The 55,962-nt window shown below is 60.7% G+C and carries 54 protein-coding genes and 1 pseudogene; 27 read left to right on the forward strand and 28 right to left on the reverse strand.

Annotated features, from left to right (window positions below; translation table 11 throughout):
• The 10 genes and pseudogenes from ACIQ39_RS00005 to ACIQ39_RS00050 form a co-directional block, all read left to right on the forward strand.
• Nucleotides 1-252: pseudogene (locus tag ACIQ39_RS00005) on the forward strand (hypothetical protein); the annotation flags it as partial.
• A gap of 893 nt (nucleotides 253-1,145) precedes the next feature.
• On the forward strand, nucleotides 1,146-1,325 hold the full coding sequence (locus tag ACIQ39_RS00010; RefSeq protein WP_396432618.1) for a type II toxin-antitoxin system HicA family toxin: 180 nt from the start codon (nucleotides 1,146-1,148) through the stop codon (nucleotides 1,323-1,325).
• The gene (locus ACIQ39_RS00015; RefSeq protein WP_396432549.1) at nucleotides 1,322-1,654 is read left to right on the forward strand and encodes a type II toxin-antitoxin system HicB family antitoxin; all 333 of its coding nucleotides are present in this window, start codon (nucleotides 1,322-1,324) and stop codon (nucleotides 1,652-1,654) included. The genes ACIQ39_RS00010 and ACIQ39_RS00015 overlap by 4 nt, the downstream gene beginning before the upstream one ends.
• Before the next feature lie 88 nt (nucleotides 1,655-1,742).
• Nucleotides 1,743-1,943 carry a hypothetical protein gene (locus ACIQ39_RS00020; RefSeq protein ID WP_396432550.1) on the forward strand — a complete coding sequence of 67 codons (201 nt, stop codon included), beginning with the start codon at nucleotides 1,743-1,745 and terminating at the stop codon, nucleotides 1,941-1,943.
• Between the two features lie 351 nt (nucleotides 1,944-2,294).
• Nucleotides 2,295-2,513 (forward strand): GNAT family N-acetyltransferase, encoded by a 219-nt coding sequence (locus ACIQ39_RS00025; RefSeq protein WP_396432619.1) that lies wholly within the window; start codon nucleotides 2,295-2,297, stop codon nucleotides 2,511-2,513.
• A 45-nt stretch (nucleotides 2,514-2,558) separates the two neighbouring features.
• Complete coding sequence (locus tag ACIQ39_RS00030) at nucleotides 2,559-2,840, forward strand: DUF1778 domain-containing protein (RefSeq protein WP_396432551.1); 282 nt, start codon at nucleotides 2,559-2,561, stop codon at nucleotides 2,838-2,840.
• Nucleotides 2,837-3,334, forward strand: a complete 498-nt coding sequence (locus tag ACIQ39_RS00035; protein ID WP_396432552.1) for a GNAT family N-acetyltransferase — start codon at nucleotides 2,837-2,839, stop codon at nucleotides 3,332-3,334. The genes ACIQ39_RS00030 and ACIQ39_RS00035 overlap by 4 nt, the downstream gene beginning before the upstream one ends.
• A gap of 50 nt (nucleotides 3,335-3,384) precedes the next feature.
• Nucleotides 3,385-4,338 (forward strand): rhodanese-related sulfurtransferase, encoded by a 954-nt coding sequence (locus ACIQ39_RS00040; protein ID WP_396432553.1) that lies wholly within the window; start codon nucleotides 3,385-3,387, stop codon nucleotides 4,336-4,338.
• Nucleotides 4,339-4,352: 14 nt separating this feature from the next.
• Complete coding sequence (locus ACIQ39_RS00045) at nucleotides 4,353-4,751, forward strand: TfoX/Sxy family protein (RefSeq protein ID WP_396432554.1); 399 nt, start codon at nucleotides 4,353-4,355, stop codon at nucleotides 4,749-4,751.
• 167 nt (nucleotides 4,752-4,918) lie between these two features.
• Entirely contained in the window at nucleotides 4,919-5,362 is a 444-nt protein-coding gene (locus tag ACIQ39_RS00050; protein WP_396432555.1) for an REP-associated tyrosine transposase, read from the forward strand.
• Between the two features lie 154 nt (nucleotides 5,363-5,516).
• Here ACIQ39_RS00050 and ACIQ39_RS00055 read toward each other — a convergent pair whose 3' ends face one another.
• Nucleotides 5,517-6,653 (reverse strand): iron-containing alcohol dehydrogenase, encoded by a 1,137-nt coding sequence (locus ACIQ39_RS00055; RefSeq protein ID WP_396432557.1) that lies wholly within the window; start codon nucleotides 6,651-6,653, stop codon nucleotides 5,517-5,519.
• 256 nt (nucleotides 6,654-6,909) lie between these two features.
• On the opposite strand from ACIQ39_RS00055, the gene ACIQ39_RS00060 reads away from it, so the two are divergent.
• The gene (locus ACIQ39_RS00060; protein WP_396432558.1) at nucleotides 6,910-7,893 is read left to right on the forward strand and encodes an alpha/beta hydrolase; all 984 of its coding nucleotides are present in this window, start codon (nucleotides 6,910-6,912) and stop codon (nucleotides 7,891-7,893) included.
• A gap of 281 nt (nucleotides 7,894-8,174) precedes the next feature.
• Nucleotides 8,175-9,032, forward strand: coding sequence for a YbgC/FadM family acyl-CoA thioesterase (locus ACIQ39_RS00065; protein ID WP_396432559.1), 858 nt, complete (start codon nucleotides 8,175-8,177; stop codon nucleotides 9,030-9,032).
• 200 nt (nucleotides 9,033-9,232) lie between these two features.
• Here ACIQ39_RS00065 and ACIQ39_RS00070 read toward each other — a convergent pair whose 3' ends face one another.
• The gene (locus ACIQ39_RS00070; protein WP_396432560.1) at nucleotides 9,233-10,189 is read right to left on the reverse strand and encodes a YgfZ/GcvT domain-containing protein; all 957 of its coding nucleotides are present in this window, start codon (nucleotides 10,187-10,189) and stop codon (nucleotides 9,233-9,235) included.
• Nucleotides 10,190-10,281: 92 nt separating this feature from the next.
• On the opposite strand from ACIQ39_RS00070, the gene mltG reads away from it, so the two are divergent.
• From mltG to ACIQ39_RS00095, 5 genes are all read left to right on the forward strand, one after another.
• Nucleotides 10,282-11,277 (forward strand): endolytic transglycosylase MltG, encoded by a 996-nt coding sequence (mltG, locus tag ACIQ39_RS00075; RefSeq protein WP_396432620.1) that lies wholly within the window; start codon nucleotides 10,282-10,284, stop codon nucleotides 11,275-11,277.
• Nucleotides 11,278-11,555: 278 nt separating this feature from the next.
• Nucleotides 11,556-12,197 (forward strand): dTMP kinase, encoded by a 642-nt coding sequence (gene tmk / locus ACIQ39_RS00080; RefSeq protein ID WP_396432561.1) that lies wholly within the window; start codon nucleotides 11,556-11,558, stop codon nucleotides 12,195-12,197.
• Nucleotides 12,194-13,198: a DNA polymerase III subunit delta' gene (locus tag ACIQ39_RS00085; RefSeq protein ID WP_396432562.1), complete on the forward strand. Its 1,005-nt coding sequence runs from the start codon at nucleotides 12,194-12,196 to the stop codon at nucleotides 13,196-13,198. Before tmk ends, ACIQ39_RS00085 begins: the two co-directional genes overlap by 4 nt.
• A 3-nt stretch (nucleotides 13,199-13,201) precedes the next feature.
• Nucleotides 13,202-14,008, forward strand: a complete 807-nt coding sequence (locus ACIQ39_RS00090) for a TatD family hydrolase (protein ID WP_396432563.1) — start codon at nucleotides 13,202-13,204, stop codon at nucleotides 14,006-14,008.
• 126 nt (nucleotides 14,009-14,134) lie between these two features.
• Entirely contained in the window at nucleotides 14,135-14,785 is a 651-nt protein-coding gene (locus ACIQ39_RS00095; RefSeq protein ID WP_396432564.1) for an ankyrin repeat domain-containing protein, read from the forward strand.
• Between the two features lie 208 nt (nucleotides 14,786-14,993).
• On the opposite strand, the gene ACIQ39_RS00100 is transcribed toward ACIQ39_RS00095, so the two are convergent.
• The 12 genes from ACIQ39_RS00100 to ACIQ39_RS00155 form a co-directional block, all read right to left on the reverse strand.
• Nucleotides 14,994-17,480 carry a penicillin acylase family protein gene (locus ACIQ39_RS00100; RefSeq protein ID WP_396432565.1) on the reverse strand — a complete coding sequence of 829 codons (2,487 nt, stop codon included), beginning with the start codon at nucleotides 17,478-17,480 and terminating at the stop codon, nucleotides 14,994-14,996.
• A 34-nt stretch (nucleotides 17,481-17,514) separates the two neighbouring features.
• Entirely contained in the window at nucleotides 17,515-18,426 is a 912-nt protein-coding gene (locus ACIQ39_RS00105) for an LD-carboxypeptidase (RefSeq protein ID WP_396432566.1), read from the reverse strand.
• Nucleotides 18,427-18,442: 16 nt separating this feature from the next.
• Complete coding sequence (gene tadA, locus ACIQ39_RS00110; protein ID WP_396432567.1) at nucleotides 18,443-19,828, reverse strand: tRNA adenosine(34) deaminase TadA; 1,386 nt, start codon at nucleotides 19,826-19,828, stop codon at nucleotides 18,443-18,445.
• A complete protein-coding gene (locus ACIQ39_RS00115; protein WP_396432568.1) occupies nucleotides 19,825-20,466 on the reverse strand; it encodes an FMN-binding negative transcriptional regulator in 642 nt (213 codons plus the stop codon). The genes tadA and ACIQ39_RS00115 overlap by 4 nt, the downstream gene beginning before the upstream one ends.
• Before the next feature lie 43 nt (nucleotides 20,467-20,509).
• Entirely contained in the window at nucleotides 20,510-21,667 is a 1,158-nt protein-coding gene (locus ACIQ39_RS00120; protein ID WP_396432569.1) for a PQQ-dependent sugar dehydrogenase, read from the reverse strand.
• Nucleotides 21,668-21,696: 29 nt separating this feature from the next.
• Entirely contained in the window at nucleotides 21,697-23,394 is a 1,698-nt protein-coding gene (guaA, locus tag ACIQ39_RS00125) for a glutamine-hydrolyzing GMP synthase (protein WP_396432570.1), read from the reverse strand.
• 13 nt (nucleotides 23,395-23,407) lie between these two features.
• A complete protein-coding gene (locus tag ACIQ39_RS00130) occupies nucleotides 23,408-23,755 on the reverse strand; it encodes a DUF86 domain-containing protein (RefSeq protein ID WP_396432571.1) in 348 nt (115 codons plus the stop codon).
• A complete protein-coding gene (locus ACIQ39_RS00135; protein ID WP_396432572.1) occupies nucleotides 23,752-24,042 on the reverse strand; it encodes a nucleotidyltransferase family protein in 291 nt (96 codons plus the stop codon). Before ACIQ39_RS00135 ends, ACIQ39_RS00130 begins: the two co-directional genes overlap by 4 nt.
• Before the next feature lie 57 nt (nucleotides 24,043-24,099).
• Entirely contained in the window at nucleotides 24,100-25,569 is a 1,470-nt protein-coding gene (guaB, locus tag ACIQ39_RS00140; RefSeq protein ID WP_396432573.1) for an IMP dehydrogenase, read from the reverse strand.
• Between the two features lie 94 nt (nucleotides 25,570-25,663).
• A complete protein-coding gene (locus ACIQ39_RS00145; protein ID WP_396432574.1) occupies nucleotides 25,664-26,572 on the reverse strand; it encodes a class I SAM-dependent methyltransferase in 909 nt (302 codons plus the stop codon).
• 8 nt (nucleotides 26,573-26,580) lie between these two features.
• Nucleotides 26,581-26,997, reverse strand: a complete 417-nt coding sequence (locus ACIQ39_RS00150) for an RnfH family protein (protein ID WP_396432575.1) — start codon at nucleotides 26,995-26,997, stop codon at nucleotides 26,581-26,583.
• Complete coding sequence (locus ACIQ39_RS00155) at nucleotides 26,990-27,430, reverse strand: type II toxin-antitoxin system RatA family toxin (protein WP_396432576.1); 441 nt, start codon at nucleotides 27,428-27,430, stop codon at nucleotides 26,990-26,992. Before ACIQ39_RS00155 ends, ACIQ39_RS00150 begins: the two co-directional genes overlap by 8 nt.
• A gap of 92 nt (nucleotides 27,431-27,522) precedes the next feature.
• On the opposite strand from ACIQ39_RS00155, the gene smpB reads away from it, so the two are divergent.
• Entirely contained in the window at nucleotides 27,523-28,017 is a 495-nt protein-coding gene (gene smpB, locus ACIQ39_RS00160; protein ID WP_396432577.1) for an SsrA-binding protein SmpB, read from the forward strand.
• A gap of 32 nt (nucleotides 28,018-28,049) precedes the next feature.
• Here the strand turns inward: smpB and ACIQ39_RS00165 are convergent, their stop codons facing one another.
• The 12 genes from ACIQ39_RS00165 to ACIQ39_RS00220 all read right to left on the reverse strand — a co-directional run bounded on the left by ACIQ39_RS00165 (nucleotide 28,050) and on the right by ACIQ39_RS00220 (nucleotide 44,164).
• Nucleotides 28,050-29,132 carry an enoyl-CoA hydratase/isomerase family protein gene (locus tag ACIQ39_RS00165; protein ID WP_396432578.1) on the reverse strand — a complete coding sequence of 361 codons (1,083 nt, stop codon included), beginning with the start codon at nucleotides 29,130-29,132 and terminating at the stop codon, nucleotides 28,050-28,052.
• Complete coding sequence (locus ACIQ39_RS00170) at nucleotides 29,125-30,000, reverse strand: DMT family transporter (protein WP_396432579.1); 876 nt, start codon at nucleotides 29,998-30,000, stop codon at nucleotides 29,125-29,127. The genes ACIQ39_RS00165 and ACIQ39_RS00170 overlap by 8 nt, the downstream gene beginning before the upstream one ends.
• 20 nt (nucleotides 30,001-30,020) lie before the next feature.
• Nucleotides 30,021-31,838, reverse strand: coding sequence for a translational GTPase TypA (gene typA, locus ACIQ39_RS00175; protein WP_396432580.1), 1,818 nt, complete (start codon nucleotides 31,836-31,838; stop codon nucleotides 30,021-30,023).
• A 13-nt stretch (nucleotides 31,839-31,851) separates the two neighbouring features.
• Nucleotides 31,852-32,832, reverse strand: coding sequence for a tRNA pseudouridine(55) synthase TruB (truB, locus tag ACIQ39_RS00180; protein ID WP_396432581.1), 981 nt, complete (start codon nucleotides 32,830-32,832; stop codon nucleotides 31,852-31,854).
• 2 nt (nucleotides 32,833-32,834) lie between these two features.
• Entirely contained in the window at nucleotides 32,835-33,209 is a 375-nt protein-coding gene (rbfA, locus tag ACIQ39_RS00185) for a 30S ribosome-binding factor RbfA (RefSeq protein ID WP_396432582.1), read from the reverse strand.
• Nucleotides 33,210-36,206: a translation initiation factor IF-2 gene (infB, locus tag ACIQ39_RS00190; protein ID WP_396432583.1), complete on the reverse strand. Its 2,997-nt coding sequence runs from the start codon at nucleotides 36,204-36,206 to the stop codon at nucleotides 33,210-33,212. It abuts the gene before it with no gap.
• A 25-nt stretch (nucleotides 36,207-36,231) separates the two neighbouring features.
• Nucleotides 36,232-37,716: a transcription termination factor NusA gene (gene nusA / locus ACIQ39_RS00195; RefSeq protein WP_396432584.1), complete on the reverse strand. Its 1,485-nt coding sequence runs from the start codon at nucleotides 37,714-37,716 to the stop codon at nucleotides 36,232-36,234.
• 70 nt (nucleotides 37,717-37,786) lie between these two features.
• Nucleotides 37,787-38,350 (reverse strand): ribosome maturation factor RimP, encoded by a 564-nt coding sequence (rimP, locus tag ACIQ39_RS00200; protein ID WP_396432585.1) that lies wholly within the window; start codon nucleotides 38,348-38,350, stop codon nucleotides 37,787-37,789.
• A 233-nt stretch (nucleotides 38,351-38,583) separates the two neighbouring features.
• Nucleotides 38,584-40,182 (reverse strand): ABC transporter ATP-binding protein, encoded by a 1,599-nt coding sequence (locus ACIQ39_RS00205; protein WP_396432586.1) that lies wholly within the window; start codon nucleotides 40,180-40,182, stop codon nucleotides 38,584-38,586.
• Entirely contained in the window at nucleotides 40,179-41,246 is a 1,068-nt protein-coding gene (locus ACIQ39_RS00210) for an ABC transporter permease (RefSeq protein WP_396432587.1), read from the reverse strand. The genes ACIQ39_RS00205 and ACIQ39_RS00210 overlap by 4 nt, the downstream gene beginning before the upstream one ends.
• Nucleotides 41,243-42,280 (reverse strand): microcin C ABC transporter permease YejB, encoded by a 1,038-nt coding sequence (locus ACIQ39_RS00215; RefSeq protein WP_396432588.1) that lies wholly within the window; start codon nucleotides 42,278-42,280, stop codon nucleotides 41,243-41,245. The genes ACIQ39_RS00210 and ACIQ39_RS00215 overlap by 4 nt, the downstream gene beginning before the upstream one ends.
• 3 nt (nucleotides 42,281-42,283) lie before the next feature.
• Nucleotides 42,284-44,164 carry an extracellular solute-binding protein gene (locus ACIQ39_RS00220; protein ID WP_396432589.1) on the reverse strand — a complete coding sequence of 627 codons (1,881 nt, stop codon included), beginning with the start codon at nucleotides 44,162-44,164 and terminating at the stop codon, nucleotides 42,284-42,286.
• A gap of 37 nt (nucleotides 44,165-44,201) precedes the next feature.
• Between ACIQ39_RS00220 and fabI the strand changes: the two genes are divergently transcribed.
• From fabI to ACIQ39_RS00260, 8 genes are all read left to right on the forward strand, one after another.
• Nucleotides 44,202-45,017: an enoyl-ACP reductase FabI gene (gene fabI, locus ACIQ39_RS00225; RefSeq protein WP_396432590.1), complete on the forward strand. Its 816-nt coding sequence runs from the start codon at nucleotides 44,202-44,204 to the stop codon at nucleotides 45,015-45,017.
• A gap of 214 nt (nucleotides 45,018-45,231) precedes the next feature.
• Entirely contained in the window at nucleotides 45,232-46,203 is a 972-nt protein-coding gene (locus tag ACIQ39_RS00230) for a LysR family transcriptional regulator (protein WP_396432591.1), read from the forward strand.
• A 46-nt stretch (nucleotides 46,204-46,249) separates the two neighbouring features.
• Nucleotides 46,250-47,296 (forward strand): NAD(P)/FAD-dependent oxidoreductase, encoded by a 1,047-nt coding sequence (locus ACIQ39_RS00235; protein WP_396432592.1) that lies wholly within the window; start codon nucleotides 46,250-46,252, stop codon nucleotides 47,294-47,296.
• A gap of 22 nt (nucleotides 47,297-47,318) precedes the next feature.
• On the forward strand, nucleotides 47,319-48,227 hold the full coding sequence (gene gluQRS, locus ACIQ39_RS00240) for a tRNA glutamyl-Q(34) synthetase GluQRS (RefSeq protein ID WP_396432593.1): 909 nt from the start codon (nucleotides 47,319-47,321) through the stop codon (nucleotides 48,225-48,227).
• Nucleotides 48,228-48,275: 48 nt separating this feature from the next.
• Nucleotides 48,276-48,503, forward strand: coding sequence for a DUF6364 family protein (locus ACIQ39_RS00245; protein ID WP_396432594.1), 228 nt, complete (start codon nucleotides 48,276-48,278; stop codon nucleotides 48,501-48,503).
• On the forward strand, nucleotides 48,490-48,957 hold the full coding sequence (locus ACIQ39_RS00250) for a PIN domain-containing protein (RefSeq protein ID WP_396432595.1): 468 nt from the start codon (nucleotides 48,490-48,492) through the stop codon (nucleotides 48,955-48,957). Before ACIQ39_RS00245 ends, ACIQ39_RS00250 begins: the two co-directional genes overlap by 14 nt.
• Before the next feature lie 95 nt (nucleotides 48,958-49,052).
• A complete protein-coding gene (gene trmB / locus ACIQ39_RS00255; protein ID WP_396432596.1) occupies nucleotides 49,053-49,802 on the forward strand; it encodes a tRNA (guanosine(46)-N7)-methyltransferase TrmB in 750 nt (249 codons plus the stop codon).
• A 1-nt stretch (nucleotide 49,803) separates the two neighbouring features.
• Nucleotides 49,804-50,721, forward strand: coding sequence for a pseudouridine synthase (locus ACIQ39_RS00260; protein WP_396432597.1), 918 nt, complete (start codon nucleotides 49,804-49,806; stop codon nucleotides 50,719-50,721).
• 19 nt (nucleotides 50,722-50,740) lie between these two features.
• Here the strand turns inward: ACIQ39_RS00260 and ACIQ39_RS00265 are convergent, their stop codons facing one another.
• Entirely contained in the window at nucleotides 50,741-53,854 is a 3,114-nt protein-coding gene (locus ACIQ39_RS00265; RefSeq protein WP_396432598.1) for an FAD-binding and (Fe-S)-binding domain-containing protein, read from the reverse strand.
• Nucleotides 53,851-54,573: a GntR family transcriptional regulator gene (locus tag ACIQ39_RS00270; RefSeq protein WP_396432621.1), complete on the reverse strand. Its 723-nt coding sequence runs from the start codon at nucleotides 54,571-54,573 to the stop codon at nucleotides 53,851-53,853. The genes ACIQ39_RS00265 and ACIQ39_RS00270 overlap by 4 nt, the downstream gene beginning before the upstream one ends.
• Before the next feature lie 166 nt (nucleotides 54,574-54,739).
• On the opposite strand from ACIQ39_RS00270, the gene ACIQ39_RS00275 reads away from it, so the two are divergent.
• Nucleotides 54,740-55,951, forward strand: a complete 1,212-nt coding sequence (locus ACIQ39_RS00275; RefSeq protein WP_396432599.1) for a pyridoxal-phosphate-dependent aminotransferase family protein — start codon at nucleotides 54,740-54,742, stop codon at nucleotides 55,949-55,951.
• The last annotated feature ends 11 nt before the right edge of the window (nucleotides 55,952-55,962 follow it).

The raw sequence follows: 55,962 nt of genomic DNA on the forward strand, positions 1-55,962 counted from the left end.
TACTTTGCTTTCTACAACACCGAGCGTCCGCACCAGTCACTGGACAACCAGACACCGCAAGAGGTTCACCAGACGTCAAGCGGTGGTGGTGCGATGATCGTGGACAAATACCGGAGCCAAGAAAGACGCCCAGTTGCGCTTTGCTCCAGCGGGACTGCGAACGAGGAAGTCAGAATAGAGATTGAGCCTGCAATACAAAAGGCAAAAACCGGGGCAGCGCCGTCCAGCTGCGAGAAGTTGAGTGCAACTTAAACTGCCATCAAGTCTGTCCTGACTTTGGGGTCCACTTCAAAGCGCCAATTTGCAAAGCTCTTGTGACCAAGGCGAAGTGGCGTAGATGCGGCGATTGTGCGGTGAAGGTGTGCGTTCTTACCCGGGGAGATCTCGCCTTGTGGCTGAAAGGCCGACGTTGCAAATCGGAGCGAGAAGTCAGCAGAGGCCGTAGTAGTGGGAGTATCGGGCCGAGGAGGCACAAGGAAACCACGAAGGGCCAAACGTGAGAGAGTGACTGAAGACATGGAAAGCTGCAAAGTCATGCGTCAGATGCTGGGGCAACCCGGGCTGGCAGGGAGGAAGCCCGGTGAAGCTGGGTGTGAGCCTGCCAGTGACGAAACTGGAGGTACGTTGCATGAGCACCCAGGCACAGGGTCAGCAAGGTCGATAGCAAGCACTGGTGGCCTGCTGGAGGCGGCGCTGACGCGACAGAACCTGCAAGCCGCTTGGCAGCGAGTCAAAGCCAACAAAGGCGCGGCAGGAGCGGACGGCCTCGATATTGAGGCCACTGCTGCAAGTGCTGCAACCGCTGATCGACCCCAGCTTCAGCGAACACAGGCACGTGTTTCGGCCAGCCAGACGAGCGCAGGATGCGGTCAAGGCAGCGCGGCGCTTTGTTCATAAACCTACAGCTTACAAATGCACCAACAGCCGTTGCTGCTTAACCGCTCCGCATAGCGGCTTTGTCCAACCCGTCGGCCTAGTCGCGACAGCCTGCGGCTGACGCTGGCCTTCAACGTTAGCCGCCTAGACGCGGGCTCATCCAGTTCGGTACCTGATCGTGGTACTATCGCCGCACGAAGCGCAAGCACCAGCGAACTCTTGAACTGATCTTCGCCCGCCCTGTAAGCGGAAACGTCCAGTGGCGCGATATTCAAGCGCTGTTTGTAGAACTGGGCGCCGAAGTCAGCGAGCGCGAGGGCAGTCGTGTAGCCGTGGTTTTGTTCGAAGAAGTGCGAGTGTTCCACCGACCTCACCCTTCGCCGAATACGGACAAGGGCGCTGTGGCGAGCGTGCGCAAGTGGTTGGAACAACACGGAGTGGAACCATGAATGTCATGACGGTAGATGGGTATCACGCGAAGATCGAATACGACGAAGAGCTCGATCTCTTTCGAGGTGAAATTCTGGGTCTGAATGGCGGTGCTGATTTTTACGGCAAGAGCCCGAAGGAACTTCGGACCGAGTTTAAGAAGTCGCTCCAAGTCTTCCTCGACGTGTGTCAAGAAAAGGGCCTTGCACCACGGCGCAACTTCTCCGGCAAGTTCAACTTGCGTATCTCGCCCGAGTTGCACGAACGGCTGGCCATCGAAGCACAGGCTCAAGGCAAGAGCATCAACACGCTTGCTCAAGAAGCCTTGCAAGAACGCGTGGCCTCTTGAGACAGACGTCCAACCCTTCCTCCAAGCGGCGAGTAGGCGTTGACTTGCTGCATACTTCAGCAATTGCAGCACAAAAAGGAGCGGAAACATGGCAAACGTGAAGGCAATTGAAAGCGCTGTGGAATCTCTACCCCCTGTGGAGTTGGCAGAATTTCGGCGGTGGTTCGCTGAATTCGATGGCAACGCGTGGGATAAACAAATTGAGCAAGATGCAGCTTCTGGCAAGCTCGACCTATTGGCTGCCGAGGCGATTGCCGACTATCTCGCAGGGTCGGCGAGGCAACTTTGAGTTTGGCGCACACGGCGTCAAAGCGGTTTTGGCAATGCCTCGATGCATTGCCCGCCGAAATTCAAACCGTAGCGCACCGAAATTTCGCGCAGCTAAAGGCAGATCCAAGTCATCCATCGTTGCATTTCAAGACTGTCGCAAATGGTCGATTTCACAGCGTTCGAGTCGGTCTCTATTACCGCGCACTTGGCCTCCCCGTGACAAGCGGCGTACATTGGTTTTGGGTCGGGACGCATGGCGAATATGACAAGCTCATCGGCTAACAAGTTGCTCGTCACCGACACGCAGCAGCAGGATTCGTGACCACACTCACGACCAGACCCGTAAGTATGAACCGCTCACGAGATTGGCATCTTTGACGCTGAAGGTCAGTTCGTCGGAGCTTGCGCACTCAAACAGTTCTCTGCCTTCAAAAATATGTGCGATCTTGGCTACTGGGTTCAGCAATCACGGCAACGCGTTGGCGCGGTGACCGCTGCGGTTTTGGCACTCTGTGAGCGCGGCTTCGGTTGCTTGGATCTGACCAGGATCAAGATTGTTGTAGCCGATACAACGCTGCCTTCACCTTGATCCATACGGCAAATTGCCGTATCCTCGCATCAGGAGGTCACCTTTATGCCCGCAGCCATTTCTACCGCCCGCCTCGAAGCCCGAATCAGTACCGATCTGCATGCCATGCTCAAGCGTGCCGCCGAGCTGCAGGGCCGCACCATGACCGATTTTGTGGTGTCTGCCGTGCAAGCCGCCGCACATCAGGCCATCGAACAAGCGGATGTCATCCGTCTGTCGCAGGCCGATCAAGCCTGTTTTGCGCAGGCGCTGCTGTCCCCACCCAAACCGGCTCCGGCATTGGCGCGTGCCTTCAGTCGCCGCAGCAAGCTCTTGCGTTCTGAATGAGCCGCGCCCCGTTCCTGCTGGCCCCGCTGGATGGGGCGCATGACCGCGCCAAGTTCCATGGCGATTCGGAGCCGCTCAATCGCTACCTGCGCGAGCAAGCCAGCCAGGACATTCGACGTCGCGTCGCCGCCTGCTTTGTGGCCCTGGCTGACGGGCAGCGCATTGCGGGGTACTACACCTTGGCGTCTGCCAGCCTGTATCTGGCCGATCTGCCGGCCAGTACCCGCAAGAAGCTGCCGCGCTACCCGACTGTGCCTGCCGTGCGCATGGGCCGCTTGGCTGTTGACCGTGACTTCAAAGGGCAAGGTCTTGGCGGTGCGCTGCTGGCCGATGCGCTGCTCCGTGCCGCTCGCTCTGAGATAGCCGCCTTCGCCCTGGTCGTTGACGCCAAGGACGAGGCGGCAGCCGCTTTTTACAGCCATCATGGTTTCATCGCCTTGCCCGACTCGCCGCTGACCCTGTTCTTGCCACTGGCCACGGCTCAGCTCTCCTGAAGCCCTTGGTTGCCGAAAAACCTGCATGGTTTGAGAGGGATAATCTCACCATGTCTTTCAACGCTCTTTACCTCACAGCCGCCCTGTACAAATTTGTCGACCTGCCCGATTTCGCTGACTTGCAAGCGCCCTTGCAAGCCTGTTGCGAGGCCCATGATGTGAAAGGCACCTTGCTCTTGGCGCACGAGGGCATCAACGGCACGATTGCCGGGCCAGAGGCAGGCATTCACGCTGTGCTGGCGTTTTTGCGCGCCGATCCGCGTCTGGCCAACTTGCCGCACAAAGCGTCTTGGAGCCCCAAGCCGCCGTTCACCCGCATGAAGGTCAAGCTCAAAAAAGAGATCGTCACCTTGCGCGTGCCCGAGTTGGACCCGAACAAGACCGTGGGCCAGTACGTCAAGCCGGCCGACTGGAACGCTTTGCTGGCCGACCCGGACGTGGTGGTCATCGACACGCGCAACGACTATGAAGTGGCCATTGGCAGCTTCAAGGGCGCGGTCAACCCGAACATCAAAAACTTTGTGCAGCTGCCCGCTTGGCTGGACGCCCAAGAAAACCTGAAAACCGATGCGGCCAAAAAACCCAAGGTGGCCATGTTTTGCACCGGCGGCATCCGCTGCGAAAAATCCACCGCGCTCATGAAAATGCGGGGCTTTGACGATGTCTACCACCTCGAAGGTGGCATCCTCAAATACCTGGAAGAAATCCCGCCCGAGCAAAGCCTGTGGCAAGGCGAGTGCTTTGTGTTTGACGAGCGCGTCAGCGTGGGCCACGGCTTGGGGGTGGGCGGCCACGATCTGTGCCGCTCTTGCCGCTGGCCGCTGAGCGCCGAGGACAAAAAATCGCCGCATTACGTTTTGGGTGTGAGCTGCGCGCATTGCCACGACCAGCGCACGCCCGAGCAAAAAGAAAAACTGGCCGAGCGCCAGCGCCAAGTGGAGCTGGCCGAGGCACGTGGCGAGCTGCATGTGGGCGCGAAGATGCCCAGCCATAACGCGCCCTGACAAGCGCCACCGATATGAGCGACTTCATCCCCTTTGTGCAGGAATTGCTCGAAGGCTGGGCACCCGTGTCGACCCGCCGCATGTTTGGCGGACACGGTCTGTACCACGAGGGATTGATGTTCGCCATCGTGATGGACCAGCGGCTGTACCTCAAAGCCGATGAAGTCAACCGCTCAGAGTTTGAAGCATTGGGCCTTGCGCCTTTCACCTACGCCATGAAAGGCAAGGACGTGGCGCTGTCGTATTGGGCTGCGCCCGATGCGATTTTTGACGCCTCAGAAGAAGCCGTTCAATGGGCCCAGTCAGCCTGGGATGCCGCTTTGCGTGTGCATTTGGCCAAGGCCCAAGCCATTGAAAAAGCAAAGGCGCGAAGGCAACGCAAAGGGCTTGCTCACCCCTTGAAACCCGCTTGACCGTTCGGCTACCTCTGTAGGAGCGGTCTCCGACCGCGAAAATCACCGCATCAAAAATAGATGCCTTGAGGGCGAGCACGCGTTGCCGATTTCCTGACGTTGAAACCACTGCTTTTTCACTAAAAGACCAGCTGCTGTGCCAAAATTTTTGCTCAGGGAGCGCAAAAATGAACTCACAAGCTCAGGCCCACAGGCTGCGTTCGGGGCGACATTCGCAATCCGGCCAAATTTACATGTTGACCACAGTGACCCAAAACAGGGTGCCGGTGTTTGATGATTTCCTCAACGCCCGAACATTGATTGGTGTGTTGCGCGATCAGCAGAGGCTTGAGCACGCCAAGACCCTGGCTTTTGTGGTGATGCCAGATCACTTGCATTGGATGATGGCGCTGGGTGACAAAGTACCGCTGTCGGTGTGCATGCGCAACGTCAAAACGCTGAGCGCGTTGCGCATTGGTCGGCCCATCTGGCAAAGCGGGTTTCATGACCATGCCCTCCGCCAAGAGGAAGACTTGCCGTCAGTGGCCCGGTACGTGGTGTCCAACCCCGTGAGGGCAGGGTTGGTGGTCAGAACGGGGCAGTACCCACATTGGGACGCCATTTGGGTCTAATGCTTCGCGGTCAGAGACCGCTCCCACAAGGGGGGCCATGGACGCTTGATTTGTAGAGCGCGATGGGCGGTTTTTTGTAGGAGCGGTCTCCGACCGCGAAGGATGTACCGGCGAAGCCTATCGCGGTCAGAGACCGCTGCTACAGAGGTGGCGCTTAGAGGCTGGTCAGCAGCATGTCCCGGTATTCGTCGGCCGAGGCGATGCGCGGGTTGGTCTTGTGGCAGTGGTCGGCCAGCGCCCCGGTGATCACCGCATCAAACAGGCTTTCGGTCACGCCCATGGCCCCCAGCCCGGTGGGCAGTCCCAGTCGGGCACACATGTCGCGGATGGCGTCGGGGATGTCCGAGCCGCTTTGCAGGCCCATGGCCTGGGCCATGCGGTTGAGGCGGTTTTCTTTTTGCACGGATTCGGCCACGGCGTTGAACTTCACCACCGCGGGCAAGAACATGGCGTTCAAAGTGCCATGGTGCAGGCGTGGGTTCACGCCGCCCAGGCTGTGGCTAAGCGAGTGCACACAGCCCAAGCCTTTTTGGAAGGCCATGGCGCCTTGCATGCTGGCGCTCATCATGTTCAGGCGCGCCTCACGGTCTTGGCCGTTCGTGGTGGCGCGTTCGATGTTGGCCCAGCCGCGTGCCAGGCCATCGAGCGCGATACCGTCGGCAGGCGGGTTGAAGGGCGCGGCCATGAAGGTTTCCATGCAGTGCGCCACCGCGTCCATGCCGGTGGCAGCCGTCAGCATGGGCGGCAGGCCAAAGGTCAGCTCGGGGTCGCAAATGGCCGCTTTGGGCACGAGAAACCAGCTGTGAAAGCCGACTTTGCGACCGTCGTCCAGAATCAAAATCGCGCCTCGGGCCACCTCGCTGCCAGTGCCGCTGGTGGTGGGCACAGCGATGATGGGGGCCACGCGGTCGGTGATCTTGAGCGAGCCGCCCTCGATGGTGGCGTAGGTTTTGAGCGGGCCTTCGTGGCTGACCGCAATCGCCACGCCTTTGGCGCAGTCGATCGCCGAGCCGCCGCCCACCGCGATCAGGCCGTCGCAGCCGTGGGCCTTGTACATGGCCGCCGCAGCGCGCACGGCCGCTTCGTTCGGGTTAGAGGGGGTTTGGTCAAACACCGTGACGGGCAAGCCGGGCAGGGCGTCCAAAGCTTTTTGCAGCACGCCCGCGGCTTTGACGCCCGCATCGGTCACGATCAGCGGTTTGTGGATGCCCACGCGCTCGCACTCGGCCTGCAGCAGCTTCACGGCGCCAAAGTCGATCTGGATTTGGGTGACGTAGTTGATGAATGACATGCAAAAACTCCATAAGAGGGGCGGCCAAGCGCAGTTGACAGGCCTGCAGGGCAGGGCGTTGTAGGATCAACGGACATTTTGCGGCAGGAATCAGACTGGCGCACGGCGCTGCTGTCACCCTTGTTGGCAGCCCCACCCCGCCACGGGGTGGCCGTGCAGACCCAGCCTGTGCAAGCCGTCATGCCTTGATCCGTGGCCCAAGCCGGTTCTTGGTCCGCCACAGGTTGTCAATTCACGCTCCTGATTCATTTACCGTATGAGCAGCCACCACCTCAACCCCCGCGCTCTGTTGAACGAGGCCTCGCGCAGCCTGATCGAGCGGGTGCAGCGCGCGGGCCGCCCGCCCATGGCCGCCATGACACCGGCACAGGCTCGAGCGTTCTACGACATCGGCGGGCCCATGCTGGACCTGCAGCCCGCCCCACAGGTGCACCGTGTGCAGGACATCACCCTGCCTGCACGCGATGGTCACGCCATGCCTGCCCGACTTTATGCCCCATCCCATGCCAGCGCATTGCCGGTGCTGCTTTACCTGCACGGTGGCGGTTTCACCGTCGGCAGCCTCTGCACGCACGATGTGCTGTGCCGCCAACTCTCGCGCCAAGGGCATTGCGCCGTGGTGTCGCTGGCCTATCGGCTGGCACCCGAGCACCGCTTTCCCATGGCCGTGCATGACAGCTGGGACGCGCTGAACTGGCTGCACCAAAATGGCCTCGCCCTGGGTCTGGACCGCACGCGTTTGGCGGTGGGCGGCGACAGCGCCGGGGGCACCTTGGCCGCCGTGTGCGCGCTGATGGCCCGCGATGCAGGTCTGAAATTGGCTTTGCAATTGCTGTTTTACCCGGGCACACTGGCCCGGCAAAACACCGCCTCGCACCACAGCTTTGCCGAAGGCTTCATGCTCGACAAGGCAACGGTGGACTGGTTTTTTGCCAACTACATCGACGAAGACGACCGTGCTGACTGGCGCTTTGCCCCCATGACAGCAGCTGATCACAGCGGCCTGGCCCCAACTTGGATTGGCTTGGCCGAGTGCGACCCGCTGGTGGACGAGGGCGTGCTCTACGCCGACACCCTGCGCATGGCGGGCGTGCCGGTTGATCTGGAAATTTACAAAGGCGTGGTCCACGGTTTCATCACCATGGGCCGCGCCATTCCTGATGCTTTGACCGCCCATGCTGACGCCGGGCGGGCGCTGCGACAAGCCTTCGACCACGAGCCTTGTAGGAGCGGTCTCTGACCGCGATTGCTGTTCTGCTTGAACTTGATCGCGGTCAGAGACCGCTCCTACAAAATGGCGCAATCGCTGCCCAGGCCCATGCCCTTTGGGAGCGGTCTCCGACCGCGATAGGCGCTTGGTTCACACGGCATCGCGGTCAGAGACCACTCCTGCAAAATGGCGCAAACGCTGCCCAAGCCCATGCCTTGTAGGAGCGGTCTCTGACCGCGATTGCTGTTCTGCTTGAACTTGATCGCGGTCAGAGACCGCTCCTACACAATGACCCCCTTGAAAGGAACCTCATGAAACGCCAAGACTTTCGGTTTTCTCACCGCATGCGCGTGCGCTGGGTCGAAGTGGACATGCAAAAAATTGTCTTCAACGGCCATTACCTCATGTACTTCGACACCGCTGTGACCGACTACTGGCGGCAACTGGCCATGCCTTACGCTGAGACCATGCACCTTCTGGGCGGCGATTTGTTTGTCAAAAAGGCCAGCTTGGAGTACCACGCGAGTGCCGAAATGGACGATTTTCTGGATGTGTGCATGCGTTGCGAGCGGGTGGGCAATTCGTCCATGACCTTTGTCGGGGCCATTTTTCGGGGAGACGAACTGCTGATCACCGGCGAACTCGTCTATGTGTATGCAGATCCCGTGGTCAAAAAGAGCCAAGCTATCCCGGCCCCGCTGCGCGACATGCTCGGTGGTTTTGAGCGCGGCGAGGACATGGTGCAGGTGCATGTGGGGTCTTGGCACGACTTTCAGAAACTGGCCAGCCCGCTGCGCACCGAGGTGTTTGTGCACGAGCAAAAAGTGCCCGCCGAGTTGGAATTGGACCACGAGGACGAAACCGCCTTGCATGCCGTGGCCCTGAACCGCATGGGCCTGTGTCTGGCCACAGGCCGCCTGATTCAACACGCCCCGGGTGTGTCGCGCATCGGCCGCATGGCGGTGAAAAAGCAGATGCGAGGCAGCGATTTGGGTCACCGCGTGCTGCACGCCCTGATGGACGCTGCGCAGCACCGGGGCGATACCCAGGTCATCCTGCATGCGCAATGCAGCGCCGAAGGTTTTTACAAACGCTCAGGCTTTGCGCCGCACGGGGGTGTTTTTGAAGATGCAGGGATTGCGCACATTGAGATGGTGCGCAAGCTGTGAGCCCATTGCAGCCGACCTGATCGCGGTCGGAGACCGCTCCTACATGGGAAAGAGGTTCTGGCTTTTGTGGGAACGGTCTGCGACCGCGAAAGGCGCAAGCCCAAAACCATCGCGGTCGCAGACCGCTCCTGCATGGGAAAGAGGTTCTGGCTTTTGTGGGAACGGTCTCTGACCGCGAAAGGCTGCGCTGCTAGGGCTGATCAGATGTCGGCCAGCAGGGCGTAGGGCAGGGCCAAAATGTCCAGGACCTGGCCCTCTGAGCTGCCCAATCGCCACCCGCTGTGCTGGCTCTCCAGCGTACCGCTGACCAGCGCATCAAAGCCCTGGCCATCCGGCCGCGCTGCGCTCAGCACCACGGTGGCGCAAGGCTGCTCAGGGTCTGTGGGGGTGAACACGTTTTGCCCCGCGCCCAAAGCCACCGGGCTGTGCACCAGCGCCGTGCGGCGCTTGAGCGTGCCGCGAAACTGGCTGCGGGCCACGACTTCTTGGCCGGGGTAGCAGCCTTTTTTGAAGTTCACGCCGCCCACCGATTCGTAATTGAGCATTTGCGGCACGAAGGCCTCGAACACGGGCTGAGTGACCAAGGTCACACCGCTCATGACTTCGGCCCAGGCCCAAACTTCGGTGGACAGCTCAGCCCCGACAGGCAGTGCTTGCGATGGCGCGCCGAGCCACAGGGCGCGAGGCACTGGGGTGTCGCCCAACACAGCGGGATACAGCGCTACAGCGTGGGCCCCGTCGGCACTGGCGGTTTGCCAAGGAGAGGCCTCAGCCAAAACGGCACGGGCGCTGTCGCCCAACAAGCCGCGCAGCTGCCAATGGGCGCTGGCGTCGCTCATCTTGACTTTGGCGCGCAGCACGAACATGGACAGGCGCTTGAGCGTTGCGGCCAGCAAATCCTGGCTCAAGACCAGCAAAACCGTGTCGGGTGCGGTTTTGATGACAATGAAGCTGGCCTGCATGCGGCCCTTGGCCGAGCAAAAAGCGGCCAAGCGCGATTGGCCCACGGGCAAGAGCAACACGTCGTTGCTCAGCTGATTGTGTAAAAAGTTCGCCGCGTCTTCGCCTTGTGCTTGGATCAAGCCCCAGTGGGGCAGGGGGCTGACACCGTTCAAAGCGGTGGACAAAGCGGGGTTCAATTCTGCAAAGGTGTTCATGGTCCATTCGGTTCTGCGCGCTAAGGGCTGAATTATCATCGCCTGCTCAGCGATAACACTCGAATAAGGACTTGGCCGTGCTCAAAGGCGTGATGAATTGGCTGAACCGCCTGTTGTTGGCAAGCTTGGCCGTGGCCGCGGCACTGGCCTGCGCCGCTTATTTTTGGGTGCATGCGCCGATCGATACACAGCAACGCACGCTCGATTTGTCGATCGCGCCGGGCACGTCGGCCAAAGGCATTGCCCAAGCGGTGCAAGAGGCCGGGGCGCAAACCTCACCCCGTTTGTTGTTCGCGTGGTTTCGCCTGTCGGGTCAGTCGCGCCTGATGCGCGCGGGCAGCTACGAAATCGCCCCCGGCACCACGCCACAACGCTTGCTCAGCATGCTGGTGCGGGGCGAAGAGAGTTTGCGCACCGTGACGATGGTGGAGGGCTGGAACTGGCGGCAAGTTCGCCAAGCGCTGGCCAAGGCTGAGCACCTCAAGCCCGACAGCCGTGCGTTGTCTGATGAGGCCTTGATGACCCAATTGGGACGCTCCGGCGTCGCCCCGGAAGGGCGCTTTTACCCGGACACGTATTCATACGCCAAAGGCAGCAGCGACCTGGCGGTGTTGCAACGGGCCATGAAAGCCATGGACAAACAGTTGCAAGGCGCTTGGCAAGCCCGCTTGCCCGGTGTGTCGCTCAAGTCCGCCGAGGAGGCCTTGATTATGGCCAGCATTGTGGAAAAAGAAACCGGCCAGGGCGCAGACCGCCCGCTGATCTCGGGCGTGTTCAACAACCGCATGCGCATTGGCATGCGGCTGCAGACCGACCCGACGGTGATTTATGGGCTGGGCGAGGCCTTTGACGGCAACCTGCGCCGCATCCATTTACAGACCGACAACCCCTGGAACACCTACACCCGGGGCGGCTTGCCACCCACGCCGATTGCCATGCCCGGCAAGGCGTCTTTGTTGGCGGCGGTGCAGCCCGCCAAAACGCAGGCCTTGTACTTTGTGGCCAAGGGTGACGGCAGCAGCCACTTCAGCGCCACGCTGGACGAGCACAACCGGGCCGTGAACCGTTACCAGCGCGGGCAGAAGTAAGTTCTGGTGTGCAAGCGATCATCGCGGTCAGAGACCGCTCCCACATAGAAGGTGGCGGGGGTGTGCATGCGCTTTTCGCGGTCAGAGACCGCTCCTACAGGGATTCGCGGTCAGAGACCGCTCCCACGAGGTGATTTTGTGCCGAAGGTCGAATGTTTTTTGTAGGAGCGGTCTCTGACCGCGATGGGATTGGGTGAAGACTTTTCTTGGGCGCAGAACGCTTCCACAGGTGCGGTTGCGACACCTGCGACAATCGGGTTTTGTCTTTCACGCACACCATGACACGCGGTTTGTTCCTCAGTTTTGAAGGCATCGACGGTGCGGGCAAGTCCTCGCACATTGCGCTTGTGGCCCAGTTGTTCCGCGATACGGGCAGGGCGGTCGTCATCACACGCGAGCCGGGCGGCACGCCGTTGTCAGAAAAGCTGCGCGAGCTGGTGCTGCACGAGCCCATGGACCCGCTGACCGAGGCCTTGTTGATGTTCGCGGCCCGCCGCGAGCATTTGGTGCAGGTGATCGAGCCGAGCTTGGCCCGGGGCGATGTTGTCTTGTGCGACCGCTTCACCGACGCCACCTTTGCCTACCAAGGCGGTGGCCGAGGTTTTGACTGGCAGGTGCTGGGGCAGCTGGAGCGCATGGTGCAGGCTCTGCCAGACGGTTCTTTGCGACAACCTGATCTGACGGTCTGGTTCGATCTGGACCCGCACATCGCCGCGCAGCGCCTGGCCTCGGCCCGCGTACCGGACAAGTTTGAGTCCCAGCCGGCTGACTTTTTTGCCGCTGTGCGGGCCGCTTATGCCCGCCGCCAAGCCGAAATGCCCAGCCGTTTTGCCCGCATTGACGCTGCGCAGAGCATGCCAGCCGTGGGTGCTGATGTGTCCCGTGTCGTGAGTGACTGGCTGCAAGGGGTCGCCGCATGAGTGCGGTCTTGAACGCCCCTTGGATCGCCCGTCAGGCCACTGATTTACTGGCCCAGCGCGGCCACGCTTGGTTGCTGCAAGGCCCATCGGGCTTGGGCCAATACGCACTGGCGCTGGCCTTGGTGTCGGCCTGGCTTTGCGAAAAACCCACAGAGCAAGGCGCTTGCGGCGACTGCCCGAGCTGCCACGCGATCACGGTGCACACCCATGCCGACCTGGCGTTGCTGATGCCCGAGACGGTGATGCTCGAATTGGGCTGGCCGCTGTCCGAGAAAGCGCAAGACGAGATCGACAAAAAAAGCCGCAAACCCAGCAAAGAGATCCGGGTGGAAGCGATGCGCGATGCGGTGGCTTTCGCGCAGCGCACCAATGCGCGGGGGCGCGGCAAGGCGGTTTTGGTGTTTCCGGCCGAGCGCATGAACACCATCACGGCCAATGCTTTGCTCAAAACCCTGGAAGAGCCGCCGGGCGATGTGCGTTTTGTGCTGGCCACCGAGGCCAGCCACCTGCTGCTGCCCACCATCCGCAGCCGCTGCCTGGCCCACACCATGCAATGGCCCGAGCCCGAAGAAGCCCTCAGCTGGTTGGGCGGGCAGGGCATGCCCGCGCCCGTGGCGCAGGCTTTGTTGCGCAGTGCGGGCGGTCGCCCCAATGACGCGCTGCGGCAAGCTCAAGCTGGTTCGTCGCCCGATTGGTGGGCGCATTTCCCAAAGGCCATGCGCCAAGGCGATGCCCGGCATTTGGCCGACCTGAGTCCGGCGCATGCCATCGACGCCTTGCAAAAGCTTTGCCACGATTTGGTGCTGCGCCAATTGGGTGCCACGCCACGTTTCTTTGAGGCTGCGCAATTGCCCGCCAGCGCCGCCTCGGTGTCGGTGCTGACCGATTGGTTCAAGCGTTTGACGCAGTCGGCCCGCACGGCCGAACACCCTTTCAACGCCGGTCTGATGTTAGAAGCTTTGACCGCCGACGCCCAACAAACCCTGCTGTCCAAGGTCTGAGCCATGTACACCGACTCCCACTGCCACCTGAACTTTCCCGAGCTGATGCAGGATCTGGACAGCATTTTGCTGTCCATGCAAGCCGCACAGGTGGGCCGCGCCCTGGTGATTTGCACCACCCTGGAGAAGTTTGACGAGGTGCACGGCTTGGCCATGGCGCACGAGCACATGTGGGCCACGGTGGGCGTGCACCCCGACAACGAAGGCGTGCGCGAACCGAGCCTGCAGGATTTGCTGGACGGTGCAGCGCGGCCCAAAGTGGTGGCCATTGGCGAGACCGGGCTGGACTACTACCAAATGGACGAGCGCAAGGGCGGCCGCAGCGTGGCCGACATGGAATGGCAGCGCGAGCGTTTTCGCACCCACATCCGGGCCGCGCGGCAGACCCAACTGCCCTTGGTCATCCACACCCGGCAAGCGTCGGATGACACCATCTCCATCTTGAAAGAGGAGGGCGAGACCGGCGGGGCAGGCTGCGCGGGGGGCGTTTTCCATTGCTTCACGGAAAGCCAAGTGGTGGCCCGGGCGGCCCTCGACCTTGGTTTTTACATCTCTTTTTCAGGCATCCTGACCTTCAAAACGGCGGCCGATTTGCGCGAAGTGGCCAAATTTGTGCCCGATGACCGCTTGTTGATCGAGACCGACAGCCCTTATTTGGCCCCCGTGCCTTACCGGGGCAAGATCAACAACCCGTCGTATGTGCCTTTTGTGGCGAAATTGCTGGGTGAGTTGCGCGGCAGCTCCTCAGAGGCCATCGGCGCGTTGACGACGCGCAATTTTGGTCAATTGTTTGCACACACCCTGGCTTGAACTCGGTGTTTTAAGCTCATGCAATACATTAAATTTATTAGAAATCTCTATGTTTTTATTGTATTTTTTCTATTGACCTCTGTTGCGCACGCAGGTTCTTACAAGAATTTTTTCAAAGCCGTAGACATGGACAATGTGCGTGTTGTTCAAAGTTTGCTGCAACGCGGCTTTGACCCCAACACCGTCAACCCCGAGGGCGTGCCCGCTTTGATGTTGGCTGTGCGTGAATCATCGCTCTTGGTGGCTGAGTTGCTGGCGTCGCACCCTGAAATCCGTGCTGAAGTACGCAACAGCAAAGATGAAAGCGTGTTGATGCTTGCTGCCCTGAAGGGTCATTTGCCCTTGGTTCAACAACTGATCGCCAAGGATGCCGATGTCAACAAAACGGGGTGGACACCCTTGCATTACGCCGCCTCTGGGGGCCATGTGCCGGTGATCGCGTATTTGCTCGACCACAGTGCCTACATTGATGCCGAGTCGCCCAACGGCACCACGCCATTGATGATGGCTGCCCGTTATGGCAGTCCTGAGGCGGTCAAGCACTTGATCCAGGCCGGTGCCGATGTCTTGCTCAAAAACAAACTGGGCTTGACGGCTTTTGACTTCGCCGTCAACGGCGAGCGTGTCAATGCCCAGCAGCTCATCACCACGGCCATAGAAAGACTGGCACCAGCCCCCAAGCCTTTGCCGATTTTGCGGCCAGTTCAAGCCAACCCACAGCTTGCACCTTTGCCTGTTTCTTCCAGTGCCAAGCCCGAGCCCAAGCCCAAGCGCTAGACACTTGTCTGCATTTGTCACGCCGATCAACTGATTGTTGCTGCGCGCAGGTCAACTCGGGGGGCGGCCATAAAGCCTGGTTGTCAGGCGCTTTGACCTTGTGGGTTGGCGCACCCTTAAATACGTACGATGTTGATTATGTAAAGTCATGAAGTGTCGTGAGCACTGCGCTTGATCGGCTCAAGGCTTCAATTGCAGCTTGACCGGCTCAAGGCCTCAATTGCAGCTGGTGTTGGTAAGGCGATGGGCCCCAGTGCAATGGGCGGTACTGGCCAGACGACCAAGCTTGTGCCATGTCACGGCTGCGCGGAGAAAACACGTGGCCACTTTGGCCGGTTTGGTAAATGAAACGCGAATCACCCGCCGGGCTGAGGTCGTACACGGCGCGCATGGAGGCCGCGTGGCGATTGGCAAAAGGCTCGCTGGGGTCGTTGGCCCAATACTGGCCGACATTCACCGTGAACAAGTCTCCAGCGCTGGGTGCCCGCACATCGAACAAAGCACGCAGTCCAGGCATCTTGCCAAAAGGCTTGTGGCTGCTGATGGCCATGTGCCAAGCACCCCAGCGCCATTGCTGGGGGTCAGGCCCCAATTGGGCAGAAATCCGCTCCAAAGTGCGGTCCATGGCGGCATTGCGCACCGGCGCACAAGCAGACGCGCCACACCAGAAGGTGTCGTTGCGGTCCAAGATGCCCTCTAAAGCGGGCCTGAAATGGCGTTTGCCATACAGGGCATTGAAGCGCTCGGCACCCAAGCGTGTTTGCAAAACCGCCCGCGTCATCTCGTCAGCCCAGACATTCAAAATCAAAGCTGCTGCGCTGTTGGCATGCATTTGGCCCTCAAATTGGGCCAGCAATTTCATGGCTTGCGCGCCCAAGGGGTGGTCTGGCTGCGCCTTCAACACATGGGGCAACAAAGCTTTGGCGCCCAGTGACAGCACATCGTTTTGCATGGCTTGCATGCCCATCATGCTGTGCCGGGGGCTGGCAGCCATCAGTTGGCTGATGCGCTCATGGCGTTCCGGGGTGGTCCAGTCGGCACCGAGAAAATGCGGGTAGTCCGACGGCAAGATGTTTTGATTGGCTGTGGCGTGCCATCCCTTGGCCTTGATTTGCGCGGTGTTCAAGGCCGGGGTTTCAGCATAGGGAATCCAGCCTTGCCAATCGTATTGCGACAGCCAGCCCGGCGCAGGGGCAACGCCGCGAATGTCATTGTCCGGCCCGCGCAGGGGCACATGCCCAATGGCCCTGAAAGCCACCTCGCCTTGCGTGTCGGCCATCACCACACTTTGCATCGGTGAGTGGTGGAGCGCAAAGGCTTGCGCCAATTGCGCCACGTTTTGCGCCCAGTTGGCCTGCATGCCGGCATCGATGGTCAGGTTGTCGGGTGTGAGGGCCGACCAGCGCAAACTCACCGCATAGGCAGCGGTGTTGAGCAAACCGGTGTACTGCGGCTGCACGTCGCTGATGACCGGCCCATGCCGGGTGCTGCGCACCGTCAAGGCCTCGTCGCCCTGCCCTTTGACGCGTATCGTTTCCTTGCGAGTCTCAAAGTCAGCCCACGCTTGCGGCGTTCTGTATTGGCCAGGGCGCGATGCATCGAGTTGCTCCAGATACAGGTCTTGCACATCGGGCCCGGTGTTGGTAAAGCCCCAGGCCACACCCCGGGTGCGGCCCAGCACCACAAAGGGCAAGCCGGGCAAGGTGGCACCCATCACATCCAGGGCTGGCAGCGACTGGCCTTGCCAAACGCTGGCAGGCGCTTGCAATCGGGCAAAGTACCAAATGGCCGGGGCGCTGAGTGCCAAATGCGGGTCATTGGCCAGCAAAGGGTGACCGCTTTCGGTGTGGCTGCCGGGCACCACCCAGTTGTTGCTGCCTTTGCCATCCACCACACCGATGTCTCGCACATGGTCTTGCGACCATTGGGCCAATGCACTGAGAGGGGCTTGAGGCTTGGGCGCCGCTTGGGCTGGCTTGGTGGCGGTGGCAAACACCTCCCACTGCGCATAAAGCGCGGGCAGATCAAGGTCCGTGGCGGGCTTTTCGCCGGGGTATGGGGGCAAAAGTTGCCACAATTGCGCCTTGTTCAGCACCTTGGATGCGCTGAGGCGGGCAAATTCTTGGCCCCAATTGCCGCCCAAATCAAGCGCCATCATCAATGCCCAGCCCACGCTGTCTTCGGCTGACCACGGCAGCTGCGCATCGCCACCAGCGCGCGTGCCCAAAATCAGGAACTCGGGTGAAGCCCGCACCGCGCCTGTCTGCCAAGCGGCCTGAATGCCTTCGCTGTAAGCCTGCAATGCCGCTTGGGCCAAAGGCGAGAGCTTGCTGAGCTGCTTGCGCGCCATGGGGATGATGCCCAGGGTGCGCATCAGCTTGTCGGTGCCCAACGTGGCTGGCCCCAAGACCTCGGACAATTCGCCACGCATGACACGGCGGTTGAACTCCAGTTGCCAGCCGCGCTCTTGGGCGTGCACAAAACCCATGGCCCGCCAAGCATCCAAGGCACAGGCGGCCTGAATGTGCGTGACATCCGCAGCATCGCGCCCGATGCTCACGGGCTCTGCCAAACCGGGCAGCTGCCATTGCCCGTCCAGTTGGGGCAAGCTGCGCAGCATTTGCACGGCCAAAACACCGCCCGCGAACAACACAGCGAGCACCGCCAAGACACTCCAACGGCCGAACCATCTCATGAAGCTGCCCTCCTTGTGGTGTATTTTGAGCGACTCAAATGTGGCCCCAGACCATCAGCGCATCGCGTCCCTCGGTGACCAAGTCCACCTTGGCCCCCACTGGCAGCAGCACTTTGGTTTCGACATGGCCAAAGGGCAAGCCGGTGAGCACCGGGGCCTTGATCTGGCTGCGCAGCCAAGCCACCACCGTGGCCAACTTGAAGCCTTTGTCGTGCGTGGGCACCAGCTTGTAGCGTGTGAACTGGCCGATCAGCAGCGCTTTTTGTTGGGCCAGCACGCCCGCGTGCAGCAGTTGCGTCAGCATGCGTTCAACTTGGTAAGGATGGACACCCACGTCTTCGAGGAAGAGCACACCGCCCTTGATTGGCGGAAAGTACGGCGTGCCCAGCAAGGACACCAACACAGACAGGTTGCCGCCCCACAGCGGCGCGTTGCTCGCACGCACGGCGCGTTCGGCCTCGGCCTTGGGCAGTTGCCAGCCTGTCCCCTCGCCTTGCTCGAGCAGCAAGTCGTCAAAGCAAGCTTGCATGATGTCATCGGGCTCCTGTTCGGGGCCAAAGTCTTCACCCAGGGCCGGGCCTTGCCAACTGATGCGCCCGGTCTTGGCGTACAGCGCTTGGTTGAAGGCCGTGAAATCGCTCAGGCCCACAAACTGCATGCCGCCGTCAATCGCTTTGGCGATCTGTTTGTAGGGCAAGGCGGGCAAAAGGCGCGTGAGGCCGTAGCCGCCGCGCGAGATCAGGGCCAGGTCGGCCCCGCTGGCAGATGCGCGGCTGATGGCGGCGATGCGCGTGGCGTCGTCGCCAGCAAAGCGCATGTGGCTGGCCAGCGCCGCCTCGTCCACTTCCACCGCATGGCCTTGGGCCTTCAGGCGCTTGAGGCCTCGGCGAAAAGCGGCTTTGTCACGCACCGCGCTGGAGGGTGAAAAGATGTAAATGTGGGCCATCGGCGGTGTGTTTTTTTCAGGGCTTGAAGTGTCGCACAGCGGCTTGGGCAATCGCCCTGCCCTGCTCCTGCACAAAATGGCCTGCACCTTGCAGCAGGATCGGTTCGGGGCAGCCTTTGATCTGGCTTTGCAACTGGCGCATCACCGGCTCGCCCAGCACCGGGTCTTGTTGGCCAATGGCCATGAAAGTCTGGCCCTGCCAATCCTTGCGCCAGAAGTCACGCGCCTGCCGCGACACGGCCGCGCCGGGTGAATCGGCCAACGCCGGCACCATGGGCGGAAAGGCCCGGAGCGCGGCGCGAAAACCTTTGTCCGGAAAGGGCGCGTTGTAGGCGGCCGTCTCTTGCGGCGTCATGCCGGGGTTGCCGCGCTTGAACAACTTAGCCACGTCAAAAAGCGGCTGGCTTTGGCACCAATCGCGCCACGCCAAAAACCCTTCACTCAGCGGTGCGTCGCCCGTGGCCAAGGTGGTGTTCATGACCAGCAGGCCCTGGTAACGCTGGGGTGCAGCCATGGGCAAAGTCAGGCCCAAAATGCCGCCCCAGTCCTGCACCACCAGCACCACGCGCTGCAGGTCAAGCCGCTCGATCAAATCAAGCAATGACTGCCGATGCGTTTCAAAGCAGTGAAAGCTGTCCTTCTTGGGCTTGTCGCTCTTGCCAAAACCGATCAGGTCGGGGGCCACCACGCGATGCCCCGCCGCCAGCCAGACCGGGATCATCTTGCGGTAGAGGTAACTCCAGGCCGGGTTGCCGTGCAGACACAGCCAGGTCAAAGGGGCATGGGCATCGCCTTCATCCAGGTGGTGCATGCGCAGTCCGGCAATGCTGGGCAGATCGTTCACGTAATGCGGCGGCCAAGGGTAATCGGGCAATTCGGCAAAGGCCTCGTCTGGCGTGCGCAGCGCGTCCTCGCGCACCGGCTCGGCGTTCACGCGCCGGGGCTTGAAAAAGTCTTTGAGCAACTGGCCACATTCATCGGCCAGCACGCCGCCCGTCACCTGGGTATGGTGGTTCAGCTGTGTGTGGCCAAACAGGTTGAGCACCGAGCCCGCAGCGCCGGTGCGCGGGTCAGGCGCGCCAAACACCACCCGATCCACCCGCGCGTGCAGCAGAGCGCCACTGCACATGGCGCAGGGCTCCAGCGTCACATACAGGGTGCAGCCGTCGAGCCGGTAATTGCCCAGAATGCGTGCCGCTTCGCGCAGCGCCACCACCTCGGCATGCGCCGTGGGGTCGTGGCTGGCAATCGGGGCGTTGCGGCCTGTGGCGATGACTTGCCCGTTCTTGACGACCACCGCGCCCACAGGCACTTCGCCCGCCGCAGCGGCCAGTCGGGCTTGCGCCAGTGCCAAGCGCATGCCCTGCACGTCTTCCCAGGCGGACGGCGCAAGCCCGCTCATGCCACCAGGCCCAGGTCTTTCATCCAACGGGCCAGGGCTTGGGCCTGCTCAGAGCCTTGCGCATAGGCCGCATGCATGGCCGTGTGGGCCTCGGGCCGGTGCTGGTTGAGCTTCACAGCGCAACGCAATTCGGTGATTTGCATCTCAAACGCCACAATGCCGTTCAACATGGCCCCGGTGTAAGTGGCGGGCAGTTCGCGCCACTGCTGCGCATAAGCCGGTTCGTGCTCGGCAATCAAGCATTTGAGCAAACGGTCGCGGTCTTCGTGCGGGTCGATGATGCGCGTCATCACCTTGGCCTGCACCGCCAGATACGACAAGGTGGGCACACGCTGCTTTTCGGCATAAACGCCAGGCGACATGTAAGCCTGCGGCCCCATGAAGCTCACCAAAGCCTGCGGCTGCGCCGCCAACAACTGCGCCTGCGGGTTGGCGCGGGCACAATGCCCGAGCAAAACGCCGTGCTCAGACTGCAGGCCATCTGCCCACAGCGAAGCGGCTTGCCAGTGCATGGGAATGTGGCTGAGCACCGCAAAGCCGTCCTCGCCCACCGAGACGATGGACGCCAAAGGGTGTTCGCGCATGATGCGCTGCGCGATGGCGGGGTCAGGGTGGTGAAATTGTTTGGGCAGGTACATGGTCCGTCGAGATTAGCAAAAGTCAGGGGAGCCACCAGGCAACTCAGGGCCGGGCAGGCTCCAGCCGCATCAAGGCCCCGTTGGGGCCATCGCTCAAAAGGTAAACCAAGCCGTCGGGCCCCATGCGCACATCGCGGATGCGGCCAGCCCGGCCTTGCAGCAAACGCTCTTCGCGCAACACTTTCTCGCCATCGAGCACCAGTCGCACCAGCATTTGGCCGCGCAAGGCACCCACCAGCAAATTGCCCTGCCATTGTGGAAACTGCGAGCCACTTACAAAAGCCATGCCCGAAGGCGCAATCGAGGGCACCCACACGTGCAAGGGCTGCACCATGCCGGGCTTGGTCTGCCCCTCGCCAATGCGCGTGCCCAAGCCATAGTTGACCCCGTAGGTGATCACAGGCCAGCCGTAATTCAGGCCCGGGCGCATCACATTGAGCTCGTCACCGCCTTGCGGCCCGTGCTCGTGCGTCCACAGCTCGCCGGTTTGGGGGTGCAGTGCCGCGCCTTGCATGTTGCGGTTGCCCCAGGTCCATTTTTCGGGCAAGGCCCCGGCCCGCTGGGCAAAGGGGTTGTCGGCCGGCACGCGCCCATCGTCGTGCAAGCGGATCACCGACCCCGCATGGTCGTCCAGTTTTTGAGCGCGGTCTTTGTCGCCCCGGTCACCCAGGGTCAGGTACAGCATGCCGGCTTTGTCAAACACGATGCGCCCACCAAAATGCTGGTTTGAACGGGTTTTGGGCTGCATGCTGAACAGCACCTGAACCTCGCTCATGCGCTGGCCTTGCAGCTTGCCCCGGGCCAAGGCCGTGCCCCAGCCGCCCGCTCCGGGCGCGTTGTAAGCCCAATAAATCCAGCCGTTTTGCGCATATTGCGGGTGCAGGGCCACATCAAACAAACCGCCCTGCCCGCGTTCCACGGACTCGGGCAGGCCTTCAATGGGTTGGGTATCCAAACGAAAATCCCTGCCCACCAAACGCAATGGCCCCGACCGCTCGGTGACCAGCATGCGCCCATCGGGCAAAAAAGCCATGGACCAAGGGTTCTCCAGCCCGGTCACCAAGGTGGCCAGACGGAAAGCGTGTTTTTCGGAAGCGATGACCGAAGAACGGTCTTGTGCCCATGAGGGCATACCAGCCGCCATGCACCAGAGCAAGAGCCAAGAGGGCCGACGGAGGAATCGAAAAAGTTGGACTTTCATGGACAGACTCCGTTCACAGGTTCAGGGAATTATTCCCACTCAATGGTCGCCGGTGGCTTGGAACTCACGTCGTAAGTCACCCGGTTGATGCCTCGCACCTCGTTGATGATGCGTCCCGACACTTTTTTCAGCAGCGCATAGGGCAGCTCGGCCCAGTCGGCGGTCATGAAGTCGCTGGTCTGCACCGCGCGCAGCGCCACCACGTAGTCATAAGTGCGGCCGTCGCCCATCACGCCCACGCTTTTGACGGGCAGGAACACGGCAAAGGCCTGGCTGGTCAGGTCGTACCAGGTCTTGCCCGTTTCATCAGTGAAGTTGCGCAGCTCTTCGATGAAGATCGCATCGGCTCGGCGCAGCAGGTCGGCGTATTCTTTTTTCACTTCGCCCAAGATGCGCACGCCCAGGCCCGGGCCGGGGAAGGGGTGGCGGTAGACCATCTCGCGGGGCAGTCCCAGCGCCACGCCCAGTTCACGTACTTCGTCTTTGAACAGTTCGCGCAGGGGCTCCAGCAGTTTGAGGCCCAGTTGCTCGGGCAAACCGCCCACGTTGTGGTGGCTTTTGATGACCACGGCTTTTTTGCTTTTGGCGCCGCCGCTTTCAATCACGTCGGGGTAAATGGTGCCTTGGGCCAAGAACGTCGCGCCTTTGACGGCGCGACTTGCATCCGCGCCTTTGACGGCGCGACTTGCATCCTCGCCTTTGACGGCTGGTCGGACGTCATTCCCATTTTTTCCGGCGTCGCCAGCCTTGAGTTTGGCGGCTTGCTCTTTGAACACGTCCACAAACAAGCCACCAATGATCTTGCGTTTGGCCTCGGGCTCGCTCACGCCCGCCAGTTTGCCGAGGAACAAGTCGCTGGCATCGACACGGATGACTTTGGCGTGCAGCTTGCCGACGAACATCTCCATGACCATGTCGCCTTCATTGAGGCGCAGCAGGCCGTGGTCCACAAACACGCAGGTCAGCTTGTCGCCGATGGCGCGGTGAATCAATGCTGCAGCCACGGACGAATCCACGCCCCCGCTCAAACCGAGAATGACTTCTTCGTCACCCACTTGCTCGCGGATTTTGGCCACCGCTTCTTCGATGTAGTCGCCCATGATCCAGTCGGGGCGGGCCTGGCAAATGTCCAGCACAAAGCGGTTGAGCAAGGCCTGGCCCTGCACGGTGTGCGTGACCTCGGGGTGAAACTGCACCGCATAAAAACGACGCGCTTCATCGGCCATGCCGGCAATGGGGCAGCTGGGTGTCGAGGCCATGAGCTTGAAGCCTTCGGGCATTTGGGTGACCTTGTCGCCGTGGCTCATCCAGACTTTGAGCATGCCGTGGCCTTCGGGTGTGGCGAAGTCTTCAATGCCTTGGAGCAGTTCGGTGTGCCCGTGGGCGCGGACTTCGGCGTAGCCAAATTCGCGATGCGTCGATGCCTCCACTTGACCACCTAACTGGACGGCCATGGTGAACATGCCGTAGCAAATGCCCAGCACGGGAATCCCCAGCTCGTAAACGGCAGCAGGCGCACGCAAATCGTCCTCTTCGTAAGTGCTGGCATGTGAGCCCGACAAAATCACGCCCTTCAAGTTGCCGTCTTTGGCGTAGTCGCGCACCCAGTCGCTGCTCACATCACAGGGGTGGACTTCGCAAAACACATGGGCTTCGCGCACGCGGCGGGCAATCAGCTGGGTGACTTGCGAGCCGAAGTCGAGGATCAGGATTTTGGAGTGGGACATGCAAAAAAGCGCGTTAAGTGTCAGAAGAAGCATCGGCTGAGAGCATGGTCTGCACACAGTCAATCAACGGGGGCAGGTGACGATCGATCACGGACTGGACAGTCAGTGCGTCAATGTCACCCAGATAGTTGTGAACCAGGATGTTCCGAAAAGCGCTGATTTCCCGCCAGGGAATGGCCGGGAACTCAAGCTTGAGCTTATCGGGCAGCATTTGCGTGGCTTCGGAAAGCGTTTGCAAATTGCGAAGTGCGGCGTCATAGAGCACTTCGTCTTGCGTCAGATCACCCCGTGCTTGAATGCGCCCGATTTTGGCGGCCACATCCAGGATATGCAGAGCGTAGGCCTGCCAAGACTTGCTCATAGCAGCACAGCTTCAGCCAGCACTTGCGCTCTGATGTGGGGATTCAATTCGTGTTCGGGTATGAGATCTACTTTGCGATGCAGAACCTCACCCAAGCCCTGAGCCAAGGCCATGCGTTGGGAGAACAGGTCGTACCCACGAGGCAGTTCGACCAAAAAGTCCACATCGCTGTCCGATGTCTCTTCCCCTCGCGCCACAGAGCCAAAAACGCGCAGACGAGTCGCACCGTACTGCGCAGCGATGCTGTTCAGGAGGGTGTTCATCTGGCGAAGTTGGTCAAGCAGCATGGTGGGTTTTTTGAGAAGTTCTCGATTTTGGTGCCATGTAAGACATGAGCGCAAGCATCACTCAGCCCGGTAATTCGGCGCTTCTTTGGTGATCTGCACGTCGTGCACATGGCTTTCGCGGATGCCAGCCGCCGTGATTTCGACAAACTGCGATTCATTGTGCATGGCCTCAATGGTGGCGCAGCCGCAGTAACCCATGCTGGCGCGCAAGCCGCCTGCCATTTGGTAAATGATGGCGACCACCGAGCCCTTGTAGGGCACGCGGCCTTCAATGCCTTCGGGCACCAGCTTGTCGGCATTGGGGTTGCCGGTGCTGGACTCTTGAAAGTAGCGGTCGGCGCTGCCTTGCTGCATCGCGCCAATCGAGCCCATACCCCGATAGCTCTTGTAGCTGCGGCCCTGGAACAAGACGATTTCGCCGGGCGCTTCTTCGGTGCCCGCGAACATGCCGCCCATCATCACGGTGCCCGCGCCTGCGGCAATCGCCTTGGCAATGTCGCCGCTGTAGCGGATACCGCCGTCAGCGATCAGGGGCACGCCTGTGCCTTGGAGGGCAGTGGCCACGCTGTCCACCGCCATGATTTGTGGCACGCCCACGCCCGCCACGATGCGGGTGGTGCAGATCGAGCCGGGGCCGATGCCCACCTTGACCGCGTCGGCACCGGCTTCAACCAGCGCCAAAGCGGCTGCGCCGGTGGCGATGTTGCCGCCAATGACTTCGATGTGCGGGTAGTGTTGTTTGACCCAGCGCACGCGGTCGAGCACGCCTTTGCTGTGGCCGTGCGCGGTGTCGACCACGATGGCGTCCACACCGGCGCGGGCCAGTGCCTCCACGCGCTCTTCGGTGCCCTCGCCCACGCCCACCGCAGCGCCCACGCGCAGTTTGCCTGCGCCATCGCGTGCGGCGTTGGGAAAGTTCAGTTGTTTGGTGATGTCTTTGACGGTGATCAGGCCTTTGAGTTCAAAGGCCTCGTTGATGACCAGCAGGCGTTCGAGTTTGTGTTTGTTCAGCAGGTGCTTGGCTTGTTCTGGGGTGGTGCCCTCGGGCACGGTGATCAGGCGCTCGCGCGGCGTCATGATGGCGCTGACTTTTTGCTCATAACGGGTTTCAAAGCGCAAATCGCGGCCGGTGACGATGCCCACCACTTGGCGACCGTCACACACCGGAAAGCCCGACACGCCCAACTCATCTGACAAGGCCATGACCTGGCGCACGGTGGTGTCGGGGGTGATGACCACCGGGTCGCGCAGCACGCCCGATTCGTAGCGCTTGACCTTGGCCACTTGGGCGGCCTGCTCTTGCGGTGTGAGGTTTTTGTGCACGATGCCGATGCCGCCTTCTTGAGCGATGGCAATCGCCAGTCGCGCTTCGGTGACGGTGTCCATGGCGGCAGACACCAGGGGCAGATTGAGGCGGATGTTGCGGGTGAACTGCGTCGCGAGCGACGTGTCTTTGGGCAGGACTTGGGAGTAGGCGGGGACGAGCAAAACATCGTCAAAAGTCAGGGCTTTACCGAGCAGGCGCATAGCTGAAGGCTCCAAAAAATGGATTGTACCCGTGAGCACCGAGGGGTTTCCCTGAGGGGCGACCTCAGCCGCACCGCGCCCTCAAGACACCCGCTCAGGCGTTTTGGTAATGCAACACCTTGAGCGACTTTTCCGGATCGGTGTCCACAAATGCCGCTGGATTGGCCAGGCGCTCGACAAATCGCAAGTTGGGCGCGGCTTCGGCCACCAAGCTGTGCAAGAACTGCGTGTCCAGTTCCGGGGCGTTCAGACACAGCAGCACATGGCCTTGCGGCTCCAGCAGGTCGGGCAAGCGCCGAATCAGCTTGATGTAGTCCTTGGTCGCGATGAAGCTGCCCTTTTGGTAACTGGGCGGATCGATCACGATCACCCCATAAGGCCCCATCTTGCCGATCTTGCCCCAGGTTTTGAAGACATCGTGGCCCAAAAAACGCGCCTTGGGCGGCAGGTCGTTCAGGCGGTGGTTTTGTTGGCCCACGGCCAGGGCCGCTGGGCTCATGTCCAGGTTGACCACCTGCGCCGCACCGCCTTGCAAGGCCACCACCGAAAACGCACAGGTGTAGGCAAACAGGTTCAGGATGTTCTCGTGCTGGGCGTGTTTTTTCAGCCACTCGCGGCCGCAGGCCATGTCCAGAAACAAGCCATGGTTTTGTCCGCGCAGCACATGCACCAGGTACTTGGCACCTTGCTCGCTGACCACATGGGGCTCGGGCACGCTGCCAGCCATCAGACGCGTTTCAGTTTGGCCGGTGGCGCGGCACTGAAACACCCAGTTCAAGGCCTGCTCAGGGGCCAAGTTTTGCCAGCGTTGCGCCAAGGCCTGATGACAAACTGCCAACACTTCTTCACTCACGGCTTGGAAGCTGGTCAAGACCCAGACCGGGGCAAACCAGTCCAGCGTCCATTGCGCACTGTCCGGGTACATGCCGCCACGGCCGTGAAACACCCTTTGGGCGTCGGTGCTGATCTGCAGCTGCGCGATGGCGCTCAACAGGGCTTGCATGTGGGCTGTCAATAACCGGCTGCAACGCCGCTCTTGCGCTTGGCAAACAGGCCTGTGCGGCCTTTGCCTTGGCGCTTGAAGCGTTGACGGCGCGCAACTTTGGGGTCGACCTTGAGCGCGCGGTACAGCTCAATGCGGTCGCCCTCTGCAACGCCATGGCTCCAAGTCACCTTGCGGCCCCAGATGCCCGGTTGCTGGAATGTCAGCGACGCCAAAAGCGCCGAATGGTCCTCACCCTGCGCCGTTCCCTGCCCCGTTCCCTGCCCCGTTCCCTGCCCCGTTGGTCCTTGCAGGAGTTGTTGCGCCACGGCCAGGTCGAGCACGGTTTGAACGCTGCTGCCCGGTGGCACACGCAGCATGACTTCTTGCACATGCCGGGGCTTGAAGCTCCAGCAAAGGCTCACGGCCAGCAGCGCCTCAGCCATAGACCACTTCGGCGCGTTTCACAAAAGCGTCCACCATGCTGGCGGCGATCTTGTCGAACACCGGCCCCACCAGGGTCGCCAAGGTTTTGCTGGAAAAGCCGTACTGCAGCTCTAACTCCACCTTGCAAGCGCGTTGTGTGCCATCGCCCACCGGGGTGAAGCGCCACATGCCGCTCAGGTTGGAAAACGGGCCTTTGATCAAACTCATGCCCACCGCGCGGCCTTCTTCGTGGTCGTTGCGGGTGGTGAAGGTTTGCTTGATGCCGCCCAGGCTGATGCCGACCTCGGCCACCATGCCTTGGGCATCGGTTTCCAGCACACTGGCGTGGTCGCACCAGGGCAAAAATTCGGGGTAACACGCCACGTCGGTGACGAGGCGAAACATTTCCTCGGGGGCGTACCAGATCAGAACGGATTTGTGAAGTTTCTTCATACAATGACCGATTGTAGTTTTTCGACACGCCTATGGGCGCATTGCCTTACCGCACAACTTGCGAACGGCCTTGCCGCCCTTACCTGCTGAACATGGTCACCACCAAAAAGTCTTCCGCTGCCCCTGTATTTGCCAAAATTGCCGAGAACAAAAAAGCGTCCTTCGACTATTTTTTTGAAGAACGCTACGAGGCCGGCATGGTGCTGGAAGGCTGGGAGGTCAAGGCCATCCGTGAAGGCAAAGTGCAGCTGACCGATGGTTACGTGGTGATTCGCAATGGCGAGTTGTTCATCATCGGCTGCCTGATCAACCCGCTCAAAACCGCCTCGACGCACATCAGCCCCGAAGCCGCGCGCACCCGAAAACTGTTGTTGAACAAAGCAGAGATCAAGCGATTGATCGGCAAGATCGAACAAAAGGGTTACACCTTGGTGCCGATCAACTTGCACTGGAAAGCGGGCAAAGTCAAATGCGACATTGCTTTGGCCAAGGGCAAGGCCGAGCACGACAAACGCGACACCATCAAAGACCGTGAAGGCAAGCGCGAGATCGAACGCGCCATGAAAAGCCGCCACCGCGACCGCTGAGCCCTCACGCACAGCGGTGATCGCTCAGCGTGTCAGCGCATGTCCCGCAGCGGGTGCCGATCTGAGGGCCAAGGGCTGACAAAAAACCGCGCAACTTCTGTCGCGTCCACGTTTTCCACCAGGGCGGGTTTCCACTGGGGGCTGTGGTCCTTATCGACCGCCAAGGCGCGAATGCCTTCCACCGTTTCGCTGTCCATGACGGCACGCAGGTGGAAACAGTGGTGCACCATGTCGCGCTCCATGCGCAGTTCATCGGCCAAACCCATCAGGCGCGCGCGACGAATTTGCGCCAGCACCACGTGCAGCATCAATGGCGAGCGTTGGCGCAAAGCGTGGGCGGTTTTTTGGCTCCACTCATCAGAGGCCGACGCCAGCTTGGCCAACATGTCGGCAATACAGCTCAGACCAAAAACCTCATCGATTTGGGCTTGTGGTGTCAGCTTTTCAGGCGTCAAAGCGCCCGCTTGGGCCAGCACCCAACGCTCTACCGATTCGGCGTTTTCAAAGTCGCTGGTGGTCAGTGTTTGCCAGATCGGCTCCAGCATGCCACTGGGCAGGGCGATCTCGGCCAATTTGGCTGCCACAGCTTGCGGGCCATTCAACATGCTTCCGGTCAAGGCCAAATATTCGCCCAATCGCCCTGGGCAGCGGCTCAAGAAGTAACCGCCCCCCACGTCCGGAAACAGGCCAATCAGCGTTTCAGGCATGGCCATCTTGGTGCGCTCGGTCACCACACGCACACTGGCCCCTTGGCTGATGCCCATGCCACCGCCCATGACAATGCCGTCCATGAAGGCGATATAGGGCTTGCTGTAGGTGTGGATCAGGTGGTTGAGGCGGTACTCTTCGGTGAAAAAATCACCCAAGGACGCATCGCCCGCATGCGCAGCTTGGTGGAAAAAACGGATGTCGCCACCCGCGCAAAACGCGCCAAATGGGCCCTCTTTGCCATTGCCACGGATGGCCACAGCCAAGACTTGCGGGTTGTCTAGCCACTCGGTCAAAGCCTTGGTCAAAGCCCGCACCATGTCCAACGACAAGGCGTTCAAGGCTTTGGGCCGGTTGAGCGTCAGGCACCCAATGCGCCCCTCAATGCGTGCGATGACATCAGACATTGTTGTCTTTCCAACCCAGGTATTGGTTCATGAGCAAGGCGCTCAAGACCATGGAGCCGCCTAACAATACGCTCATTTGCGGGGCCTCACCTGCGCCCCACCAAGCCAGGGCGATGCCAAAGACGACCTCGAGCATGCCGAGCAAGGAGACTTCGGGCGCTTGCAGCACCCGCGCGCAGATCACCGCCAGCACGCAGGGGATCGCCAATTGAAACAAGCCCAGCAAGGCTAACAAGCTCACATCGTGCGCTGAGCCCTGCAAAGGCCATGACACGGGCAGCATGAACAAACTTGAGATCACAGCGCCCAGCAAGACCGAGGGCACCAAATCGACGGGGCCTTTGCTTTGGCTTTTTTGCAAAAAAGTCCATTGCACGCCCGCAGCCAAGGGCACGCACAGGGCCACCAAGGTGCCGATGACGAAGTTGGGGTCGTTCAAGCTCAGTTGGCTGCCGTACATCCAGGCGATACCGGCACCGGCCAACACGATGGCCACCCAAGTGCGCAAGGGCAGTCGGGCTTTGAGAAAGACCCAGGACAGCAGGGCTGTGAAAAACGGTGCCAAGGCCATGGTGATCAGCACGTTGGCCACCGTGGTCAAGGTCAGGCCCACCATGAAGGCGGTGAACATGATGCTCCAGCAGACCCCTGAAATCCAGAAGTAGGGGTTGCGCCATGGCAGGCTTCGCCAAAAGTCTTTGCCCTGCCACAGGGGCAAGATGATCAGCAGCGATACCAACGTGAAAAGGCTGCGCCAGAACGTGACCTCAAAGCCTTGGGCATGGTCAAGTTGGCGCGTCACCACGCCAGCCATCGACCACAGGGCGGAGCAGCCCACCATGGTCCAAACGGCTTGTGCGTGTGTCATCTGCACGGCGTTCTAACAGATCACTTGTTGCGCTTGCGCTCGTTTTCCTTGAGAAAACGCTTGCGCAGACGGACCGACTTCGGTGTGATTTCTACCAACTCGTCGTCCTCGATGAATTCGACACCGTATTCCAGTGTCAGGTCGATCGGGGGGGTGATCTTGATCGCGTCTTCTTTGCCCGACACGCGAAAGTTGGTCAGCTGCTTGGTGCGCGTGGCGTTGACCACCAGGTCGTTGTCACGGCTGTGGATGCCCACGATCATGCCTTCGTACACCGGGTCGTTGGCCTTGACGAACATGCGGCCACGGTCATCGAGTTTGCCCAGGGCGTAGGTGAAAATTTCACCGTCGTCCATGGAAATCAGCACCCCGTTCTTGCGCCCGCCAATGTCGCCCTTGTGGGCCTCGTAGCTGTCGAAGATGTTGGAGATCAAACCCGAACCACGGGTCAGGTTGAGGAATTCGTTGGTGAAACCGATCAGGCCACGGGCCGGAATGCGGTACTCCAAACGCACACGGCCACGGCCATCGGGCTCCATGTTGACCAGCTCGCCCTTGCGTTCGCCCAGGGCTTGCATCACGCCGCCTTGGTGGGTTTCTTCGATGTCGGCGGTGACCAACTCGATGGGCTCATGGCGCTCGCCATTCACATCGCGGAACACCACGCGGGGCTTGGACACCGCCATCTCAAAGCCTTCTCGGCGCATGTTTTCGAGCAAGATGGTCAGGTGCAATTCACCCCGGCCCATGACTTCAAAAATGCCTTCTTCGTCGGTTTCATTGACGCGCAAGGCCACGTTGTGCTGCAGTTCTTTTTGCAACCGGTCCCAAATTTGGCGGCTGGTGACGTACTTGCCTTCACGCCCAGCCAATGGCGAGGTGTTGACGCAAAAGTTCATGGTCAGCGTCGGCTCATCGACCTTCAGCATGGGCAGCGGTGCTGGCGATGTGGGGTCGGTCACCGTCACGCCGATGTTGACATCGGCAATGCCGTTGATCAGGACAATGTCACCCGGACCGGCTTCGGTCACTTGCACGCGGTCCAGGCCCTGAAACTTGAGCACTTGGTTGACACGCCCCTTGATGGCTTTGCCGTCCGCGCCTTCCATGACCACCACGTCCATTTGGGGCTTGATGGTGCCTTGGCTGATGCGGCCCACACCAATGCGGCCCACAAAGGTGGAAAAGTCGAGCGCCGAGATTTGCAGCTGCAAGGGCGCTGTCGGGTCGCCCTTTTGCGGCGGCACGTGCTTGAGCACGGTGTTGAACAAGGCCGACATGTCGGGGCCCCACTGCTCACCGGGTGCGCCCTCTTCCAACGAGGTCCAGCCATTGATGCCAGATGCATAAACCACGGGGAAGTCGAGTTGCTCGTCGTTCGCGCCGAGTTTGTCGAACAGGTCAAATGCCGCGTTGACCACCTTGTCGGGGTTGGCACCGGGCTTGTCCACCTTGTTCACCACCACGATGGGCTTGAGGCCCAAGGCCAAGGCTTTTTTGGTCACAAAACGGGTTTGGGGCATGGGGCCTTCTTGCGCGTCGATCAAGAGCACCACGCCATCGACCATGGACAAGGCGCGCTCGACTTCACCGCCAAAGTCCGCGTGGCCGGGGGTGTCCACGATGTTGATGTGGGTGCCTTCCCAGCTCACAGCGCAGTTCTTGGCCAAAATGGTGATGCCGCGCTCGCGCTCGATGGCGTTGTTGTCCATCACGGTGTCCACGATTTTCTCGTGCTCGGCAAAGGTGCCCGACTGGCGCAGCAGTTGGTCCACCATGGTGGTTTTGCCATGGTCCACGTGGGCGATGATGGCGATGTTGCGGATTTGCTTGGTCATGCTTTCTCTTCCTTTAAACCTGCTCGGCCAGCAACGGCTCGGGTGCAGGTGATTTTTCTAAAATCTGTTGAATTTCCAGTGGGCTCAACAAGCGACCCGGTATCAATTCGCCGCCACGCACAGTGGCTGTGCCCAGCAAAGCGCGGGGGTGAGTGCCGTACACGGCCACTTGATCGCTATCACCCCAAGGGCCGTGTCGGCGCACCCCATTCAAAAACCGCTCGGTGTGGTCTTTGTCGAGCTGCACCTCGGTACAGCCCGGCAGCAAGACATGCACCGGCAACAAAGCGGCCAGCCGGTCCAACTCGTGCATGGCCTCCAGCTGCACCAGCGACACGCACTGGGCTTGTTCAAAAGGCCCCGTCACCACCCGGCGCAAAGCGCTCAAATGCCCCCCACAACCCAAGGTTTCGGCGATGTCTTCGCCCAGCGTGCGGATGTAAGTGCCTTTGCTGCAGCGCACACGCAAACGCAAAAAAGGCGCATCGCCTTGCAGTTGCATGTCGAGCAAATCCAAGTCATGAATCACCACACTGCGCGCTTCGCGCTCAACGGTTTCGCCCTGGCGGGCGTATTCATACAAGGCCTTGCCATCTTTTTTCAAAGCACTGTGCATGGGAGGTACTTGGCTGATCGGCCCCATGAACCGATCCAAAACTTCGACGACCCTACCTGCCGAACATGACACTTCTCGGACAGAAATCACCTCGCCTTCGGCATCGCCGGTGCTGGTTTTCAGGCCCAGCCTAACTGTGGTTTCGTAGGTTTTGTCGGCATCCAGATGTTGCTGACTGAACTTGGTGGCGGCGCCAAAGCAAAGCGGCAACACGCCGGTGGCCAAAGGATCAAGCGTGCCGGTGTGGCCTGCTTTTTCGGCGCGCAGCAACCATTTGGCCTTTTGCAAAGCCTGGTTGCTGGACAGTCCCAGTGGTTTGTCAAGCAACAGCACCCCGTGCACAGGGTGCCGCTGCACCCTGGTGCGTGGCGCGTTCATGCTCAGTCCTCCTGGGCGCGCGAAGAGACGGCCTTGGCGATCAAGGCGTTCATGTCCGACGCACGCTCGGTGGTGCGGTCAAACAAGAAATGCAGTGTTGGCACGGTGTGGATGTGCAAACGCTTGAACAAACCGTTGCGCAAGAAACCCGCCGCCGCGTTCAAACCTTCTGTCGCCTCTTCGGGCTGACCCGTCAAGACGCTGAAGTAGACCTTGGCGTGTGCGTAGTCTGGCGTGACCTCAATGGCATTGATCGTCACCATGCCCACGCGCGGGTCTTTCAACTCGCGCGCAATCAACTCGGTCAGATCACGCTGGATCTGATCGGCCACACGGAAACCGCGGTTGGGCAAAGAGGACTGCTTACGACGCACCATTTACATAGTTCTCGCAATTTCCTTGACGTCGAAGAATTCGAGGTAATCGCCTTCTTTGATGTCGTTGTAGTTTTTGAGCTTGATGCCGCACTCGAAGCCTTCTTTGACTTCGCGCACATCGTCCTTGGCGCGCTTGAGCGAATCGAGCTCGCCGGTGTAGATGACCACGTTGTCGCGCAACAAACGGAACTTGGCGCTGCGGGTGACTTGGCCTGAGGTGACCATGCAACCAGCGACGGTGCCGATTTTGGAAGCCACAAACACGGTTCTGATTTCGGCCATGCCCATGATTTCTTCCCGCTGCTCGGGTGCCAACATGCCCGACATGGCGGCCTTGAGCTCGTCCACCGCGTCGTAAATGATGTTGTAGTAATGCAGGTCCACCCCATTGCCTTCGGCCAATTTGCGCGCACCGGCATCGGCCCGCACGTTGAAGCCGATCACGATGGCTTTGGACGCAATCGCCAGGTTGATGTCCGACTCGCTGATGCCGCCCACGCCGGCATACACCAACTGGACTTTGACTTCGTCGTTGGACAACTTGAGCAAGGAAGCGCCCAGGGCTTCTTGCGAACCCTGCACGTCGGCCTTGATGATGATGGGCAGCATCTTGACCTCGCCCGCCGACATGTCGGTGAACATGTTCTCGAGTTTGGCGGCTTGTTGCTTGGCCAACTTGGTGTTGCGGAACTTGCCGGCGCGGTAAGTGGCGATTTCGCGGGCACGGCGCTCGTCGCCCATGACCATGAATTCGTCACCGGCTTGCGGCACTTCGGTCAGGCCTTGGATTTCGACGGGGATGGAAGGACCGGCCGACTTGATGGCCGCACCGTTTTCATCCAGCATGGCACGCACGCGGCCAAAGGTTTGACCGGCCAAGACCACGTCGCCCGTGTTCAAAGTGCCCGATTGCACCAGGATGGTGGCCACAGGACCACGGCCTTTGTCCAGGCGTGCTTCGATGACCAAACCCTTGGCAGCGGCTTGGATCGGCGCCCTGAGTTCCAGCACTTCGGCTTGCAACAACACCTGTTCGAGCAAAGCGTCGATGCCCATGCCGGTTTTGGCCGACACCGAGACAAATGGCGATTCACCGCCAAACTCTTCGGGCACGACCTCTTCGGCGATCAACTCGCTGCGCACGCGGTCAACATTGGCATCGGGCTTGTCCATCTTGTTGATGGCCACCACGATGGGCACACCGGCCGCTTTGGCGTGCTTGATGGCTTCTTTGGTCTGCGGCATCACGCCGTCGTCACCGGCCACCACAAGGATGACGATGTCGGTCGCTTGTGCACCTCGGGCACGCATGGCCGTGAAGGCCTCGTGGCCGGGCGTGTCCAAGAAGGAGATCATGCCGCGAGGTGTTTCCACATGGTAAGCACCGATGTGCTGGGTGATGCCACCGGCCTCACCCGAAGCCACTTTGGCGCGTCGGATGTAATCGAGCAAGGAGGTCTTGCCGTGGTCCACGTGGCCCATGACGGTGACCACAGGGGCACGCGGCAAAGACTCGGCGTGTTGGTCCAACACTTCGTCGTCGGTGAAAGCTTCTGGATCGTCCAGCGCGGCCACCACCGCTTTGTGACCCATTTCTTCCACCACAATCATGGCGGTGTCTTGGTCCAGCGGCTGGTTCATGGTGGCCATTTGGCCCAGCTTCATCAAGTGCTTGATGACCTCAGAGGCCTTGATGGCCATTTTGTGAGCCAACTCGGCCACAGTGATGGTTTCAGGCACATGCACCTCAAGGATGCGAAGCTCAACAGCGGCCTGCTGGTTCTGCCCCTCATCGCGGTCTCGTTCGTTGCCACGGCGACCACGCGGGCCAGTGCGCCAGTTGTTGCGGCCCACACCGCCACTGGTGTCTCCGCGTGTAGGTATGGCTTTCTTTTTGGCTGGGTCACCCGCCCAACTGGAGGACAGTTTGGCCGATTTGACTTCTTTGTTGCCCCCCGGTGCGGCACTGGTGTTGGCGGGTGTGGTTGGCGCTTTTGCGCTTGGAGCGGGTGTACCTGCGGGTTTGTGCAAAGTGCCCTTGACCGCCGCTTTGGGCTCGACCTTGGCTTCTTCTTTTTTCGCCGTTAACACCTTTTTAGGGGCATTCATCATGGTGCGAATGGCTTCGGCTTCTGCCAAAGCCTTGCGACGCCGGGCATCCAAATCTTGAGCGCGCAGGGTTTCTTCTTCGGCCTTGGCTTTGGAGTCTGCTGCCGCTTGTTGGGCGGTCGCCTCGCGAGCGGATTGGTCCGCTTGGGCTTTGGCAGCGGCAGCTTGCGCGGCCTGCTCTGCCACTGCAAGTTTGATCTCGGCGGGTGTCGCCGACGGTGCAGCCGCCACAGGTTTGGCTTGCGAAGATGCGTTGATGCTGGCGGCCTCAGCACGGGCCAATTGCTGGCGCTCATCGCGGCTCAAAGGCGCTTGACCCGGTGGGGATGGCGCTTCGGCTTTGTCCGACACGGCAACTTGGGCAGCGGCTTGGGCTTGTGCGAGTTCACTGGCCTCTTGCGCCAACAGCGCAGCACGTTGCGCGGCTTCTTGCGCCTCGCGTTGCCGACGGTTTTCAGCCAATTCGGCTTCTTGCAAGCTGATCAACTCGGCCTGACGACGCGCCTCTTCTTCACGCCGTGCCAAGTCCGCAAGGTCTAAGGCTGGTTCAGCGGCTTGTTCTTGCGGGCTCAGGGCGACGGGTTCGTCATCGCGTTTGATCAAGGTGCGCTTTTTACGCACCTCGACTTGGATGGTGCGGGCCTTGCCCGACGCATCGGCTTGCTTGATTTCACTGGTGGATTTTTTCACCAAGGTGATTTTCTTGCGGTCAGTCATGACGGTGCCATGGCTGGTTTGCAAGAAACTGAGCAGCTTTTGCTTGTCGCCTTCGGTCAACGCATCGCTGACCGAGGCTTTGGAAACGCCCGCCGACCGCAATTGATCGAGCAAGACATCGGCAGATTTTTTGAGCTCATTGGCGAACTCGGCAACAGTGGTACTGGACATAATTTTGTTCAAGCCTCCATAGACTTCAGGCCTGGCCAGCGAACCAATGTTCGCGGGCTTTCATGATCAAGGTGGTCGCCTCTTGCGCTGTCTGAGCGGTGATCTCAGTCAACTCGTCGGTGGCCAGGTCAGCCAGGTCGTCGCGGGTTTGGATACCCGCTTGAACCAGCTTGGAAATCAGCTCAGGCGTCAAGCCCGGCAAATCACGAAGGTCTTGCGACACGTCTTCGACGCTCTCTTCGCGAGCAATTTCAAGGGTCAGCAGCGCGTCTTTGGCGCGCGTGCGCAACTCGTTGATGGTGTCTTCATCGAAGCTTTCAATCTCCAGCATTTCCTGAATCGGCACATAGGCCACTTCTTCCAAGCTGGTGAAACCTTCGCCAATCAGAATGTCGGCAATTTCTTGGTCGACGTCGAGCTTTTCCATGAACAACTGGCGGATGCCTGTGGTTTCTTCGGCCTGTTTTTGGGCCGACTCGGCGGCGTCCATGATGTTGATCTTCCAGCCCGTGAGGTCAGAGGCCAAGCGCACGTTTTGGCCACCGCGGCCAATCGCGATCGCGAGATTTTCTTCGTCGACCACCACGTCCATGGCGTGCTTTTCTTCGTCCACCACGATGGACTGCACGTTGGCGGGGGCCAATGCACCAATCACAAACTGGGCCGGGTCTTCGCTCCACAACACAATGTCCACGCGCTCGCCTGCCAGCTCGTTGGTCACGGCATTGACGCGGGTGCCTCGCACGCCCACGCAAGTGCCAATCGGGTCGACCCGCTTGTCGTGCGACAACACAGCGATCTTGGCGCGGGAACCGGGGTCACGGGCGCAGGTTTTGATCTCCAGCAGCCCTTGCTCGATTTCGGGGACTTCTTGGCGGAACAACTCGATCATGAACTCAGGGGCCGAGCGGGACAGCAAAATGGGCGCGCCGCGCAGCGTCAGGTCCACCTCCATGATCATGGCGCGCACACGGTCGCCGCTGCGCAGGTTTTCCTTGGGGATCATCTCGTTGCGGCGCAGGCGGCCTTCGATGCGGCCGGACTCGCAAATGATGTCGCCCTTGTCCATGCGCTTGACCGTGCCGACAAAGATCTTTTCGCCACGCGACATGAAGTCGTTCAGCAGCATTTCGCGTTCGGCGTCGCGGATTTTTTGCAAGATGACTTGCTTGGCCGCCATCGCACCGATGCGGCCAATCGGCACCGACTCGATGGCTTCTTCGATGTACTCGTCCACCTCGATGTCCGGGATTTGCTCTTGGGCTTCGAACAACAAAATTTCTTGCTCGGGCAATTGCAGACCGGCCTCGTCGGGCACCACGTGCCAGCGGCGAAAACTCTCATAATTGCCACTGTCGCGGTCCACCGCCACGCGAATGTCCACCTCGCCTGTGAACAGTTTTTTGGTGGCTTGAGCCAAAGCCGCTTCGACAGCCCCAAACACAAGGTCGCGTTCTACGTTTTTTTCACGTGAGATGGCTTCGACCAACATCAGCATTTCGCGATTCATGACTTGACTCTCCTGTTCCTGCGGGTCTGTTTATGAGGCCCGAAAATTAAGCTTAAAAATGTTCTGGGCTTCAAGCGGGTGACTTGGGTTTGCGGCCTTTGAAATCAACCACGGGTGCGAGGCGAGCCTCGCGCAATTCATCGATCGTGAAACCCAGTGCATGCACAGGCGCTGGGGCTCGCTTGGGACTGATTTTTTGCCCCGGTTTGAGCACGGGTGCATCGCTCCAGACAATTTGCCAGCCTTGGCTGGCCGCGTCACGCTCGAGCGTGCCGCGAAATTTTTTGCGGCTGGGGTTGACCATGCCGGCTGCGTTTTCACCCATGGGGGCTTTCAAGGTGATGTCCACCACTTCACCAGCAAAACGCTCGAAGTCTTGCTGTTTGCGCAAAGGGCGGTCGATGCCGGGTGACGAGACCTCAAGTCGGTTGTAAGCCACACCATCAACCTCGAGTGCAAACTGCAACTGGCGGTTGACCTTTTCGCAATCTTCCACATTGATCGAAAGCTCAACGCCCGGTTGCCAAGGAAAATCGATGGTGATGCGCAACAAACCGCCCGCCGTGCGCTCAATGTCGACCAGGTCATAACCTAGGCCGGTCACGGTTTCTTGAACAATTTGCTGCAATGCCACAGAGCTTTGAACGATCTACGTTAAAAATGAAAGACCCAAAAAAAGCGGGCGGTGAAAACCCGCCCGCTTGGTCGTGAAGCCAGTATTCTAGCTGAAAAAGCGGCGTAAGTGCGTGATTTTCAAGGAAAACAACATCATTTACAGGCCCGGCCCGGGCGCATTCAGGGCCCGTGCTGCCCGCCCTTGGCTTGAGCGCGCGGGCCTGATTGCCGACCCTGGCGCGGGCTCGGGTTTTATGAAAAGGCTTGTATCAAGCTTTGCGTGTAGGGGTGACTCGGAGCCGAGAGCAAGCGCTCGGCGCGCCCTTGTTCGACCACCTGGCCTGACTTGAGCACCATGACATCGTGGGCCATGGCGCGCAGCACGTCCACATCGTGGGTGATCAGCAAATACGCCATGCCGTGCTTTTGTTGCAAGGACTGGAGCAAGCTCAAAATCTGTTGCTGTACCGTCACATCGAGCGCACTGGTGGGCTCGTCCAGCACCAGCAATTCGGGCTCGACCACCAAGGCTCGGGCCAAGGCGATGCGTTGGCGCTGCCCGCCTGAAAAAGCATGCGGGTAACGCCCCAGCAGGTCGGCCGAGCCATCGCCCACCAAGCCCACTTCGGCAAAAGCCGCGCGCACGCGTTGCTCGGTTTGCGCGGGTGTCCATTGCGGGTGGTGCAGGCGTAAGCCTTCTGAGACGATCTCGCCCACCGTCATGCGCGGCGACAAGCTGCCATAGGGGTCTTGAAACACCACCTGCACCCGACGCCGCAAGGCCTTGTCCAAGCTGGGTTGGCCTTGCCAAGTTTGGCCCGCAAACGACAGATCACCCGAAAAAGGGATCAAGCCGAGCACCGCCTGCGCCAAGCTCGACTTGCCAGAACCTGACTCGCCCATCACGCCCAAGGTGCTGCCCGGTGCGATCGAAAAGTCGGCCCCTTGCAAGGCTGTGAAGTGGTGCTTTTGAAACCAGGCTTTGAAACCGGGCACGGCTTTGGGATAGCGCACTTGCAGTTGCCTCACGCGCAAGAGCGGCGCCGTATCCAGGGGCGGCGCAGCGACCAGGCCCGCGCGGCTGGGTTGGCTCGAGAGCAATCGGCGTGTGTAGGGGTGTTGGGGGCGCTCAAACACCGCGTTCAAGGCGCCTTGCTCGACCAAGTGCCCTTTTTCCATCACCACCACGCGGTCGGCAAAGTGGCGCACCAAAGCCAAATCGTGGGTGATCAGCAAGACAGCCATGCCGGTTTTTTGCTGGAGATCGGCCAAAAGCTGCAGCATTTGCAGGCGCAAGCTGGCGTCCAGCGCGGTGGTGGGCTCGTCGGCCAAGAGCAGCTTGGGTTCGGACGCGAGGGCCATGGCCATCATGGCGCGTTGGCGCTGCCCGCCCGACAACTGGTGCGGGTAGGCCCCAAAGCGCCGCGCGGGCTCGTCGATGCCGGTTTCGGACAGCAAATGCACGGCGCGCGCATCGGCATCGCGCATAGCCAAAAGCTTTTTGAGTTGCAGGACTTCCGAAATTTGCGCGCCCACGGTCATCAAAGGGTTGAGCGCGGTCATGGGCTCTTGAAAAATCATGGCGATCTCGTCGCCGCGTATGCGCTGCATCTGAGCAGGTGTTTGCTGCAACAGGTCGTGGCCTTGCCAGAGCACTTGGCCTGACAACTGGGCCGAATCGAGCAAACGCAGCACCGACAGCGCCGTGACCGATTTGCCCGAACCCGACTCGCCCACCAAGGCCACGCGCTCGCCCGCTTGGATGCTCAGGTTCACGCCGTGCACGACGGCCTGCCCACCAAAGGCGATGCGCAGATCTTTGAGTTCTAACAGGGGCTGGTGCGCCGTCATGTGTCCACCTTTCGCGGATCCAGTGCGTCGCGCAGCGCGTCACCCATGAAGGTCAACAGCAACAAGGTCACCACCAGCACCACAAAGGTGGAGATGGAGATCCACCAGGCGTCGATGTTGTTTTTGCCTTGGGCCAGCAATTCGCCCAAAGACGGTGTGCCCGGCGGCACGCCCAGGCCCAGAAAGTCCAGCGAGGTCAAGGCCAAAATGGCCCCACTCATGCGAAAGGGCAAAAAGGTCACCACCGGCGTCATGCTGTTGGGCAAGACGTGCCGCCACATGATTTGCCAATGCCCCAAACCCAGCGCCCGCGCCGACTTGACGTAATCGAGCTGGCGGTTGCGCAAGAACTCGGCCCGCACATAGTCGGACAAACCCATCCAGCCAAACAGGCTGAGCAGCAAGAGCAGCAAGCCCACACTGGGCTCGAACACGGCCGAGAAGATGATGAGCAAATACAGCTCAGGCATGGCGCTCCAGACTTCGATGAAGCGCTGAAACACCAAATCGGTCTTGCCCACAAAAAAACCTTGAATGGCCCCGGTCAGCACACCCAAAAACACCCCAAACAAGGTCAGCGCCAAGGCAAACAGCACCGACACCCGAAAGCCGTACAGCAAACGCGCCAGCACATCGCGGCCCCGGTCGTCTGTGCCCAACCAATTACGGGCGCTGGGCGCTGCGGGGTTGGGCAAGGGGGCAAAGTAGTCGAGCGTGCTGTGGTGGTAGGGGTTGAGCGCTTGCAAAGCCCAGTTATCACCCTTGTTCAATTGCGCCTGAATGTAGGGGTCGAGGTAGTCGGCCGGGGTTTCAAAGTCGCCGCCAAAGGTTTTTTCGGGCAAGGTCTGCACCACCGGAAAATACCACTGCCCCTCAAAGCGCACGAGCAGCGGCTTGTCATTGGAGAAAAACTCTGCGCCCAAGCTCATGACGAACAGCAGCACGAAAATGACAAGGCTGCCAAAACCCAGCCGGTTGCGCCGAAAACGCTGCCAGGCCCGAGCCGAGGGCGAAGCCTGTGTCGGCACAGCAGACGAGGAGGACGGTGCGCTTGGCGTGCTCATTTGTCAAACTTCACGCGCGGGTCGACCCACAGGTAGCACAGGTCGCTGATCAACTTGGCAAACAGCCCGATCAGGGTGAACAAATACAAGGTGCCCAGCACCACGGGGTAGTCACGCCGAATCACCGCTTCGTAACTGAGCAAACCCAGACCATCGAGCGAGAACAAAGTTTCAATCAGCAGCGAGCCGGTGAAAAATGCGCCGATGAAGGCCGCCGGAAAACCCGTGACCAGCGGAATCAAGGCATTGCGCATGACATGGCGGTACAGCACGCGGTTTTCGCTCAGGCCCTTGGCGCGGGCGGTCAACACATACTGTTTGCGAATTTCTTCTAAAAAGGCGTTTTTGGTGAGCATGGTGATGACCGCAAACGAGCCCATCACACTGGCTGTGACCGGCAAAGCGATGTGCCACAAATAGTCCACCACCTTGCCGCCCCAACTGAGCTGTTCCCAGTTGGACGAGGTCAGGCCGCGCAGCGGAAACCATTGCAATTGCCCGCCAAAAATCACCAGCAAAGCCACGCCCAACACAAAACCCGGAATCGCGTAGCCCACCAGCACCAGCAAACTGGTGAGCGTGTCAAAGCGCGTGCCCGCCCGCACGGCCTTGGCAATGCCCAAAGGCACAGACACCATGTAACTCAAAAAGAAGGTCCACAAACCCAAACTGATGGACACCGGCAGCTTTTCTTGAATCAGACTCCACAAGTCTTTGGAGTAGAAAAAGCTTTGCCCCAAGTCGAATTGCGCAAACTGCTTGAGCATCATCCAAAACCGCTCTGCAGGCGCTTTGTCAAAGCCGTAGAGGGTTTTGATTTCTTCGATGCGGGCGGCATCCACACCTTGCCGTCCTCGGTAACCGCTGCCAGCGGCAGCAGCGCCCTCCCCGCCGGTGTCGCGGCCTTGCAGTTGGGCCACCATTTGCTCGACCGGGCCGCCAGGCACAAACTGGATCACTGCAAAGGTCATCAACAAAACCCCAAACAGGGTTGGAATCATCAGCAACAAGCGTTTGAAAATATAGGCCAGCATGGGTCAAGGGCGCAAAGCGCTGGCTTGGGGCGTTTGGGCCAACGCGGCATCGGGCGACCACCAGACCGTGGTCACCAGTTTTTCAGGCTGGTAAAAGCGCGGCAATGCAGCGGGCCGGGCAAAGGCTTTGGCGCGCCAAGACACCCGGTGAACCGCGCCATACCAATGCGGCACCACATAGTGGCCGTGGCGCAGCACCCGGTCGAGTGCGCGCAGGCGCGTGACCAATTCGGGCCTCGTGGTGGCACTGACCACTTTGTCCAGCAGCGCATCCACCGCCGGGTCTTTCAGGCCGATCACATTGCCCGAGCCTTCCACGTCGGCCGATCGGCTGCCATAGCGCTCGAGCAATTCGGTGCCGGGCGCTTCGCTGCCCACGGTGCGGTTGCTCACGATGTCGAAATCAAACACGTCCATGCGTTTTTGCAGCAGGGCAAAGTCGATGACTTTGTATTGGACTTGGATGCCCAGTTTTTCGAGGTTCTTGGCAAAGGGCGTGACCACACGCCCCATGGAGCCCGAGCTGTCCAAAAACTCGATGCGCATGGCCTGGCCTTTGTCGTTGCGCAAAGCGCCATCGCGGTAAGTCCAGCCCGCCTCTTTCAACAACTCACGCGCCTGACGCAAATGGTCGCGCAGGCTGCGGCCGGAAGATGGCTCCAGCGCTGTCTCTGGCGGTTGCGGCACCGCTTGGGCGAACACGGCCGGGGGCAATTTGTCCCGCAAAGCTTCGAGCAGTGCCAGCTCGTCGGGCCCAGGCAAGCCCTTGGCCTCAAAGTCACTGGCCACAAAGTAGCCACGCACTCGGCTGTAGGCGTTGTAGAACAACTGACGGTTGAGCCACTCAAAGTCCATGGCCAGCGCAATGGCTTGGCGCACCCGCACGTCTTTGAACTGGTCGCGCCGCGTGTTGAACAAAAAGCCTTGAAAGTCGCCTGCGTTGCCGTGCGCCAGCTCGGCCTTGACCAGGTCGCCTCGGTCGAACGCGCGACCTGTGAAGGCCCTGGCCCACTCGCGTGCAATGAACGACTGCATGTAATCGAACTCACCCGCCTTGAAGGCTTCGAGCTGGGCGGTGCTGTCTTTGTAGATTTTGTAGGTGATGCGGTCAAAATTGAACTGCCCCTTGCGCACATTCAGGTCACGCGCCCAATAATCGGGGTCGCGCTCATAGGTGATGTCGCGGCCAAACTCCACCCGGCCAATGCGGTAGGGGCCAGAGGCGATCGGCCATTCCATCACCATTTGATCAAAGGCTTTGTGCTTGCTGCCCTCTAGCCCCCATTTATGGCTGAACACGGGCAAACTGCCCACAATCAAAGGCAGTTCGCTGTTGGGCCGCACGAAATCAAAACGGATGCTGCGCTCGCTCAAAACCAAGGCTTTTTTGACCTCGCTGAAATAAGTGCGGTACTGCGGGGCGGCTTGTGGGCTGGTCAGTCGTTCAAACGAATGCTGCACGTCGCTGGCAAGCACCGGGTCGCCATTGTGAAAGCGTGCTTGCGGGTGGAGCTGGAAGGTGACCGACATCCGGTCACTGGCCACCTTGATGTCCGAAGCCAGCAAACCGTAGGCCGTGGTCGGCTCGTCCATATTGCCCACCAACAAGGTGTCAAACACCATGCCCAGCATGGCCGGCGGCGCACTGCCCTTGAGTGTGAATGGGTTGTATTTGTCAAAGTTGGACTGCCGGGTTGGTGGCACCAAAACAATCGCACCGCCTTTGGGCGCGTCGGGGTTGACGTGGTCAAAATGCGTGAATCCAGCGGGGTAGCGGATGTCGCCAAACTGCGCATAAGCGTGTTGCGCCCAAGCGGTTCCCGCTGCACAAAACCCGAGGGCCAGCAAGCAGTGTGTCCAGATCAAGGCCCAGGTTCTTCGCATGCGACAATTCTGCCCACATTTTTCAGGAGTTGAGCGCATGCTTACAAAAACAGGATTTCTGTCGGGTAAAAAGCTGTTAATCACGGGCGTCTTGTCCAACCGTTCGATCGCCTACGGCATTGCCAAGGCCTGCCACGCGCAAGGTGCCGAGCTGGCGTTCAGCTACGTGGGCGAGCGTTTCAAAGAGCGCATCACCGAATTTGCATCCCACTTTGACTCGACTTTGATTTTTGATTGCGATGTGGGCAGCGATGCGCAAATTGACCAGCTCTTCACCGACCTGTCAGCCACCTGGCCCAAGTTCGACGGTTTTGTGCATGCCATCGGTTATGCCCCGCGTGAAGCCATTGCCGGTGACTTTTTGGACGGTTTGTCGCGTGAAGCTTTCAAAATTGCGCACGACATCAGCGCCTACAGTTTTCCCGCCATGGCCAAAGCAGCCCTGCCCTACTTGAACGACAAGTCGGCGGTGCTGACCCTCACCTATTTGGGCGCGATTCGCACGGTGCCCAACTACAACACCATGGGTTTGGCCAAAGCCAGCTTGGAGGCGTCTGTGCGCTATTTGGCCGAGTCGCTGGGCAGCCAAAACCGAGGACTGCGCGCCAACGGTATTTCTGCAGGGCCCATCAAAACCTTGGCCGCCAGTGGCATCAAGGGCTTTGGCAAGATTTTGTCGGTGGTGGCCGAGGCCTCGCCGATTCGCCGCAACGTGACCATTGACGATGTGGGCAACGTGGCCGCGTTCATGTTGAGCGATCTGGCAGCAGGGGTGAGCGCTGAAATCACCTATGTGGATGGGGGCTTCAGCCAAGTGGTCGGCGGCATTGCGGAGCCGGTGGCCGCGGTTTGATCGATTGGCTTTGGACCTCGCGCACAGACAAGGCCGCCAGCACAGTGGGGCTTGGTGCGACCTGCAAGGCCACGCCAGGCGCGTGTTCCATCGGTGTGCTGGCCAAACCATTTGGAGCCCTTGCGTGAGGGTTGCCCGCCACACAGGCGAACAAAACCTGGTGCACCCGCTTTGCGGGCATCAACCTCGACCGCCACAGCCCTAGGTTTTTTTGATGCAAACACCCCGCGATTGGCTCACCCCCGAAGCCCTGTTGATGCTGCAAACCATTGGCCAAAAAGGCAGTTTTGCCGCCGCTGCCCGGGCCCTGGATCTGGTGCCCAGCGCCTTGACTTACCGCGTTCGGCAGATCGAAGACGCGCTCGATGTGTTGTTGTTTGACCGCAGTGCCCGCCAAGCTGTGCCTACGGCTGCAGGCCGTGAGTTGTTGCGCGAATCTGGCCGCTTGCTCGACGACATCGACGCTGTGGCCAACCGTGTGCGCCGCGTGGCCACGGGCTGGGAGGCGGTGTTCACTGTTGCGGTGGACAGCATCATTTCGCGCAGCGTGGTGATGGATTTGTGTGCCAGTTTTTTGGCCTTGGGCGCGCCCACCCGCTTGCGGCTGCGCTTTGAGACCTTGTCGGGCACCTTGGCAACACTCCATTCGGGCATGGCCGATTTGGCCCTCGGTGTGGTGCTGGAGCCAGGGCTGCCCAGCGACATCAGGCATGCGGTGCTGGGCGACATCGCTTTTGTCTACGCAGTGGCTCCACACCATCCACTGGCCCAAGCCCCAGAGCCGCTCAGCGACGCCAGTTTGCAGCAACACCGCGCAGTGGCAGTGGCCGACTCGGTCAGCCGGGGCACAGGCCTGACACTGGGCCTGCAAGGTGGGCAAGACGTCTTCACCGTGCCCGACATGCCGAGCAAACTGGAGGCCCAGCTGCGCGGCTTAGGGGGTGGTTTTTTGCCCGAAACGCTGGCACGCCCCTACATTGACTGCGGCATGTTGCGGGTCAAGCAAGTCAACACCCCACGCACCAACACCTGTCACCATGCTTGGCGCGACACCACAGCAGCACCTGCTGGGCAGGCGCTGCTGTGGTGGTTGGCACAGTTAGAAAAACCCGCCACACGCGAAGCCCTGCTGCGGCCGGCGCACAAGGTGGCAGGTCCGCACCCGTCCAACCCACACCCGGGATAACCCCCTCAAGCGCTTTGAGCACCGTTTTCTCAGCTAAAGTCAAGCCATGACCACACAACACATTGCCATCATCGGCGTCGGCATGGCCGGCGTCACTTGCGCACGCACTTTGCGCCAAGCCGGACACAACATCACCTTGTTTGAAAAGAGCCGGGGCCTGGGCGGGCGCATGAGCACCCGCACCAGCGCATTTGGCAGTTTTGACCACGGCGCGCAGTACTTCACCGTGCGCGATCCGCGTTTCGAGTTGGCGATCGGCACCGTCCCTGGCGTGTGCAAACCCTGGAGCGCCAACGCTGTGCGCGTGCTGGACCCAAGCGGCCGCGTCATCGAAGCGGGCCTGCCCGGCGGCGAACGCCATTGGGTCGCCTCGCCCGGCATGAACGCTTTGGTCAAAGCCTGGGCTGCACCTTTGGTGGAAGACGGCAACGTGCAACTGCAAACCCGGGTCACCCGCATCGTGGCCGACCCGTTGAAGAAAAACGGCTGGCAACTGCACACCGAGGGCGATGACGGCGGTCAGCATGTCTTTGCGGGCTTTGACAAAGTGATCTTGGCCATTCCGTCGGCGCAAGCCCAAGAACTGCTCCAAGCGTCACAACTCGCCCCTTTGGCAGCACCTTTGGAGCGGGTGCGGGTTGGGCCCTGCTGGACCTTGATGCTGGCCTACCCGCAGGCGGTACAACCGGGCTTGATCACCCTTGGTCCGCAATGGAATGCGGCCCGCAGCACGCACCACCGCGTTGCCTGGATGGCCCGCGAGTCGTCCAAGCCTGGGCGTGAGCGCATCGAACGCTGGACCGTCCAGGCCAGCGCCCCGTGGTCTGAAGAACACATCAACGACACACCCGAGCGCGTCAAAGGCAAATTGATCAAGGCGTTTGCCGAAATCACCGGCATCCGCGTCACCCCAGACTACGCCGAGGTGCACCGTTGGTTGTATGCCAAAACTGCTCAGCCCTTGGGCCAAAACTTCTTGTGGTCGAAAGACCAAGGCATTGGCTTGTGCGGTGACTGGTGCTTGGGCCACCGGGTCGAGGACGCCTTTGTCTCCGGCCTGGAACTGGCTTTGGCGGTGCTCCAAAAACGCTGACCTGGCATGCCCGGGAAACAGCATGCACGGGATATACACAGGCCGGTTTGCGCCCTCGCCAACCGGCCTTTTGCATGCCGGATCACTGGTGGCGGCTTTGGCCAGCTGGCTAGATGCCCGTGCCCACAGCGGCCAGTGGCTGCTTCGCATCGAAGACGTGGACACACCCCGCTGCGTGCGTGGGGCTGATGTCGCCATCACCGCGCAACTGGCCGCGTGCGGGCTACTGCCCGACGTCCCGGCGACATGGCAAAGCCAGCGACACGCCTTGTACGCGGGCGCTTTGCAGCAACTGGTTGAGCAAGCTTGGGCCTACCCCTGCGGCTGTTCGCGCAAGCACATTGAATCGACCCAAAGCGTGGCCCGGCACAGCGCCGCCGTATACCCCGGCACCTGCCGCCAAGGCCTGAACGGCAAACCCGCCCGCGCCTGGCGGCTCGATGTGCAGGCGGTGCAAACCGCGCTGGGCCTGCCTGCCCTGACCCCATGGACCGACCGCCGTTTGGGGCCGCAGCAGCAAAACGTGTCTGAAGAAGTGGGCGACTTTGTGCTGCGCCGCGCCGATGGGCTGTGGGCTTACCAGCTGGCCGTGGTGGTGGACGATGCCGCGCAAGGCATCACCCATGTGGTGCGCGGCCAAGACCTGGCCGACAACACGGCGCGGCAGATTGTGCTGCAGCGCGCCTTGGGTCTGCCCACGCCCCAATACCTGCACACGCCCTTGGTGCGGGCAGCGAACGGCGAAAAACTCAGCAAGCAAAACGGCGCCTTGGCGCTTGACCTGCAACACCCCTTGCAGGCGCTGAACGCAGCGGCGCAGGCCTTGGGCCTGCCCAGGCAGCCCGAACACACGCCCATTGAGCAGGCCTTGAAGCGTTGGACGAAGCTGCACGCCAACACCTTGGGGACGGCGTTTGCACCGAAAGCATGATTCGCACATAATACGTGTGAATTTCATGCCATTGCGGGAGGTCAAACCATGAACATCACCTTGTCTGTGGACGAGCGGGTCGCCGAATCGGCGCGTGAAGCGGCCCGAAAAATGGGCAAAAGCCTGAACCAAGCCGTGCGCGATTATTTAGAGCAACTCGCGGGGCAAGAGCGTCAAGCTGCCGAATGGCAAGCCTGGGAGCAACGCTGCCTGAGCGGCGGTGGGCAACTCAAGGGCTGGAAGTTTGACCGGGATGCCCTGCATGATCGCGGCTGAACCCACGCCGCCGTGGGGCCAGCTGCTGGCGCTGCCCAAAACCAGGTGCTTCATCGACACCAACATCTTGGTCTATGCCGACAGCACCGACGAACCCCACAAACAGCGCATCGCCATCGATGTGCTGCGGCATTTGCGGTTTCAACGGTTGGGCGTTTTGTCCACGCAGGTGCTCAATGAATACATCCAGGTCGGCCTGCGCAAACTGGGCCTGCCCCACAGCCATGTGCGCGCGCAACTGCACTGTTACCGGCAAATGGACGTGGCGGGCGTGACGCCAGACACCATCGACATGGCGCTCGATCTCCACCAAAGACACAGCCTGAGTTACTGGGACGCCCTGATTTTGGCCAGCGCCCACATTTCAGGTTGCGCCGTGCTGTTGACCGAAGACATGGGCACAGGCGAAGTGCTGGCGGGCGTGCAGTTGATCAACCCCTTTGTGGCCGCCTGATCCCTTCCATCCCACTTTCATCGCCCCCACCCCATTTTGCAGCCGCGATAATCGCAGGCTTTGCGAAACACTTTGGCCCTCAAGCCAGCCCCCTCATGACGATGCCCGAGAACACCCAGCAGCTGCCTGCCAAAAAAACCGTCAACCAAGCGGCTGCCTCAGACGCCCCCTTCATGCGGCAAATCAAAACCTATGTGCTGCGTGCGGGCCGCATGGGTTCGGGGCAAGTGCGGGCGTTTGAGCAGTTCGGGGCTCAATTTTCAGTGCCTTACAGCGCTTCTCGCTTGGATGTTGAAGCTGCCTTTGGCCGCCCTGCCCCGCTGATTCTGGAAATTGGTTTTGGCATGGGCGACGCCACAGCCAAAATCGCGCAGCTTCGACCTGGTGACAATTTTTTGTGCTGCGAAGTGCATGAGCCAGGCGTGGGCGCCCTGCTCAAACGCTGTGGCCAAGCGCACATCGGCAACATCCGCATCGTGCAGCACGATGCCATCGAGGTGATGGACCACATGCTGGGCCCGGACAGCCTGGACGGCGTGCACATCTTCTTTCCGGACCCTTGGCACAAGAGCCGCCACCACAAGCGCCGACTGATCCAAAGCCCCTTCATCCAGCGGCTGGCCCAGCACATCAAGCCTGGCGGCTACCTGCATTTGGCCACCGACTGGCAGCCCTACTCTGAGCAGATGATGGGTGTGCTGCGCGCCGAGCCCTTGCTGGCCAACACCAGCGATGCCCCAGATGGCTTTGCCGCCAAGCCAGACTACCGGCCGCTGACCAAATTTGAAAACCGGGGCCTCCAACTCGGCCACGGCGTGTGGGACCTGGTGTTCCGCCGGGTCTGACATGCGCCAATCAGGGCACCTAACTCCGTTGCCTCTGCGCGATGGCGTGAGCGCCAGCGTGGTGTCGGTGCCGCACGGCGCACCGCAGTTGCTCGATTTTTTGGCCGAGCGCATGCCCGGCATCTCGCGCAGCGAATGGGCCGAGCGCTTGCACCAAGGTCTGGTGCTGCAGGAAGACGGCCAGCCGGCCCTGCCCCACCAAGCCTGCGCCGTGGGCCAAAGGTTTTATTACTACCGCCATCTGGCCGACGAGCCCGTGCTGCCGTTTCAAGCGCAAATCGTGTTTGAAGACGAGCATCTGCTGGTGGCCGACAAACCGCACTTCATGCCCGTCACGCCCACGGGCCGCTACCTGCAACAAAGCCTGTTGGTGCAGCTCAAGCGCCTGACGGGCTGCGCCGATTTGGTGCCGCTGCACCGCATCGACCGAGAAACCGCCGGACTGGTGTTGTTTGGCAAACGACTGCAAGAACGCGACGCCTACCACGCGCTGTTTCGGGACCACCTGATCCACAAGACCTACCACGCGGTGGCGGCACACGCGCCGCATCTGCAGCTGCCGCTGGTACACGCCAGCCGCTTGGTGCCAGGCGAACCTTTTTTCAGAACGAAGGAAGAGCCAGGGCCCACCAACAGCGAAACCCGCATCGCTTTGCTGCACACCGATGACCTGCGCGCGCTGTATGCGCTGGAGCCAATCAGCGGCAAACGCCACCAGCTGCGGGTGCACATGAACGCCTTGGGCATCCCGATCGAAGGCGACTTGTTTTACCCCACCGTCTTGCGCGGCCCGAATGCGCCCGAAGACTTCAGCCAGCCCTTGCAATTGTTGGCCCAGTCGGTTCGATTCAGCGACCCCATCACAGGTCAAAATCGCGAGTGGGCCAGTGGGCTGCGTTTGACACTCAGTGCGCCTTAAGACGCTTTAGCCCGGCGGCTCAGCCCGGCAACAAACTGGCCAGCAACTGGCTCAGGTGCACAGCCTCACGCCCAGCACCGTCGTGGATTTGGTGGCGGCAACTGGTGCCGTCGGCCACCACGATGGCATCGGGCTGGGCGCGCACGGCGGGCAGCAAGCTCAACTCGGCCATTTGCATGGACACCTTGTAGTGGCTGGCCTCATAACCAAAACTGCCCGCCATGCCGCAGCAACTGCTCTCGATCAGCTGCGGCTTGGCCCCCGGAATCCAGCGCAAGACTTCCATCACGGGGGACACCGCGTCAAAGGCTTTTTGATGGCAATGCCCGTGCAGCAAAACCGGGCGCTGCACCGGGGCGATTTGCGCCTTCAGCCCGTCCAACTGCCCCGCTTGGGCTTCGCGGGCCAAAAATTCTTCGAACAGCAGGGCTTGCCCGGCGATGCGTTGCGCGCCCTCGCCCAAGCCCATGACCAGCATTTCGTCGCGCAGCGTGAGCAGGCAGGAGGGCTCCAAGCCCACGATGGACAGGCCTTTTTCGGCAAAAGGCAGCAGGCTTTGCACCACTTCGCTGGCCTTTTCGCGGGCCTTGTCCAGCATGCCGTTGGCCAAATAAGTGCGACCACAGCACAGATGCCCGCCATCGCCCTGCAGTTTGGTGGCCACATGCACCGTGTATCCAGCCGCCTGCAGCACCTTGACGGCCGCATGCGCGTTGGTCGACTCCAAGAAACCGTTGAAGGTGTCCACAAACAAGACCACGCCGCGCGCTGCGGCCAACACCTCTTCGCGGCTGGCGGTCGCTTGTGCAGCGCTGGGCGGGGTGTTGAAGAAGTGACGCATCTGCCACTCGGGCAAGCTGCGCTGGGCCGACAGGCCCAACAGCTTTTCAGTCAACTTGGCCAGCAGCGGCACACGGTTGCGCAGGTTCAAAAACGGGCCCAAGCGCGCCGCCCAGCGGGCGTAATCGGGCAAATGGGCCACCAATTTGTCTTGCAGCGTGTGGCCGTGCTTGGCTTTGTAGTGCTGCAAAAACTCAAGCTTCATCTTGGCCATGTCCACCCCGGTGGGGCAATCGCGCTTGCAGCCTTTGCAGCCCACGCACAGGTCCATGGCCTCGCGTACCGCTTCACTGCTCAAAGCGTCTTCGCCCGCCAGGCCTTCGATCTGGCCGCTCAAGGCCAAGCGCAAGGTGTTGGCTCGGCCCCGTGTCAGGTGTTTTTCGTCGCGGGTCACGCGGTAACTGGGGCACATGGTGCCTGCATCGAACTTGCGGCAATGGCCGTTGTTGTTGCACATCTCCACCGCCTTGGCCAGGCCTTGGGCCGGGTCACCGCCGGTGCCGGGGGCGCTGGTTTGTTCGGTGACCGGGTCGTTTTGCACGTTCCAGGCGCTCCAGTCCAGCGCGGTGCGGATGGGCACCACCTTGTAGCTGGGCGCAAAACGCATCAGCGTGGTGTCGTCCATTTTGGGCGGGTTGACGATGCGCTGAGGGCACAGCAGTTGCTGCGGGTCCATCTCGCGCTTGATCTGCGCAAATGCCTCGTTGATGCGCGGGCCAAACTGCCAGCCGATCCACTCGCCCCGGCACAGGCCGTCGCCATGTTCGCCACTGAAAGCGCCTTTGTATTGGCGCACCAGGGCGCTGGCTTCTTCGGCAATGGCGCGCATTTTGCTCGCGCCATCGCGGCGCATGTCAAGAATAGGCCGCACATGCAAAGTGCCGACCGAGGCGTGGGCATACCAAGTGCCCCGGCTGCCGTGTTTGCGAAACACACCGGTCAAGGCATCGGTGTACTCGGCCAGGCTCTCAAGAGGCACGGCGCAGTCCTCAATGAAGCTCACCGGTTTGCCATCGCCGCGCAGGCTCATCATGATGTTCAGGCCCGCCTTGCGCACTTCCCACAGGTTTTTTTGCGGCGCATCGTCCACCATCTCGACCACGCTGCCGGGCAGGCCCAAGTCGCCCATCAACTCCACCAACTCTTTGATCTTGTGCGCGATGTCGGTCTTGCTCGGCCCAGAAAACTCCACCAACAACACCGCCTCGGGCATGCCGCCCTTGATGTGCGGTGACAAGGCAGTGAGGATGGTCGGCGCAAAAGCCGGGTTTTGCAAAGACAGCTCGATCATGCTGCGGTCCACCAGCTCCACAGCCGACAGATGCCCCACCGGCATGCCTTGGCCCAGCTTGACGATGTGCTGGGCCGAATCCATGGCTTGGTAAAAGCTGGGGAAGTTCACCACGCCCAGCACCTTGGCGCGTGGCAACTCGGCCAAGCGCAAAGTCAGCGAACGCGTGAGCGCCAGCGTGCCTTCGCTGCCAATGAGCAAATGCGCCAGGTTGACCGAGCCGTCGGCGGTGTAAGGCCGCTCGCTCTGGTTGCGAAAAATGTCCAGGTTGTAGCCCGCCACGCGGCGCAACACTTTGGGCCAGTGGGTGTCAATTTCAGGGGCGTTCTGCTGCGCCAAATCGCGCACAAAGTCGCCAATCTGGCGAGCGCGGCCTTGGGCTTTTTCATAGGGGCCAAATTCGAGCAAACTGCCATCGGCCAACCAAGCCTCAGCCCCCAGCACGTTGTGCACCATGTTGCCGTAGGCGATCGAGCGGCTGCCACACGAGTTGTTGCCCGCCATGCCGCCCAGCGTGGCCTGGGCGCTGGTGGACACGTCCACCGGGTACCACAGGCCGTGCTGTTTGAGGGCCGCATTCAGGTGGTCCAGCACCAAGCCTGGCTCGACGATGGCGGTGCACTGCTCGGCATCGACCGCCATGATCTTGCGCATGTGTTTGGAATGGTCAATCACCAAGCCCGCGCCCACGGTTTGGCCACACTGGCTGGTGCCGCCGCCGCGCGGCACGATGGGCACACCCAAGTCGCGGCAAATGTCCATGGCCAAGCGCACATCGGCCGCGTCTTTCGGCACAAACACGCCCAAAGGCATGACCTGGTAAATCGACGCATCGGTGGCGTAGCGCCCGCGGTCGGCCGCAGAAAAAAGCACCTCGCCCCGGGCATGCAGGCGCAGGCGTTTGGCCAACAAAGCGGCCACCTCGTTGCTGCTGCTGGCCACCGTCTCGTAGGTTGGGTCCGGCGATGCTTTAGACAAATCAATCGGCAAAGGGGCGTTCATGGGGCGTGTCCTTGAGTGAGCAATGGCAAGGCCTTGTGGTCGGTGCTGTTGGCATGTTGTGCGCTGCGCAGCTGCTCGATCACCACATGGCGTTTGTTGTCCAGGTGCTGCATCAGCACCTGGCGCAAAGCTGCAGCGTCGCGGGCCTCCAGCGCCTGCACCATGGCGATGTGCTCGTCCACGGCGCGCTGCCACTTGTCGCCGTCTTGGTTGGAGCGAAATCGCAGCGCCTGCAAGCGGGCATTGACCTGGTTGTAGGTCGCCGTCAGCACCGGGTTTTTGGCTGCGGCGTTGAAGCTGCGGTGAATGGCCGCATTGATTTGGCAATAGGCCGACAAGTCACGCCGGGTGTAGGCGGCCAGCATCTCGTAATGCAAGGCCTTGATTTCATTGAGCTCGGCCTCGGTCACGCGCTGCGCGGCCAGCTCACCCGACAAGCCCTCCAGCCCGGCCATCACCTCAAAGGTGTGGTGCACATCGGCCTCGCTCAATTGCAGCGCCACCGAACCCCGGTTGGGCAAGAGCTCGACCAGGCCCTCGGCGGCCAGCATCTTGATGGCTTCGCGCAGCGGGGTGCGCGAGATGCTCAGCTCTTCGCACAGGGTGCGCTCGTTGAGTTTGCCCCCCGGCGGGATCAAGCCCTCCACCAACATCTGGCGCAAACGGTGCGCGACTTGTTCGTGCAACACGGGGCGGGCAATGGACAGCGCAGAGGACAAGGGAATAGACAAAGGAAAGGACAAGGGAATGGTCAAAGCATCAGTGGCCATGGTCTTTTTTGAATACAAAAAATGAGCGGTATCAAAGCAATTCTAGTACAAACACCCTTGACAAATGTATTTTGAATACAAAAAATAGCTTTCAACATCAAGGCACTTTCAGCACATGCTCAGCACCAATTTTCACCCCACCGGTCGCCACTTCCTGCAAATTCCCGGGCCTTCCCCGGTGCCCGACCGCATCCTGCGCGCCATCAGCTCGCCCACCATCGACCACCGGGGTCCCGAGTTCGGCGCCTTGGGCCTGAAAGTCCTGGCCGATGTGCAAAAGATTTTCAAAACCCGCCACCCGGTCATGATCTACCCCGCCTCCGGCACGGGTGCTTGGGAAGCCGCCCTGAGCAACGTGCTCCAGGCGGGCGACCATGTGCTGATGTACGAGACCGGCCACTTTGCGTTTTTGTGGAACAAGCTGGCCCAACAGCTGGGTCTGAAGTCCGAAGTCTTGAGCCTGCCCGGCTTGCAAGGTTGGCGCAACGGCGTGCAAGCCGACCTGATCGAGCAGCGCCTGAAGGGCGACACCGGCCACAGCATCCAAGCGGTCTGTGTGGTGCACAACGAAACCTCCACCGGGGTGACCAGCGACATCGCCGCCGTGCGCCGCGCCATCGATGCGGCCAAACACCCCGCCTTGCTCTTGGTCGACACCATCTCTGGCCTGGCCAGTGCGGACTACCGCCACGACGAATGGGGCGTGGACGTGACCATCAGCGGTTCGCAAAAAGGCTTGATGCTGCCGCCCGGCATCGGCTTCAACGCCTTGTCGCCCCGCGCCATCGAAGCCAGCCAACAAGGCGGCATGCCTCGCAGCTATTGGGCTTGGGGCGAGATGATCGAGATGAACAAAAACGGCTACTGGCCCTCCACGCCCAACACCAACTTGCTGTATGGCCTGAGCGAAGCCTGCGACATGCTGCTGGCCGAAGGCCTGGACACAGTCTTTGCGCGGCACCAACGCTGGGCCGCTGGCGTGCGGGCGGCGGTTAAGGCCTGGGGCCTGCCCATCCAGTGCGCCGACCCAGGCGTTTACTCGCCCATCTTGACCGGCGTCATGACCCCCGAGGGCATCGACGCCGACGCGGTGCGCAAAGTCATTCACCAACGCTTTGACTGCTCACTGGGCACGGGCCTTGGCAAAGTCAAAGGCCGCATGTTCCGCATTGGCCACCTGGGCGACAGCAACGACCTGACCCTGATCGCCACCGTGGCGGGCTGCGAAATGGGCCTCAAGCTCTCGGGCGTGGCACTGCAAGGCAGTGGCGTGCAGGCCATCATGGACCATTTTTCCAGCCACCCCGGTGGTTTGGCAAAGGCCTGAAACCAAGATTT

It is taken from the genome of Limnohabitans sp. (genome assembly GCF_044361645.1).
Taxonomy (GTDB): Bacteria; Pseudomonadota; Gammaproteobacteria; order Burkholderiales; family Burkholderiaceae_C; genus Limnohabitans_A.

Bases quoted from the DNA above. Each gene is read 5' to 3' on its own strand.
- ACIQ39_RS00015 (WP_396432549.1), top strand. From the start codon at position 1,322: ATGAATGTCATGACGGTAGATGGGTATCACGCGAAGATCGAATACGAC.
- ACIQ39_RS00020 (WP_396432550.1), top strand. From the start codon at position 1,743: ATGGCAAACGTGAAGGCAATTGAAAGCGCTGTGGAATCTCTACCCCCT.
- ACIQ39_RS00030 (WP_396432551.1), top strand. From the start codon at position 2,559: ATGCCCGCAGCCATTTCTACCGCCCGCCTCGAAGCCCGAATCAGTACC.
- ACIQ39_RS00035 (WP_396432552.1), top strand. From the start codon at position 2,837: ATGAGCCGCGCCCCGTTCCTGCTGGCCCCGCTGGATGGGGCGCATGAC.
- ACIQ39_RS00040 (WP_396432553.1), top strand. From the start codon at position 3,385: ATGTCTTTCAACGCTCTTTACCTCACAGCCGCCCTGTACAAATTTGTC.
- ACIQ39_RS00045 (WP_396432554.1), top strand. From the start codon at position 4,353: ATGAGCGACTTCATCCCCTTTGTGCAGGAATTGCTCGAAGGCTGGGCA.
- ACIQ39_RS00050 (WP_396432555.1), top strand. From the start codon at position 4,919: ATGAACTCACAAGCTCAGGCCCACAGGCTGCGTTCGGGGCGACATTCG.
- ACIQ39_RS00055 (WP_396432557.1), bottom strand. From the start codon at position 6,653: ATGTCATTCATCAACTACGTCACCCAAATCCAGATCGACTTTGGCGCC.
- ACIQ39_RS00060 (WP_396432558.1), top strand. From the start codon at position 6,910: ATGAGCAGCCACCACCTCAACCCCCGCGCTCTGTTGAACGAGGCCTCG.
- ACIQ39_RS00065 (WP_396432559.1), top strand. From the start codon at position 8,175: ATGAAACGCCAAGACTTTCGGTTTTCTCACCGCATGCGCGTGCGCTGG.
- ACIQ39_RS00070 (WP_396432560.1), bottom strand. From the start codon at position 10,189: ATGAACACCTTTGCAGAATTGAACCCCGCTTTGTCCACCGCTTTGAAC.
- mltG (WP_396432620.1), top strand. From the start codon at position 10,282: ATGAATTGGCTGAACCGCCTGTTGTTGGCAAGCTTGGCCGTGGCCGCG.
- tmk (WP_396432561.1), top strand. From the start codon at position 11,556: ATGACACGCGGTTTGTTCCTCAGTTTTGAAGGCATCGACGGTGCGGGC.
- ACIQ39_RS00085 (WP_396432562.1), top strand. From the start codon at position 12,194: ATGAGTGCGGTCTTGAACGCCCCTTGGATCGCCCGTCAGGCCACTGAT.
- ACIQ39_RS00090 (WP_396432563.1), top strand. From the start codon at position 13,202: ATGTACACCGACTCCCACTGCCACCTGAACTTTCCCGAGCTGATGCAG.
- ACIQ39_RS00095 (WP_396432564.1), top strand. From the start codon at position 14,135: ATGGACAATGTGCGTGTTGTTCAAAGTTTGCTGCAACGCGGCTTTGAC.
- ACIQ39_RS00100 (WP_396432565.1), bottom strand. From the start codon at position 17,480: ATGAGATGGTTCGGCCGTTGGAGTGTCTTGGCGGTGCTCGCTGTGTTG.
- ACIQ39_RS00105 (WP_396432566.1), bottom strand. From the start codon at position 18,426: ATGGCCCACATTTACATCTTTTCACCCTCCAGCGCGGTGCGTGACAAA.
- tadA (WP_396432567.1), bottom strand. From the start codon at position 19,828: ATGAGCGGGCTTGCGCCGTCCGCCTGGGAAGACGTGCAGGGCATGCGC.
- ACIQ39_RS00115 (WP_396432568.1), bottom strand. From the start codon at position 20,466: ATGTACCTGCCCAAACAATTTCACCACCCTGACCCCGCCATCGCGCAG.
- ACIQ39_RS00120 (WP_396432569.1), bottom strand. From the start codon at position 21,667: ATGAAAGTCCAACTTTTTCGATTCCTCCGTCGGCCCTCTTGGCTCTTG.
- guaA (WP_396432570.1), bottom strand. From the start codon at position 23,394: ATGTCCCACTCCAAAATCCTGATCCTCGACTTCGGCTCGCAAGTCACC.
- ACIQ39_RS00130 (WP_396432571.1), bottom strand. From the start codon at position 23,755: ATGAGCAAGTCTTGGCAGGCCTACGCTCTGCATATCCTGGATGTGGCC.
- ACIQ39_RS00135 (WP_396432572.1), bottom strand. From the start codon at position 24,042: ATGCTGCTTGACCAACTTCGCCAGATGAACACCCTCCTGAACAGCATC.
- guaB (WP_396432573.1), bottom strand. From the start codon at position 25,569: ATGCGCCTGCTCGGTAAAGCCCTGACTTTTGACGATGTTTTGCTCGTC.
- ACIQ39_RS00145 (WP_396432574.1), bottom strand. From the start codon at position 26,572: ATGCAAGCCCTGTTGAGCGCCATCGCGCAGCTGCAGATCAGCACCGAC.
- ACIQ39_RS00150 (WP_396432575.1), bottom strand. From the start codon at position 26,997: ATGGCTGAGGCGCTGCTGGCCGTGAGCCTTTGCTGGAGCTTCAAGCCC.
- ACIQ39_RS00155 (WP_396432576.1), bottom strand. From the start codon at position 27,430: ATGAAGAAACTTCACAAATCCGTTCTGATCTGGTACGCCCCCGAGGAA.
- smpB (WP_396432577.1), top strand. From the start codon at position 27,523: ATGGTCACCACCAAAAAGTCTTCCGCTGCCCCTGTATTTGCCAAAATT.
- ACIQ39_RS00165 (WP_396432578.1), bottom strand. From the start codon at position 29,132: ATGTCTGATGTCATCGCACGCATTGAGGGGCGCATTGGGTGCCTGACG.
- ACIQ39_RS00170 (WP_396432579.1), bottom strand. From the start codon at position 30,000: ATGACACACGCACAAGCCGTTTGGACCATGGTGGGCTGCTCCGCCCTG.
- typA (WP_396432580.1), bottom strand. From the start codon at position 31,838: ATGACCAAGCAAATCCGCAACATCGCCATCATCGCCCACGTGGACCAT.
- truB (WP_396432581.1), bottom strand. From the start codon at position 32,832: ATGAACGCGCCACGCACCAGGGTGCAGCGGCACCCTGTGCACGGGGTG.
- rbfA (WP_396432582.1), bottom strand. From the start codon at position 33,209: ATGGTGCGTCGTAAGCAGTCCTCTTTGCCCAACCGCGGTTTCCGTGTG.
- infB (WP_396432583.1), bottom strand. From the start codon at position 36,206: ATGTCCAGTACCACTGTTGCCGAGTTCGCCAATGAGCTCAAAAAATCT.
- nusA (WP_396432584.1), bottom strand. From the start codon at position 37,716: ATGAATCGCGAAATGCTGATGTTGGTCGAAGCCATCTCACGTGAAAAA.
- ACIQ39_RS00205 (WP_396432586.1), bottom strand. From the start codon at position 40,182: ATGACGGCGCACCAGCCCCTGTTAGAACTCAAAGATCTGCGCATCGCC.
- ACIQ39_RS00210 (WP_396432587.1), bottom strand. From the start codon at position 41,246: ATGAGCACGCCAAGCGCACCGTCCTCCTCGTCTGCTGTGCCGACACAG.
- ACIQ39_RS00215 (WP_396432588.1), bottom strand. From the start codon at position 42,280: ATGCTGGCCTATATTTTCAAACGCTTGTTGCTGATGATTCCAACCCTG.
- ACIQ39_RS00220 (WP_396432589.1), bottom strand. From the start codon at position 44,164: ATGCGAAGAACCTGGGCCTTGATCTGGACACACTGCTTGCTGGCCCTC.
- fabI (WP_396432590.1), top strand. From the start codon at position 44,202: ATGCTTACAAAAACAGGATTTCTGTCGGGTAAAAAGCTGTTAATCACG.
- ACIQ39_RS00230 (WP_396432591.1), top strand. From the start codon at position 45,232: ATGCAAACACCCCGCGATTGGCTCACCCCCGAAGCCCTGTTGATGCTG.
- ACIQ39_RS00235 (WP_396432592.1), top strand. From the start codon at position 46,250: ATGACCACACAACACATTGCCATCATCGGCGTCGGCATGGCCGGCGTC.
- gluQRS (WP_396432593.1), top strand. From the start codon at position 47,319: ATGCACGGGATATACACAGGCCGGTTTGCGCCCTCGCCAACCGGCCTT.
- ACIQ39_RS00245 (WP_396432594.1), top strand. From the start codon at position 48,276: ATGAACATCACCTTGTCTGTGGACGAGCGGGTCGCCGAATCGGCGCGT.
- ACIQ39_RS00250 (WP_396432595.1), top strand. From the start codon at position 48,490: ATGATCGCGGCTGAACCCACGCCGCCGTGGGGCCAGCTGCTGGCGCTG.
- trmB (WP_396432596.1), top strand. From the start codon at position 49,053: ATGACGATGCCCGAGAACACCCAGCAGCTGCCTGCCAAAAAAACCGTC.
- ACIQ39_RS00260 (WP_396432597.1), top strand. From the start codon at position 49,804: ATGCGCCAATCAGGGCACCTAACTCCGTTGCCTCTGCGCGATGGCGTG.
- ACIQ39_RS00265 (WP_396432598.1), bottom strand. From the start codon at position 53,854: ATGAACGCCCCTTTGCCGATTGATTTGTCTAAAGCATCGCCGGACCCA.
- ACIQ39_RS00275 (WP_396432599.1), top strand. From the start codon at position 54,740: ATGCTCAGCACCAATTTTCACCCCACCGGTCGCCACTTCCTGCAAATT.